54 protein-coding genes (1 of these 54 only partly in view) are annotated in these 57671 nt (G+C 32.7%); 3 read left to right on the top strand and 51 right to left on the bottom strand.

Features of this window, described 5'->3' with window-relative positions:
- Nucleotides 1–207 precede the first annotated feature (207 nt).
- From rnjB to LQ675_RS00345, 15 genes are all read right to left on the bottom strand, one after another.
- A complete protein-coding gene (gene rnjB, locus LQ675_RS00275) occupies nucleotides 208–1881 on the bottom strand; it encodes a ribonuclease J2 (protein WP_048542615.1) in 1674 nt (557 codons plus the stop codon).
- A 143-nt stretch (nucleotides 1882–2024) separates the two neighbouring features.
- Nucleotides 2025–3245, bottom strand: a complete 1221-nt coding sequence (locus tag LQ675_RS00280) for a M16 family metallopeptidase (protein ID WP_239728056.1) — start codon at nucleotides 3243–3245, stop codon at nucleotides 2025–2027.
- 532 nt (nucleotides 3246–3777) lie between these two features.
- Complete coding sequence (pnp, locus tag LQ675_RS00285; RefSeq protein ID WP_048542610.1) at nucleotides 3778–5892, bottom strand: polyribonucleotide nucleotidyltransferase; 2115 nt, start codon at nucleotides 5890–5892, stop codon at nucleotides 3778–3780.
- Nucleotides 5893–6012: 120 nt separating this feature from the next.
- Nucleotides 6013–6282 (bottom strand): 30S ribosomal protein S15, encoded by a 270-nt coding sequence (rpsO, locus tag LQ675_RS00290; RefSeq protein ID WP_025905354.1) that lies wholly within the window; start codon nucleotides 6280–6282, stop codon nucleotides 6013–6015.
- 102 nt (nucleotides 6283–6384) lie between these two features.
- A complete protein-coding gene (gene ribF, locus LQ675_RS00295; RefSeq protein WP_025905353.1) occupies nucleotides 6385–7341 on the bottom strand; it encodes a riboflavin biosynthesis protein RibF in 957 nt (318 codons plus the stop codon).
- A 12-nt stretch (nucleotides 7342–7353) separates the two neighbouring features.
- Entirely contained in the window at nucleotides 7354–8265 is a 912-nt protein-coding gene (gene truB / locus LQ675_RS00300; RefSeq protein ID WP_088592392.1) for a tRNA pseudouridine(55) synthase TruB, read from the bottom strand.
- A 192-nt stretch (nucleotides 8266–8457) separates the two neighbouring features.
- Nucleotides 8458–8802, bottom strand: coding sequence for a 30S ribosome-binding factor RbfA (gene rbfA / locus LQ675_RS00305; RefSeq protein ID WP_048542606.1), 345 nt, complete (start codon nucleotides 8800–8802; stop codon nucleotides 8458–8460).
- A gap of 97 nt (nucleotides 8803–8899) precedes the next feature.
- The gene (locus tag LQ675_RS00310; protein WP_075577893.1) at nucleotides 8900–10066 is read right to left on the bottom strand and encodes a MalY/PatB family protein; all 1167 of its coding nucleotides are present in this window, start codon (nucleotides 10064–10066) and stop codon (nucleotides 8900–8902) included.
- Between the two features lie 20 nt (nucleotides 10067–10086).
- The gene (gene malX, locus LQ675_RS00315) at nucleotides 10087–11652 is read right to left on the bottom strand and encodes a maltose/glucose-specific PTS transporter subunit IIBC (protein WP_075577892.1); all 1566 of its coding nucleotides are present in this window, start codon (nucleotides 11650–11652) and stop codon (nucleotides 10087–10089) included.
- 115 nt (nucleotides 11653–11767) lie between these two features.
- The gene (locus LQ675_RS00320; protein ID WP_075577891.1) at nucleotides 11768–12541 is read right to left on the bottom strand and encodes a MurR/RpiR family transcriptional regulator; all 774 of its coding nucleotides are present in this window, start codon (nucleotides 12539–12541) and stop codon (nucleotides 11768–11770) included.
- Nucleotides 12542–12609: 68 nt separating this feature from the next.
- Nucleotides 12610–13053, bottom strand: a complete 444-nt coding sequence (locus LQ675_RS00325) for a hypothetical protein (RefSeq protein ID WP_107610285.1) — start codon at nucleotides 13051–13053, stop codon at nucleotides 12610–12612.
- 314 nt (nucleotides 13054–13367) lie between these two features.
- Nucleotides 13368–14219, bottom strand: a complete 852-nt coding sequence (locus tag LQ675_RS00330; protein WP_107610286.1) for an aminoglycoside 6-adenylyltransferase — start codon at nucleotides 14217–14219, stop codon at nucleotides 13368–13370.
- Between the two features lie 11 nt (nucleotides 14220–14230).
- Nucleotides 14231–14647, bottom strand: coding sequence for a GNAT family N-acetyltransferase (locus LQ675_RS00335; RefSeq protein ID WP_048542595.1), 417 nt, complete (start codon nucleotides 14645–14647; stop codon nucleotides 14231–14233).
- Between the two features lie 12 nt (nucleotides 14648–14659).
- Entirely contained in the window at nucleotides 14660–15223 is a 564-nt protein-coding gene (locus LQ675_RS00340; protein ID WP_048542593.1) for a dihydrofolate reductase family protein, read from the bottom strand.
- Between the two features lie 68 nt (nucleotides 15224–15291).
- Complete coding sequence (locus LQ675_RS00345) at nucleotides 15292–15792, bottom strand: methylated-DNA--[protein]-cysteine S-methyltransferase (RefSeq protein ID WP_075577888.1); 501 nt, start codon at nucleotides 15790–15792, stop codon at nucleotides 15292–15294.
- A 132-nt stretch (nucleotides 15793–15924) separates the two neighbouring features.
- On the opposite strand from LQ675_RS00345, the gene LQ675_RS00350 reads away from it, so the two are divergent.
- Nucleotides 15925–16473: an Ada metal-binding domain-containing protein gene (locus LQ675_RS00350; RefSeq protein WP_048542586.1), complete on the top strand. Its 549-nt coding sequence runs from the start codon at nucleotides 15925–15927 to the stop codon at nucleotides 16471–16473.
- Between the two features lie 25 nt (nucleotides 16474–16498).
- Here the strand turns inward: LQ675_RS00350 and arsB are convergent, their stop codons facing one another.
- The 28 genes from arsB to ylqF all read right to left on the bottom strand — a co-directional run bounded on the left by arsB (nucleotide 16499) and on the right by ylqF (nucleotide 48700).
- Nucleotides 16499–17788, bottom strand: coding sequence for an arsenite efflux transporter membrane subunit ArsB (arsB, locus tag LQ675_RS00355; protein ID WP_152292033.1), 1290 nt, complete (start codon nucleotides 17786–17788; stop codon nucleotides 16499–16501).
- Nucleotides 17789–17899: 111 nt separating this feature from the next.
- Complete coding sequence (infB, locus tag LQ675_RS00360; RefSeq protein WP_239728054.1) at nucleotides 17900–20008, bottom strand: translation initiation factor IF-2; 2109 nt, start codon at nucleotides 20006–20008, stop codon at nucleotides 17900–17902.
- A 4-nt stretch (nucleotides 20009–20012) separates the two neighbouring features.
- A complete protein-coding gene (locus tag LQ675_RS00365) occupies nucleotides 20013–20339 on the bottom strand; it encodes a ribosomal L7Ae/L30e/S12e/Gadd45 family protein (RefSeq protein WP_025905336.1) in 327 nt (108 codons plus the stop codon).
- Nucleotides 20336–20620 carry an RNase P modulator RnpM gene (rnpM, locus tag LQ675_RS00370; RefSeq protein WP_048542581.1) on the bottom strand — a complete coding sequence of 95 codons (285 nt, stop codon included), beginning with the start codon at nucleotides 20618–20620 and terminating at the stop codon, nucleotides 20336–20338. Before rnpM ends, LQ675_RS00365 begins: the two co-directional genes overlap by 4 nt.
- Before the next feature lie 17 nt (nucleotides 20621–20637).
- Nucleotides 20638–21705, bottom strand: coding sequence for a transcription termination factor NusA (gene nusA / locus LQ675_RS00375; RefSeq protein ID WP_037587793.1), 1068 nt, complete (start codon nucleotides 21703–21705; stop codon nucleotides 20638–20640).
- An 18-nt stretch (nucleotides 21706–21723) separates the two neighbouring features.
- Nucleotides 21724–22191 carry a ribosome maturation factor RimP gene (gene rimP / locus LQ675_RS00380; RefSeq protein WP_048542580.1) on the bottom strand — a complete coding sequence of 156 codons (468 nt, stop codon included), beginning with the start codon at nucleotides 22189–22191 and terminating at the stop codon, nucleotides 21724–21726.
- Nucleotides 22192–22312: 121 nt separating this feature from the next.
- Nucleotides 22313–26626 carry a PolC-type DNA polymerase III gene (locus LQ675_RS00385; RefSeq protein ID WP_172965099.1) on the bottom strand — a complete coding sequence of 1438 codons (4314 nt, stop codon included), beginning with the start codon at nucleotides 26624–26626 and terminating at the stop codon, nucleotides 22313–22315.
- 103 nt (nucleotides 26627–26729) lie between these two features.
- A complete protein-coding gene (locus tag LQ675_RS00390) occupies nucleotides 26730–28433 on the bottom strand; it encodes a proline--tRNA ligase (RefSeq protein ID WP_048542577.1) in 1704 nt (567 codons plus the stop codon).
- A gap of 17 nt (nucleotides 28434–28450) precedes the next feature.
- A complete protein-coding gene (gene rseP / locus LQ675_RS00395; RefSeq protein WP_048542575.1) occupies nucleotides 28451–29737 on the bottom strand; it encodes an RIP metalloprotease RseP in 1287 nt (428 codons plus the stop codon).
- A gap of 2 nt (nucleotides 29738–29739) precedes the next feature.
- Nucleotides 29740–30870 (bottom strand): 1-deoxy-D-xylulose-5-phosphate reductoisomerase, encoded by a 1131-nt coding sequence (locus tag LQ675_RS00400; protein WP_075577883.1) that lies wholly within the window; start codon nucleotides 30868–30870, stop codon nucleotides 29740–29742.
- A 15-nt stretch (nucleotides 30871–30885) separates the two neighbouring features.
- Complete coding sequence (locus tag LQ675_RS00405; protein ID WP_048542570.1) at nucleotides 30886–31668, bottom strand: phosphatidate cytidylyltransferase; 783 nt, start codon at nucleotides 31666–31668, stop codon at nucleotides 30886–30888.
- Nucleotides 31669–31679: 11 nt separating this feature from the next.
- Complete coding sequence (locus tag LQ675_RS00410; protein WP_048542569.1) at nucleotides 31680–32432, bottom strand: isoprenyl transferase; 753 nt, start codon at nucleotides 32430–32432, stop codon at nucleotides 31680–31682.
- A gap of 140 nt (nucleotides 32433–32572) precedes the next feature.
- Nucleotides 32573–33127 carry a ribosome recycling factor gene (gene frr, locus LQ675_RS00415; RefSeq protein ID WP_025905326.1) on the bottom strand — a complete coding sequence of 185 codons (555 nt, stop codon included), beginning with the start codon at nucleotides 33125–33127 and terminating at the stop codon, nucleotides 32573–32575.
- A gap of 17 nt (nucleotides 33128–33144) precedes the next feature.
- Nucleotides 33145–33867 carry a UMP kinase gene (gene pyrH, locus LQ675_RS00420; RefSeq protein ID WP_025905325.1) on the bottom strand — a complete coding sequence of 241 codons (723 nt, stop codon included), beginning with the start codon at nucleotides 33865–33867 and terminating at the stop codon, nucleotides 33145–33147.
- Between the two features lie 84 nt (nucleotides 33868–33951).
- Entirely contained in the window at nucleotides 33952–34839 is an 888-nt protein-coding gene (tsf, locus tag LQ675_RS00425; RefSeq protein WP_171992080.1) for a translation elongation factor Ts, read from the bottom strand.
- 93 nt (nucleotides 34840–34932) lie between these two features.
- A complete protein-coding gene (rpsB, locus tag LQ675_RS00430) occupies nucleotides 34933–35709 on the bottom strand; it encodes a 30S ribosomal protein S2 (protein WP_048542565.1) in 777 nt (258 codons plus the stop codon).
- A gap of 157 nt (nucleotides 35710–35866) precedes the next feature.
- Nucleotides 35867–36640 carry a GTP-sensing pleiotropic transcriptional regulator CodY gene (gene codY, locus LQ675_RS00435; RefSeq protein ID WP_025905322.1) on the bottom strand — a complete coding sequence of 258 codons (774 nt, stop codon included), beginning with the start codon at nucleotides 36638–36640 and terminating at the stop codon, nucleotides 35867–35869.
- 18 nt (nucleotides 36641–36658) lie between these two features.
- Nucleotides 36659–38041 (bottom strand): ATP-dependent protease ATPase subunit HslU, encoded by a 1383-nt coding sequence (hslU, locus tag LQ675_RS00440; RefSeq protein ID WP_048542780.1) that lies wholly within the window; start codon nucleotides 38039–38041, stop codon nucleotides 36659–36661.
- A 37-nt stretch (nucleotides 38042–38078) separates the two neighbouring features.
- On the bottom strand, nucleotides 38079–38621 hold the full coding sequence (gene hslV / locus LQ675_RS00445) for an ATP-dependent protease subunit HslV (protein WP_037560086.1): 543 nt from the start codon (nucleotides 38619–38621) through the stop codon (nucleotides 38079–38081).
- Between the two features lie 13 nt (nucleotides 38622–38634).
- The gene (gene xerC / locus LQ675_RS00450) at nucleotides 38635–39516 is read right to left on the bottom strand and encodes a tyrosine recombinase XerC (RefSeq protein WP_048542559.1); all 882 of its coding nucleotides are present in this window, start codon (nucleotides 39514–39516) and stop codon (nucleotides 38635–38637) included.
- A gap of 62 nt (nucleotides 39517–39578) precedes the next feature.
- Nucleotides 39579–40883: an FADH(2)-oxidizing methylenetetrahydrofolate--tRNA-(uracil(54)-C(5))-methyltransferase TrmFO gene (gene trmFO / locus LQ675_RS00455; protein WP_058591381.1), complete on the bottom strand. Its 1305-nt coding sequence runs from the start codon at nucleotides 40881–40883 to the stop codon at nucleotides 39579–39581.
- Nucleotides 40884–41068: 185 nt separating this feature from the next.
- The gene (gene topA / locus LQ675_RS00460; protein ID WP_048542555.1) at nucleotides 41069–43141 is read right to left on the bottom strand and encodes a type I DNA topoisomerase; all 2073 of its coding nucleotides are present in this window, start codon (nucleotides 43139–43141) and stop codon (nucleotides 41069–41071) included.
- Nucleotides 43142–43229: 88 nt separating this feature from the next.
- Nucleotides 43230–44120: a DNA-processing protein DprA gene (gene dprA / locus LQ675_RS00465; protein WP_107610287.1), complete on the bottom strand. Its 891-nt coding sequence runs from the start codon at nucleotides 44118–44120 to the stop codon at nucleotides 43230–43232.
- Between the two features lie 270 nt (nucleotides 44121–44390).
- Nucleotides 44391–44684, bottom strand: coding sequence for a nuclease-related domain-containing protein (locus LQ675_RS00470; protein ID WP_075577880.1), 294 nt, complete (start codon nucleotides 44682–44684; stop codon nucleotides 44391–44393).
- Between the two features lie 177 nt (nucleotides 44685–44861).
- The gene (gene sucD, locus LQ675_RS00475; protein ID WP_025905314.1) at nucleotides 44862–45770 is read right to left on the bottom strand and encodes a succinate--CoA ligase subunit alpha; all 909 of its coding nucleotides are present in this window, start codon (nucleotides 45768–45770) and stop codon (nucleotides 44862–44864) included.
- 17 nt (nucleotides 45771–45787) lie between these two features.
- Entirely contained in the window at nucleotides 45788–46954 is a 1167-nt protein-coding gene (sucC, locus tag LQ675_RS00480; RefSeq protein WP_075577879.1) for an ADP-forming succinate--CoA ligase subunit beta, read from the bottom strand.
- 104 nt (nucleotides 46955–47058) lie between these two features.
- Nucleotides 47059–47835 carry a ribonuclease HII gene (locus tag LQ675_RS00485; RefSeq protein ID WP_058591380.1) on the bottom strand — a complete coding sequence of 259 codons (777 nt, stop codon included), beginning with the start codon at nucleotides 47833–47835 and terminating at the stop codon, nucleotides 47059–47061.
- The gene (gene ylqF, locus LQ675_RS00490) at nucleotides 47816–48700 is read right to left on the bottom strand and encodes a ribosome biogenesis GTPase YlqF (protein ID WP_025905311.1); all 885 of its coding nucleotides are present in this window, start codon (nucleotides 48698–48700) and stop codon (nucleotides 47816–47818) included. The genes LQ675_RS00485 and ylqF overlap by 20 nt, the downstream gene beginning before the upstream one ends.
- Nucleotides 48701–48772: 72 nt before the next feature.
- On the opposite strand from ylqF, the gene LQ675_RS00495 reads away from it, so the two are divergent.
- Both LQ675_RS00495 and LQ675_RS00500 read left to right on the top strand, forming a co-directional pair.
- The gene (locus tag LQ675_RS00495) at nucleotides 48773–49702 is read left to right on the top strand and encodes a glycosyltransferase family 2 protein (protein ID WP_078355704.1); all 930 of its coding nucleotides are present in this window, start codon (nucleotides 48773–48775) and stop codon (nucleotides 49700–49702) included.
- 18 nt (nucleotides 49703–49720) lie between these two features.
- Entirely contained in the window at nucleotides 49721–52321 is a 2601-nt protein-coding gene (locus LQ675_RS00500) for a YfhO family protein (RefSeq protein WP_152291674.1), read from the top strand.
- Between the two features lie 143 nt (nucleotides 52322–52464).
- Here the strand turns inward: LQ675_RS00500 and rplS are convergent, their stop codons facing one another.
- From rplS to ftsY, 8 genes are all read right to left on the bottom strand, one after another.
- Nucleotides 52465–52815: a 50S ribosomal protein L19 gene (gene rplS, locus LQ675_RS00505; RefSeq protein WP_025905308.1), complete on the bottom strand. Its 351-nt coding sequence runs from the start codon at nucleotides 52813–52815 to the stop codon at nucleotides 52465–52467.
- Nucleotides 52816–52943: 128 nt separating this feature from the next.
- Nucleotides 52944–53666 (bottom strand): tRNA (guanosine(37)-N1)-methyltransferase TrmD, encoded by a 723-nt coding sequence (trmD, locus tag LQ675_RS00510; protein WP_048542543.1) that lies wholly within the window; start codon nucleotides 53664–53666, stop codon nucleotides 52944–52946.
- Nucleotides 53666–54166 carry a ribosome maturation factor RimM gene (gene rimM / locus LQ675_RS00515; protein ID WP_058591375.1) on the bottom strand — a complete coding sequence of 167 codons (501 nt, stop codon included), beginning with the start codon at nucleotides 54164–54166 and terminating at the stop codon, nucleotides 53666–53668. The genes trmD and rimM overlap by 1 nt, the downstream gene beginning before the upstream one ends.
- A gap of 66 nt (nucleotides 54167–54232) precedes the next feature.
- On the bottom strand, nucleotides 54233–54460 hold the full coding sequence (locus LQ675_RS00520) for a KH domain-containing protein (RefSeq protein WP_025905305.1): 228 nt from the start codon (nucleotides 54458–54460) through the stop codon (nucleotides 54233–54235).
- Between the two features lie 13 nt (nucleotides 54461–54473).
- Nucleotides 54474–54749: a 30S ribosomal protein S16 gene (gene rpsP / locus LQ675_RS00525; RefSeq protein ID WP_016910739.1), complete on the bottom strand. Its 276-nt coding sequence runs from the start codon at nucleotides 54747–54749 to the stop codon at nucleotides 54474–54476.
- Nucleotides 54750–54941: 192 nt separating this feature from the next.
- Nucleotides 54942–56306, bottom strand: a complete 1365-nt coding sequence (ffh, locus tag LQ675_RS00530; protein ID WP_049319125.1) for a signal recognition particle protein — start codon at nucleotides 56304–56306, stop codon at nucleotides 54942–54944.
- 12 nt (nucleotides 56307–56318) lie between these two features.
- A complete protein-coding gene (locus LQ675_RS00535) occupies nucleotides 56319–56654 on the bottom strand; it encodes a putative DNA-binding protein (protein WP_025905303.1) in 336 nt (111 codons plus the stop codon).
- Nucleotides 56641–57671: the 3' portion of a signal recognition particle-docking protein FtsY gene (ftsY, locus tag LQ675_RS00540; RefSeq protein ID WP_048542538.1), read on the bottom strand. The gene runs 142 nt beyond the window's last position; 1031 of the gene's 1173 nt are visible here — the last part of the coding sequence; its start codon lies off the right edge, out of view; it ends in the stop codon at nucleotides 56641–56643. Before ftsY ends, LQ675_RS00535 begins: the two co-directional genes overlap by 14 nt.

Raw genomic sequence — 57671 nt, forward strand, 5'->3', positions numbered from 1 at the left:
TTGAAATAGCCTCCTTATCTATAATGCAAAAAGAGGCTGGGACATAAATAGATGTCTCAGCCTCATATAGTATGTAGGCAGTTAATGAACAAATAGCGTGTATGACACATTATTTGTTCATCTTTGCCGAGATGGAAAAACCCATTGTATTGATATAGAATTTAATCTCATCTCTTGACTGTTAAAAATCATCCATAAAACAATTCATTAGATTTCTGAAATAATTGGAATAATCATCGGGCGACGTTTCGTTTGTTCATATAGATACTTACCGAGTTTATCACGCATATTTTGTTTCATTTCAGACCATTCAATTTTCTTTTGAAGTAAACCTTCTTCAACAATTTCACGGACTTTTTCTGAAGCGTCGTTTAATAACTCTTCACTTTCTCTAACATAAACGAATCCACGTGATTGAATTTCAGGTCCACCAACGATTTTTCTATTTTTAGGATCTAAAGTTACAACAGCTATAAATATACCATCTTCAGCTAATAAGTGTCTGTCTCTCAAAACAATATTACCTACGTCTCCAACACCGATACCGTCAATTAATACGTTACCAGCTGTAACTTTTTCATTAGCAATCATTTTTTCGCCATCAAAATTAACAACGTCACCTTTTTCTAGTAAGAAAATTTTCTCAGGGTCTACGCCTGTTTCAGCTGCTAATTTCGCATGTGCGATTTGCATTTTAAATTCACCTTGTACTGGAATAAAGTATTCAGGTTTCATTAAATTAAGCATCATTTTAAGTTCTTCCATACAACCATGACTAGATGCATGTGTTTTTTTGTTATTAGGCATAATGTGTGCGCCAGCTTTAACTAATTCATTTAAAGTCTGACCAATAATCACTTCCATATTAGCAGAAGCTGTTGTAGAAATATAAACATTATCGCCTTCTAAAATATTTAAAATAGGATGTCTTTGTTGAGCCATTTGACCTAATGCTTCAATTGGTTCACCTTGCATACCTGTAGCAATAATAATTAATTCATTTTTAGGATATTTACTAATGTCATGCACGGGTACTAAAAGATTTTCTGGAATATTAAAGTAACCTAATTTACGTGCAACATTGAAAGAACTTTCTAAAGAACGTCCTAAGAATGAAACTTTACGGTTTAATTTACTAGCCGCATTCAGCACTTGTTGAATACGAATAAAGTTAGATGCATAACATGAAACGATAATGCGTCCATTTGCTTTTGCAAATTCATCGACCATGTGACTTTCGATTACATTTTCTGGAACGTTGTAACCAGGTTTTTCTGCTTCTGTTGAATCACTAATCAAAGCAAATACACCATTTTGACCAATTTCAGTCATCTTAGCGATATCTGGTGCATAGGCACCTTGTAAACTTTGGTCGAATTTAAATTCTCCAGTATAAACGATTGAACCATATGATGTATGGATACATACACCTAAACTATCTGGTATTGAATGCGTTGTATTAAAAAATGTCACGTTAACGTTTTTAAATCTCATGACTGAATCTTTATTTACTGTATAATAACGTACTTTTTTATTGATTTTTCTTGCTTTCATGTGATCTTTAACTAATGCAATCGTCAATCTTGATCCGTATACTGGTGCATCAAGTTTTTCAAGTATATAACTTACAGCACCGATAGAATCTTCATGTCCGTGTGATAAAAAGATACCTTTAAGTTTATCTTTATTCTCAATAACATATTGTATGTCTGGTATAACAACGTCTACACCTAACATTTCGTCTTCTGGAAACATTAAACCAGCGTCTAACATGAACATTTCTTCGTCCACTTCAACGATATACATGTTTTTTGCAATTTCTCCTACACCACCGAGTGGTATGATACGAATTTTATCATTTTTCTTTTTTATTAAACTCAAAATTGTTCCTCCTAAATGTAGTCCCGTCCATAATATATTTATTTAATCATACCATTTATATAATCGATTATACAAGCACATACAACAGTCTTATACATATTTTAAATTAAGGAAGACAATAATTTTTATATCAGGTCATAACTTTATGATTTCTCTGTCAAAATAAACTCAGAATAAGGTGCATCCAATAATCTTTTCGTAGCTAATTTAATATCATTTAACTGGATTTGATTGATTTCGTGCTCGAACTGCTTATTCGTAACTAATTCATTATAAAACATGATTGAACGTGCATTTCTCGTCATTTTATTTTGGTTAGATTCAGATGCCATTAAAAAGCTTGTGATTATATGACTTTTAGCATCATCTAGTTCATTCTGTGTGATACCGTCATTTAATAATGACTCGAGCACTTCAGTAATAAGTTCACTTGATGCATCAACATTTTCTTTATCAGTTGCTACATAAATTGTCAGTAAACCATCATTGTGAAAACTTTGGAAATCTGAGTAAACATTATAACATAATCCATGTTCTTCTCTTAGAACTTGGAACAATTTAGAGCTCATTGTTTCGCCTAAAATCGTGTTCAATATATTCGTTGCATAATAGTGTTCATCATTATAACTTGGTGCATCATAACTTCTCATAAAATGCGTTTGCTCTAGCTCGTTTTTATAATAAGTTTCTTTCTTCTCAATAAAATTCATGCTTTGTTCTTGTTGATTAAGCGGTATTTCTACCCCATCAGATAATTGCTTAAGCAATGTTTCTTTCATAGATTCACTATAGGCACCCGCAACTGAAACAATTAAGCGATTACTTTGATAATACTTTTTATGGAAATCAACTAATGTATCTCTATCAATTTGATTGACACTATCAGGCGTACCAAGGATCATTCGTCCTAATGGTTGGTCTTTATAAATTTCATGTTCTAATTTATCCATTAACCATTCTTCTGGTGTATCTTCAATCATTTTAATTTCTTCTAAAATGACTTTTTTCTCACGAACAATTTCTTCTTCAAGAAATAGTGGATTTTTAACCATATCTATAAGTAAATCAATTGCTTTATGTTCAAATCTTTTTAATGTTTTACAGAAATAACAAGTGTACATTTTTGTCGTATATGCATTGTTATAGCCACCAATTTTATCAAATTCATTTGATAATTGCTGTCTTGTATAGTGTTCACTACCTTTAAATAACATATGTTCCATAAAATGAGCAATACCTTCAGGATAATCACCTTCATCACCCGTACCAGTATTGACATAAACACCTACACTAATTGTTTCACTGTTTGGAATTTCTTCAAAAATCACAGTCGTTCCATTATTCAGTCGTTGTAAATCAGCCATATTTATTCACCTCAAAATAAATAGGGACATGTCAATGTCCCTCTATTAGTAGACATACATACTTTCATAACCTCTCTTGCCTATGGTACAGTCTCAGCCTGTAGTCTTCGACTTGTACGATTCCCTCACGCATATCGGTTATAAAAGTGTTTTATATGAAGCAATCATTAAATTAAAACCTTTCGTGTTATAAGTATTGAGAAGTATTATGTACATGTACGATCGCAGTATTTGCACTTTTAGTCAGAACTGCTAATAACGGTATCAGTATTTGCACCTTTAGCCAGAACTGCTAATAACGGTATCAGTATTTGCACTTTCAGCCAGAACTGCTATTAATGGTATCAGTATTTGCACCTTTAGCCAGAACTGCTAATAATGGCACTCCTATTCATACATCAACTGACAAGTATCATTTAACTTCTTATTCTACTTACTCATAAAAAATGCCAACAAAATCTATGACTTTGTTGACACTATAAATTTCAGATTTTAATGATTGTCAATGTCCCTATCTGAATCATTTCATTTATTATTTTTGTTCTTTTTCTTCGTTTAACAATACTTTGCGTGATGCGTTTACGCGTCCTTGACGGTCAATTTCAGTTACTTTTACTAAGAATTGGTCACCAATTTTAGCTACATCTTCAACTTTGTTAACTCTCTCGTTAGAGAATTGAGAAATATGAACAAGTGCATCTTTACCTGGGAAGATTTCAACAAATGCACCGAATTTTTCGATACGTTTAACTGTTGCCATATAAATTGCACCGACTTCAGCTTCTCTTGTAATATCTTCAATAATTTGTCTAGCACGGTCGATCATTTCTTTATCTTTAGATCCAATAAATACTGTACCGTCTTGTTCGATATCTAATTTAACACCTGTTTCATCAATGATTTCATTGATTTTCTTACCACCAGGTCCAATAACATCTCTAATTTTATCTGGTTTAATATGCATAATTTCAATTTTAGGTGCATATTGGCTAAGTTCTTCTCTAGGTTCTCTTAAAGTTTCAAGCATATGATTCAAGATATATAATCTACCAATTCTTGCTTGCTCAAGTGCTTCTTTTAAGATTTGTTCACTTAAACCATCGATTTTAATGTCCATTTGAATAGCAGTGATACCTTTTTCTGTACCTGCAACTTTAAAGTCCATATCACCAAGTGCATCTTCCATACCTTGAATATCAGATAAAATTGTGTAGTTATCATCTTTAGTAATCAAGCCCATTGCAATACCTGCAACTGGTGCTTTAATTGGCACACCTGCATCCATTAAAGCTAAAGTTGAACCACAAATTGAAGCTTGTGATGATGAACCATTTGATTCAAGTACTTCTGAAACAACTCTTATTGTATAAGGGAATTCTTTTTCATCTGGAATAACTTGTAGTAAAGCACGTTCACCTAATGCACCGTGACCAATTTCACGACGTCCTGGCGCTCTCACTGGACCTGTTTCACCAACTGAGAAGTTAGGGAAATTATAGTGATGCATATAACGTTTTTGTTCTTCTGTACCTAAGCCATCAATGATTTGATGTTCACCTAATGCACCTAAAGTCGCAACTGAAAATGCTTGTGTTTGTCCACGTGTAAATAAACCTGAACCATGAGCTCTTGGTAATAATCCAACTTCAGAAGATAATGGTCTGATTTCTTCAGGATTACGTCCATCTGGTCTTACTTTATCTTCAGTAATTAAGCGACGCACTTCTTCTTTTACAAGTGCATCTAATACTTTACTTACATCTTTAAGTACTTCTTCATTATCTGGATCTTCTTCGTTTGTAAAGTCATTTAGAACTTCTTCTTTAACTGCAGAAATATTAATATCTCTTTGTTGTTTTTCTTCAGTTCTGATTGCTGAAATAATATCTAAAGCTTCTGCTTTAGCACGAACTGTTTCTTCAAATGAAGCTTCAATTTCAACCGGTATAAATTCAGCTTTTTCAGGTTGAACATCTTCAATAATAGCTTCTTGGAATTCAACTAATCTTTGAATTTCTTTATGACCAAATAAAATAGCATTTAACATTGTTTCTTCTGTTACTTCTTTAGCACCCGCTTCAACCATGTTAATCGCATCTTTATGACCCGCTACTTGTAAATCTAATAAAGAAACTTCTCTTTGTTCAACATTAGGATTGATGACAAATTCACCATCTACTAAACCTACGTTCACACCTGCAATTGGTCTTTCAAATGGAATATCTGATACAGATAATGCCATTGAAGAACCAATCATTGCTGCCATTTCTGGTGAACAGTTTGGATCAACACTCATTACGATAGAAATAACTTGAACATCATGTCTGTATCCTTTAGGGAATAATGGACGAATTGGTCTATCAATTAATCTACTTGTTAAAGTAGCATCTTCACCAGGTCTACCTTCACGTTTATTAAAGCCACCAGGAATTTTTCCTGCTGCATACATTTTTTCTTCATAGTTAACCATTAATGGGAAAAAGTCTACATTTCTAGGTTCTTTTGATGCAGTTGCTGTTGATAATACAACTGTATCCCCATATCTTACTAATACTGCACCATTAGCTTGTTTTGCTAATTGGCCCGTTTCAATTATTAATGGACTTCCTGCCCATTCTGTCTTAAAGACTTTCTTCTCTTGAGACATTTATGAATCTCCTCTCATACACTTAATCTCTTATATCATACCATTATACACATATTTTTTATATTTATTTATAAAAAAATCGAAAGAAATCTGATTGATTTCCTTCGATTGAAATTACGATTAGCGACGTAATCCTAATGATTTAATTAAATCACGGTAACGTTGAACATCATTTTCACGTAAATATGTTAATAAATGTTTACGACGACCAACCATTTTTAATAATCCACGACGTGAATGATGGTCTTTCTTGTGAGTACGTAAATGTTCGTTTAAAGCAGTGATTTCTGCTGTTAAAACTGCGATTTGTACTTCTGGAGAACCAGTATCAGTTTCATGTACGCGGTATTGTTCGATTAGTTCGTTTTTTCTTTCTTGTGAAATTGCCATTGTCAATTTCCCTCCTATAATTGTATTCACCGTAAACCTGAGCTGATCGTCGGAGTGTCGATAAGCCAAGGATTAGGCACTCAAATCATTATACATAACTCTTTATGTTCTTTCAAGTGATAATAACGCTTTTGCTTCTTCTTTATCTTGCTTAATTTGATTAACAAGTGCATCAATGCCATCAAATTTTTGTTCTGGTCTAATAAAATGGTGCCAATATACTTCTACACGTTCACCATATATACTCTCTTCAAAATCAAAGATGTTAACTTCAATACTTATTTGAGAAACAGACGGATCATGGAATGTTGGTTTCACACCAACGTTACACACACCTTTATATGACTTATCTCTTGATTTAATGAGTAATGTTACAGCATAAACACCTTTTCTCGGTAATACATAGTCATCACTAGGTTCAACATTAGCTGTAGGAAAACCAATTGTACGCCCTCTTTTTTCACCTTGAACAACCATACCTTTAATAACATATGGACGTCCTAAAGCTAAATTACAAGCTTCTATTTCTCCTAGTTCAAGTGATGTTCTAATATTCGTAGTTGAGATTTTTTCATCCTCATGTAATGTTTGCTTAGATACGACAAATACATCAAATGGATAATCATTCTCTTGTAATGAAGCCATATTACCTTTTCCATATTTGCCAAAACTAAAATCATAACCTGCAATAACAGCTTTCACATGATTTTGAATAAAATATTGGTCAATAAAATCATCTGCAGACACATCTGCAAATGTTGATGAAAAGTTAACGACGAAACAGTAATCTACGCCTAACTTTTCAATTGCTTCAATTTTATCAGCAATAGGTGTTAAATACGTTGTTCTTTTCTTTTCAGGATTTAAGACAACTGAAGGGTGAGGATCAAATGTCATAACAGCTTTTTTTAAATGTTTATCTTTAGCTACTTTAATCATTTTTTTAAGAACTTGTTGATGACCTAAATGTATGCCATCAAAAAAACCGATAGCTAAAGCAATATTTTCATTTACAAATTGTTTAGATTTAATTGGGTGTGTAATTTCTATAACTTCCATCAATATACTCCTTTAAAGAAAAACTTTTTTCGGTTTATAAAGTGTTTCATTTTTATCGTAAGTATCCATAATAGCAATTGCTTTGTCTTCATACCAAACAACAAATTCGCCATCATGTTTACTTTCATCTATTAAAGATTTTTCTATTTTTTGTCCGTTTTGAATACGCGTTACGATATCTTTATCATGTACGGTAACTTTCGTTAAACCATTCAATCCATATTCTAATGGAAGAATCACATCTTGTAACTTATCTTGCTCAACTATTTCTCTTAAGTCATCTAATTTAATAGCCTGTTCTAAAGAGAAACCGCCACTTTTCAACCTAATTAAATGAGACATATGAGCAGGATAATTAAGTAACGCACCAATTTGAGTTGCTAACGTTCTAATATATGTCCCTTTGCCACATTCAACTTCAATTTCAAATTTACAAGTATCATTCTCATAAATAATATCAGAAATTAAATCAATACTGTTAATATGTACTCTTCTGACAGGACGTTCAACTTCAATATTTTGTCTAGCATATTCATATAATTTCTTACCATTAACTTTAACAGCAGAATACATAGGTGGAATTTGTTCAATGTCACCTTCTAATTGTTTTAAAGTCGCAATCATTTCATCTTTGTCCCATAAATTTTGATCAACACGCTTCTGATCAACTATCTCACCAGTTTGGTCTTCAGTCGTTGTACTAACACCAATTGTTACTTCAGCTCTGTAGGATTTGCCACTTTCCATCACATAATCACTTACACGCGTCGCTTTCCCTACACAAATCGGTAGTACACCACTTACCTCAGGATCTAAAGTTCCAGTATGGCCAACTTTTTTTGTTTTTAAAATTTTACGAAGTTTAAATACGACGTCATGACTTGTCATACCAACTTCCTTATGAATTGCTAGAATGCCATCCAAATTTACGACCTCCATAATGTTTCTATTCTTTTTAATTTTACATGAAAATATTCATAAAAAGAAGAAATAACTCAATTTCATAAAAAATACGAGGGGCTTAGAAACAGAATTCTGAATAATGGTAGTTATACCCCACTCTAATCAAAAAAAGACTAAGACATCTAATAGTGTCTTAGTCTTTCCAAATTTGGATTAATCATTACGATTTAAATCTTGAATCATGCGTTCAATTTTATTACCGTAATCGATTGATTCATCATATTCAAAATGCAATTCTGGTAAAATACGTAATTTCATACGATTACCTAATTCTGATTTAATAAAGCCTTTTGCTTTTTCTAAACCTTTAAATGTATCTTCTTTTTCTTTATCAGAACCTAATACAGTTAAATAAACTGTAGCGTGAGACAAGTCTCCTGGAAGTTCTACATCTGTAATTGTTAAAAATCCAACTCTTGGATCTTTAAGTTTATTGTTAATAATATCCATTAATTCTTTTTTCATTTGTTCGCCTACTCGTTCAGAACGAATACTCATATCTTTCACCTCTTAACATTCTCATCTCTCTATATACATTAGTACATTATAGCACATGCTTGAATGCTTAAAAAGATAATCACTCGATATAAATATATTATGTTTCAATACTTAACTTTAGTCGCTCTAATCCTTCTAATACTTTAGACTTTGGGCATCCAACATTGTACCTTAAAAAGTACTGACCGTTACCGCCATATGTTTGTCCATCCATTATCGCAACTTTGCCTATGTTAATAAGTCGGTGTTGCAATTCATCCATCGTCATATTTAGATCTGAAACATCTAACCATATAAGATATGTTGATTCTGGATAGACAACTTTAATTTCTGGTATGTGCTCTTTTAAGAATAATTGAACTGCATGTATATTGTCATCTAAATATTCGTTTAAAGCATCTACCCAATCACTCGCTTTTTCATAGGCTGCTATTGTAGATTCCATCCCCATAATGCTTGGTGATGATAAACCGTCTTGCTTTTTCAAATGATTTAAAAATATATCCCCATCTTCTTTATTTGGAATTAAAGTATACGCAAAAAGTAGACCCGGAAAATTAAAAGTCTTGCTACCACTTGTCACAATTGCTATATCATTTTTACTTTTATCTAGTATTGGAATGTGGTTGTTTCCTTTTCGAACGATATCCATATGAATTTCATCAGAAATGATATAAACATGATGTTCCTGACATAGTTTAATGATTGTAGTCAGTTCATCTTCAGTCCATACTCTACCTGTTGGGTTATGAGGAGAACATAATAACAAAATTTTATTTTTAGGTTTCGCTAATTGCATCTTTAATTGTTTAAAGTCAATTGTATAATAACCATCTTCGTAGAAAAGTTGATTCTCCACAACTGTACGATGATTCTCTTTAATCACATTGTAAAATGCGTCATATGCTGGTGTTTGAATAATCACACCATCATTCAAATTAGATTTCATATGAATTAACTGTGAAACTGCATATATCACAGTTGGTGTATAATAAATCCAATCTTCATTAATTTCAGTATTAAAACGTTTCTTATACCAATTCGTAACGGTTGATTTAAAGTCTGTATGATTCCATCTCGTATAACCGAATATAGGATGCTTCATACGATTATTTAAATGTTCCATAATTGTATCTGGTAGCGCGAAGTCTGTGTCTGAAATCGTGAATGGCAACAAGTCACTTTGCCCAAAACGGTCTTGGACATAATCCCACTGAGTACAATTTGTCCCTGTTCTATCAATCACCTTATCAAAATTATACATTACAAAAATCCCTTCTTAACTTAAATAATGGCATCTAATTGTTTTCGGACAGTTGTTACTCTCGTTCCGATGATAATTTGTACATTTTGTTTGTCTAAATGTACGACACCTAATGCACCGAGTTCTTTTAACTTTTCATCATCAACAATTTCCGCATCTTCCAGCACTAATCTTAAACGTGTAATACAGTTATCAATGCTTATAATATTACTGGAACCGCCAATTGCTTGAAGCATATCAGAAGCCATATCGTCTGTATGATTTGTACGATTTTGTGTCGCATTACTTTCATTATTATCGTTCTTTTCAACTGTTCTACCTGGTGTTTTTAAGTCGAATTTCAAAATAACTGTCTTGAAGACTAAATAATAGATAACAAACCATATTAATCCAACAATTATGACGAGCCACCATTTCGTATAACTACCTTGCATGACACCAAATATTAGAAAGTCTAGTACGCCACCATCTGTATTACCAATTGTCACACCTAGAATATTCATAACCATAAATCCTAATCCTGTCATAATGACATGGAAGATCCAAAGTAATGGACTAATGAATAAAAATAAAAATTCAATTGGTTCAGTAATACCTGTAACAAATGTTGCTACAAATCCTGAAATTAATAAGCCTTTTATTTTATGCCTATTCTCTTTAGGCGCTGCGTGATAAATTGCTAAAGCCGCAGCAGGTAAACCAAACATAAATGTTGGCATTTTACCTTGTGATAAAAATGCAGTTACGTTTGGAGATATTGGTAAATTATTTTGTAATTGCGCATAAAATATATTTAAAGCGCCAAATACATCTTTACCTTCAATAATAGAATGTCCACCAACTTCAGTAAATCTAACCATCGATACTAAAATATGATGTAATCCGAAAGGTAATAATAACCTTTCACCAGCACCAAATAAAAATGGTCCAAATACACCAGAATGTTGAATTAGTGCCCCAATACTTCCAATGATCATACCGAAGAATGGCCAAATAATTGGAATAATTAACCCGACTACTGCTAATGCGAGAGACGTTACAATTGGTACAAACCTTGACCCTGAGAAGAACGCAAAGCTGTCAGGTAACTGTGTATAGCTAAATTTATTATGTAATTTATAAACGATAAGACCAGAAATGATACCACCGAGCACACCCATTTCGAGTGTTTGAATACCTAATACCATACTTTGTCCAGCTTGTTGTAATTTATCTGTATCTGCTAATTGATGTGTCTCAGTTAAATAGAAATTAATCGTTAAATTCATAACTGTATAACCTACAAACCCTGAGAAAGCAGCTACACCTTTTTCATGTTTAACAAGTCCGATTGGTATAGCAATCGCAAATAGTACGGGTAAATATGTAAATGCAAATCCCCCAACTGTTGCTAAGAACTTCAATACTAGCTGTATCATGTTATTCTCTAAAAATGGAAAGACATCAATCATTGATTCACTTGTAAATGAACTCCCTATCCCTAAAATCAAACCCATAAAAGCTAATAAAGCTACTGGAAGCATAAATGTCTTCCCCATATTTTGAAGAAAATCCCACACATTACTTTGCTTCTTCTTATTACTCATACTCAATAACACCCCTTTAATACATTTATGTTATTTAAATATACAAATGTATTAAAGGGGCATCAATAGTATATAATCATTTTGGACGCGCTTTCATCTTATGAATGTCGTTACATTATAATTGTCTACCATACATCATTAATAGAAAATCTATCATAAACATAGCAGCGTGCCTCGAACTTAAATCTACATTTCCAATATAGATACTATTTGTCTTAGCGATTAAAGTTATGGTCGATAACTGTGCCAACTTAGAATGCCTATTACTAACAATAGAAATAATTGGTACTTGGTTATCTCTTAACTGCTGTGCATAACGAACAATATGTGAGGTTTCACCACTTGAACTTACACAAATTGCTAAACTTTCCTGATCTAAATTATGCGTTACCGCTTCTAATTCATCCCAATCAGTTCTCGCATGTGCTACTTTACCTAGAAATGTTAATTTTCTACTTAAATCAATCCCGTTTACTAAACTTGCTCCTACGCTTATGACTTCTATTACACGTGCATCACGTATAAAAGCTACTGCTTTTTCGATATCTTGGATATTGATTTCATTCATTGTATTCTGGAGGTTCGCCAAATTTTCATTCATAAAATCATCCATTTCAACATCAAGACTTTGCACATTGTTTACTTTATTTAAATCAGGTTGATTTTGTAATAAGGCATATTTCAGTTCTCTATAGCCTTGATATCCTAATTTTTGAGAACATCTACTGACAGTTGCAGTCGACACAAACAACTTTTCAGCAATATCATCTATGTTCATATTTGCTATCGACGTATAATCATTCAAAATAAAATCCAATACCCTCTTCTCTAATTCACTTAAATCATTTCTTCTTTTTTGTAATTTTCCTACAAGTGCATTTTGTTCCATTTTAACCCCTCTTAATATCTTCACTTTTAGTCCATAAACTATCAATCATTAATTCACTATATACCATCTTATGCATGCTTAAATATGATAATAAATGAAACAATAAATAATATTTGCAAGAATACTCTTAAATAAATATTTGTTGGTGCTTTGCTACCTAACGATATATTTTTGGCATGTGCTTTTATATTGCTAGGGAACAATAGAAAGCATAAAATAATACCAATAACACTGAATACAAAATTAACTTTAGGAATAAACACACTTATCGCAATGACAAATTCTAACCATCCCGTTACATACACAATCATTTTCGGATTTGGAATATTACTCGGAACCATTTTAATAAGTGAATTTCGAATAGAAGGCATAAATCTACCAATAAATGTATACATAAACGCAAAAAATATTGAAAATTGAGCGACATTCATCCACATACTTTCAGTTTGAAATATACGATGTACAATAAATCCGATAAAGCAGCCGACAAAATAAACAATCATTGTTTGCATAAGAACCACTCCAATACGTCATATTTGTAGTTCATGTTTAACTTTACTGCATCCAATCTATTTACTTACCTATTCCCTTATTATAGTGTAAATATACATCAAAAATAATGATTCGTACTTTAGTGAATGTCATTAACTGTCACATAGCAAGTCATCATCCATAACACAAATTTCACTTTTCTAAATAAACAGTTATGCTATATATATCAAGTATATTTATATACTTGAAGAGAATCCGTATTCTCGACTCAACAATAAAAGTGCTTATCTTCCAAAAATGGGAAGTATATCTCCAGCTAAGGTATACTTCCCATTTACATGTCAGTAAATCCAGTTATTTGATTATGATTATATTTAATAACCTTATTTGCTTCCGCAGTTTCTAGTTCCATATTTAAATCTTTGGCTATTTCAACTGATAAAATATAAAATTGCTCTGTAATACTTAATAATGAATTTGTTATATCTACAACTTCACCATGTGGATATGATTCCAACAATTTATTCCATTCAGACTTAGAAATGTATTTTTTTAATAATTTATGATTTTTTCCCGTTGAGATTTGCCAATTAAATTTGTTACCGACTTTCCAGTCATACATAGTCAAAAGTAAATCACGCATCATATTTAAATGATCGATAGCATAAAAAATTTCTTCTCTTTTAATGCCTTTAACAACATACGTTGATAACCACCAAAATTCATTACAAACAAAATCAAATCGCTTCTGGTTAGGTTTCTTAATATGATATTTTTTATCACTTAGTTCAATTTGTTCACTAAAATAGTTATCCTTATCAATTAATACCTTCAGTAAATAATCTTCATGTCTATATGCTTCTATAAATTCAATTGGTATAAATCTGAAATCTACTCGCATGTGATTTTCAAACAACACCATATAAAATAATTGATCCTTTATACCACTATCAGAACGCTCTCTATTACACTGAGAAATAATAGGCTCTCCAAAATTTTTAATAAATGATACATGTTGAATAAACGACTCATAATTCTTTACGATAAATGCAATATCAAAATCTTGATATTCATCCGGTTCAATAAATTTATTAACCCTAGACCCATTCATGCAAACTGCTCTAATATCATCTTCAATCGAAGCAATATTATAAATTTCTTCCAATACCTCACGTTCTGTTTTCATGATTTCACCTACTATTCAGTATACTCACTATCTAATTTTATAGATTTATATATTGCCATTCCAGTTTTTAATTTTTTAAATCCAAGCTTTCTATATAACTCTTCATTACCGGTTGTAGAAATTAAATGAATGCATGATACTTGTTTTAAATCTTCTAATAAAATTTCAATCATTTTTCTTGAAATACCTTTTTGTTGATATGTTTTCTTTACAACTACATCATATATAGCAGCATTAAACACTCCATCTGTTAATGCCCTCGCTAATGCAATAACTTCATCGTAATTTTTAACTATTACAACATGTGAACTATTGAGAAATATTTTTTCTATTTTTTCGTTATCATGACCTAACCAACCAACTGATTCATATACTTCTTTTATACTATCAATATTTTCGCTTTTAAATTCACGTTCAAAAGTGTACATAAACATCACCTACTACTCATTATGATAAATTAATTGTATAACACCTGATTTAAATTTTCTTGAATGTACTAGTTTAAGTTGTTGTCTATCTTCAATATCTATAAATAGTGGTTTTCCTTTTCCTAAAACTATAGGATGTATGGATAGTCTATATTCATCTACTAATCCATAATTTACAAATGTCGTAATTAAGCTAGATCCACCATATAACCATATATCTTTACCTGGCTTACTTTTTATTTCATTTACATGTTCTACAATATTATCTTTAATAACATTGACATGTTTATCTTCAAACTTAAATTTCTTTGAAAAGACATATTTTTCTTTGGCATGTATGTTTTTCCACATTAATTTATCGTCTTCTGAATCTTCTAAACTCGGTTGAAAATCTCCCCATGCTTCGTAACTTTTTCTTCCATAAAAGATTGTATCGACTTGATTTAAAAAATCATCAAAATTCATTTCAGGATCCATAATACACCAGTCAATCTCGCCATTTTCACCTTCGATAAGCCCATCTAATGTAACAGCTAAATCTAAAATGACTTTCCTACTATTATCATCACTACTCATATATTGACCCCCAATCATTTCTTTCTATTATCATACACGAAATGATAATAGAAAACACACCTCATTATTTATGATAAATGGGTGTGTCTTGATTCTAACTCTAATAATGATTGCTTTATTTCAAGTCCGCCTCTATAGCCTCTTAGTTGTCCGTCTTTGCCTATTACACGATGGCAAGGTATCACAATGTTTAATGGATTTTTACCGATTGCTGATGCAACGGCTCTAACTGCATTTGGTTTATTTATTTTATTGGCTAAATCTGAATAAGTTGTTGTTTCTCCATATGGTATTTTAGTCAATGCTTGCCACACGGTTTCGTTAAATGGGCTGGAATTTATATCTATTTTTAAGTCAAAAGAATTTCTTGTTCCATTAAAGTATTCATTCAATTGGTCGATATATGGTTTAACTTTGTCTTGATTTTCTTTGATTTCTATATTTGAAATAAACTGATGTATTTCATTTTCTTTATCAAATGAGCCTACAAATGCGAGACCTTCATCACTTGCATAAATATCGAGTTTTTTATTAAGATGCTTAAGAATACCATGATAAATTATTTTCATCGTCTCCCTCCTTTGGTGAAAGTTTAAATGAATTTATTTATAAACTCAATATAAATAGTCGTTATCACAATTAGATAGCAATATAAGGATATTTTTATATGTTATGATATTTTTGAGGTGATAGATTTGGCAATGTATTTAACTGAGAAAAGATGGCAAGACATTAAAACAAACAATAAATTAGCGAATGATGATTTTGTATATGCAGTTAAGACTACAATGATATTTTGTAAACCTTCATGTAATGCTAAATTACCTAACAAAGAAAATGTTTCAATATATCGAGACTATCACGAAGCTATAGAAAATGGTTATCGTCCTTGTAAAAAGTGTAATCCAACAGGTCAATTATTAGAAGATGAAGAATGGGTATTACAAATAAAAAATTTCATCCATCGATATTATCATTTAAATCTAACATTAGATGAAATTTGTAACCAATGTCACGGTTCAAAGTTTCATTTATCAAGACTATTCAAACAAGTTACATATCAAACCATTATGCATTATTTACATGAAACAAGAATTGAAAAAAGTATCACACTGCTTGCTGATAACACACTAACAGTTCAAGATATTAGTAGAAAAGTTGGTTATAAAACAACATCACATTATATCAAAGTATTTAAGCAATTCTATTTTATGACGCCTTTACAATATCGCAAACGGAAAAACAGTTAAGATAGCTTCCTATCTTAACTGTTTTTTAAAAGATTAATAATGTTACATACAATCCTACTAATGTAATGAATAATACGGGTATCGTTATGATAATACCCGTTTTAAAGTAAGTACCCCAAGGTATTTTAACACCTTTTTGTGACAATACATGTAGCCACAATAATGTCGCTAATGAACCGATGGGTGTAATTTTTGGACCGAGATCTGAACCGATGACATTTGCATAAACCATGCCTTCTTTAAGAGGACCAATAACATCTGATTGATGGATAGCGAGTGCATCAATCAGAACGGTTGGTAAGTTATTCATAATCGATGACAGAAATGCCGCTATAAATCCCATCCCCATAATACTTACAAATAATCCATATTGAGAAATGTCTGTTAGTATATGACTTAAAATTGCAAGGATACCTACATTTTTTAGTCCAAAGACAACAAGATACATACCAATTGAGAATACAACTATATTCCATGGTGCACCTTTGAGTACTTTTTTAGTATGAACTGCAGGAGATTTTCTAGCAAACGATACAAATATAATCGCTACTATACCTGCAATAATTGATACAGGTATGTGTACAAACTCACTGATAAAATAGCCAATTAGTAAAATGGATAAAATTGCCCATGACATATGAAACAGTTTCAAATCTTTAATAGCTTCTTTTGGTTGTTTTAAATGACGATCATCAAATGTACGTGGTATAGACGATTTAAAGAATAACCACAATACGGCAATACTAGCCAATAACGAGAATATATTTGGTATGAACATATGTAAAAAATATTCAACAAAACCAATATTAAAATAGTCTGCAGAAACAATATTCACTAAATTACTAACTGTAAATGGTAGCGAAGTTGTATCTGCTATAAATCCACTTGCTATCACAAAAGGAAAAATGATTTTCTTATTAAATCCTAGATGACGTACCATAGCCAATACAATAGGCGTAAGTATCAAAGCCGCGCCATCATTCGCAAAAAATGCCGCAACAATTGCACCTAATATCATAATATAAATGAACATTTTTAAACCATTTCCATGAGAGGCTTTAACCATATGAATCGCAGACCATTCAAAAAATCCTATTTCATCAAGAATAAGTGAAATGATAATTATCGCTATGAATGTCAATGTTGCATTCCAAACAATGCTGGTCACTTCAAATATATCTTCTATTTGTACAACACCAGTTATAATGGCAATTAATGCACCTATAAAAGCAGTTACGCCGATATCTAGTCCTTTCGGTTGCCATATAACGAAAGTCAGTGTTAATACAAAAATAATGATCGCAAGTATGGTCATCATCGTTTTCCTCCTTTCGTGAAAATCTCCAAATTATAAGCTATATCATAAAAAAGACTGAGACAATAAATAATGTCCCAGTCTCATAAGATTTATATTAAAGTATTCACTTTATTTTCTTTCAATTTCAACCATTTTGAAAGCTTCGAAGATGTCGCCTTCTTTAATATCATTGAATTTTTCAATTGTGATACCACATTCATATCCAGCTGCTACTTCTTTAGCGTCATCTTTGAAACGTTTAAGTGTATCTAATTCACCTTCAAAGATCACAATGCCGTCACGAATAATACGTACACTTGCATCTCTAGTAATCTTACCGTCTGTTACGTAACTACCAGCGATTGTACCGACTTTAGATACTTTAAATGTTTGACGTACTTCAGCTTGACCAATTACTTGTTCTTCATATTCAGGGTCTAATAGACCTTTCATAGCTGATTCGATTTCTTCGATTACTTTATAAATAATACGATGTAATCTCATATCAACATTTTCTTCTTCTGCAGCACGTTTAGCACCTGCATCTGGTCTTACGTTAAATCCGATAATAATACCGTTTGATGCTGCTGCTAATGTAACGTCTGATGCATTAATCGCACCAACTGCTGTATGAATAATACGTACATTAACACCTTCAACGTCTATTTTCATTAATGATGCTGCTAAAGCTTCTACAGAACCTTGAACATCACCTTTAATGATGATATTTAAATCTTTCATTTCACCTTGTTTCATTTGTTCAAACAAGTTATCTAATGAAACGCTCTTACTATCTTGACGTTGTTTTAAGATATTTTCTTGTTGACGTTTTTCACCGATTTGACGAGCTTGTTTTTCATTTTTGAATACAACAAATCGATCACCAGCTTGTGGTACATCATGTAAACCAGTAATTTCAACTGGTGTTGATGGTCCAGCTGTTTTAATTCTTTTACCTAAGTCGTTAACCATCGCACGTACTCTACCGTATGTGTTACCTACTACTAATGAGTCACCTACTTCTAAAGTACCGTTTTGTACTAATAGAGAAGCTGCAGGTCCACGTGATTTATCAAGCTCAGCTTCGATTACAGTACCTACTGCAGCACGGTCAGGGTTAGCTTTTAGTTCTTCTACTTCAGAAACTAAACCAATCATTTCTAATAAATCATCGATTCCGTCACCTTGAATTGCTGAAAGTTGAACGAAGATTGTATCTCCACCCCAGTCTTCAGGATAAAGACCATATTCACCTAATTCTTGCATAACGCGATCAGGATTTGCTGTTGGTTTATCAACTTTGTTTACCGCAACAATAATTGGTACTTCTGCTGCTTTAGCATGGTTGATTGCTTCAATTGTTTGAGGCATTACACCATCATCAGCTGCAACAACTAAAATTGTGATATCTGTTACTTGAGCACCACGCGCTCTCATTGTTGTGAAAGCAGCATGTCCTGGTGTATCAAGGAATGTAATTTTCTTGTCGTTGTTAACAATTTGGTATGCACCAATATGTTGTGTAATACCGCCTGCTTCACCAGCTGTAACACGTGTATTACGGATTGAATCTAGAAGTGTCGTTTTACCATGGTCAACGTGTCCCATGATTGTAACAACTGCAGGTCTTTCGATTAAGTCTGCATCATTTTCATCAACTTCAAAGTAATTTTCTAAGTCAGTTGCATCTACATGTACTTCTAACTCAGCTTCAATATCATAATCTGCACAAATTAATTCAACAGTTTCAGTATCTAATGCTTGGTTAATATTAGATACAACACCAAGTAAGAATAACTTCTTAATAATTTCAGAAGCATCTTTGTTGATTTTATCAGCTAATTCACCAACTGTAATACCTTCTTCATACGTAATTAAAGATGGTGTTTCTTTAACTTCCGGTTTAGGTTGTTGCTGTTGTTGATTATGTTGTTTTTTGTTATTTTGCTTTTTATTCTTTTGATTTTTTTGATTCTTTTGTTGATGATTAGGTTTATTGTTTTGTTTGTTATTCTGTTTGTTATTATTTGATTTATTTGTATTTGCGTGAGTAGTTGTTTGGTCTTTTTTAGCAGAATCCTGCTTTTTAAATGCTTTATCTAAAATTTTAATGTCATTCTCCTCTAATGCTTGCATGTGATTTGATACTTCTATGTTATTCTTTTTTAATTCGTCTATGATTGCTTTACTCTTTACATCGATTTCTTTTGCATACTCATATATTCTCTTTTTACTCATATACTCACTCCTCATGAAAATCATGAATCATCGTTTTTAGCTTTTTGCTAAATCCAATGTCAGTTATGCCCAACACCACTCTGCTTTCTTTTCCAATTGCGTAGCCTAATTCATAGCGTGTAGCAAAAGTTAAAAGTGTTACATGATAAGTTGCACATTTATTTTTTATTGTTTTTGTAACATTTGCTGCAGCATCTTCAGAAAGTATGACAAGTTTTACATTGCCTTTTCTTAACTCACTTATGACAATTTCTTCGCCAGTCTTAATCTTTCTAGCTCTTGTTGCCAGACCAAGAAGATTTAAAATTTGATCTTTCTTTTCTATACTCATTTAGGTATACGCTCACGGTAAATTAAACGAATAATTTCTTTATAGACAGGTTCAAGCGTTTCTTTATTACTGTCAAAATAACGTTCTAACTTTCCTTGTTTCTGTGCAATTTCGATAACTTCTAAATCTTTAGAAACATACGCACCGCGACCTGGCGCTTTACCTGTCGCATCTGCTGTTATTTCGCCTTCTTTATTTTTAACGACACGAATCATATCATTTTTAGGTTTCATTTCATTTGAAAGTATACATTTACGCATTGGTATCTTTTTCTTTTTCATGATAAAAGCACCTCACTTTATGATTCTTCAGTTGAAATAATGCCTGCTTCTCTTGCATCAGTTTCTGATTTAATATCAATCTTCCAACCTGTTAATTTTGCAGCAAGTCGTGCATTTTGTCCACGTTTACCGATTGCTAATGATAATTGGTAATCTGGTACGACAACAGTAGTCGATTGATTTTCTTCATCTACGATAACTTCTACAACTTGTGAAGGACTTAAAGCATTTCTTACGAATACCTTTGGATCTTCGTCCCACTCAACGATGTCGATTTTTTCGCCACCTAATTCATTAACGACTGCTTCAACACGAACACCTTTAGCACCAACACATGCACCAACAGCATCGATATCGCCATTTTCTGAAGTCACACTAATTTTAGAACGGTCACCAGCTTCACGTGCTACAGATTTAACAATTACAGTACCATCATAAATTTCAGGAACTTCTTGCTCGAATAAACGCTTTAATAAACCAGGATGTGTACGTGATACAAAGATTTGAGGACCTTTAGTCGTTTGTTCAACTTTATTCACATATACTTTAATGCGTTCATTTGGTAAATATTGTTCATTTGGACTTCTCTCAGCTTCAGAAAGTACAGCTTCAGTACGACCTAAATTAACATATACATAACGATGATCGACTCTATCAATAACACCTGTTACAATGTCATCTTCTTTATCAATAAACTCATCATAAAGAATGCCTCTTTCAGCATCTCTTAAACGTTGCATAACTGCTTGTTTAGCTGCTTGAGCACCAACACGACCGAAATCTTTAGGTGTAACGTCTTCTTCAAAGACATCTCCAATTTCATACGCTGGATTTGTAACTAATGCTGTATCTAATGCTACTTGATCTCTATAATCTTCAACATCTTCAACAACGTCTTTTCTTGAAATAACTCTATAAGTACCTTCATCAAGATTCAATTCGATTCTAACATTTTTGGCACTGTCATAGTTCTTTTTGTAAGCTGTGATTAAAGCCGCTTCTATTGCATCAATAAGTACCTCACGAGGTATTCTTTTTTCCTTTTCAAGGTATTCAATTGCAAGTAATAATTCATTACCTTTCACAATGTATCCTCCTTTATATTATAACATTACTGATCGACGTGCTTTAGCGATTTTCTTGCGTGGCAACGTGACATTCTTAGTTCTTGTTTTAATTTTCACTTCTAGCGTTATAGATGTTTCATTAACTTCTTTTAAAACGCCTAACCATTCTTTATCTCCTTCAACAGGTTCGTATAACGAAATAAATACAGGTTGTTCAATTGCATTTTGATAGTCTTTTTCTTTTTTCAATGGGCGTTCTGCACCAGGTGAAGATACATCCATGAAATAAGGTTCTTTAATAGGATCTTCTTTGTCCATAACTTCACTAATCTTTTCAGAGGCAATTGTGCAGTCGTTCAAATCAACGCCACCGTCTTTATCAATTGCAATACGTAGATAATAGTCTGATCCCTCTTTGACATATTCGACATCTACAAGTTCATAATTTAAATCTTCAAGTATTGGTTGAATAATTTCCTCAACGTGTGCTGCAACTTTACTCATAATGACCTCCCTCTTAATACAAACAGAAAAGAGCGGGAAAGGTCCCACTCTTTAAACGTCAGAGTATTATTTTAAGCAATAACAGTATATCACATAATGGCGCTATGCTCAAGAACATGCATTATAAATCAAATATTGACAGCTGAGCTTTATCAGGCATATTTGGTAATGATCCAAGTTCATCGAGATATTCGATGATTTTTTGTGATACACCTGCTTTTTTATTAAGGTCTTCTTTAGCTAAGAATGGACCTTCTTCTCTTGCTTCAACGATACGTTTCGCAACGTTTTCACCTAGTCCAGGTACTGCGATAAACGGTGGAATAAGTGAATCACCTTCAATTTTGAATTCAAACGAATCACTTTTTTCTAGGCTTACTGGCTGGATTTTGTAACCTCTATGTGCCATTTCATTTGTAATTTCTAAAACTGTTAATACATCTTTCTCTTTTTTAGCTAATTCATGGAATCGGCTATAATATTCTTTCACCGTTGCTTTAATAGACTCTTTATCTTTCGTCATCGTTTTTAAATCAAAGTCTGTCGCACGTACAGTAAAGTAACTTGCATAATAGAACAACGGATGATGAACTTTAAAGTATGCAATTCTTAATGCCATTAGAACGTATGCAGCAGCATGGGCTTTAGGGAACATGTATTTAATTTTTTTACATGAATCTAAATACCAATCTGGCACATTATTTTCTTTCATAGCTTCTTCGAATTCATCTGTTAAACCTTTACCTTTACGAACTGCTTCCATAATTTTAAAGGCAAGTGATGGTTCTAAACCGTTATACATTAAGTAAACCATAATATCATCACGACAACCGATAACACTTGATAAATCACATGTACCTGTTTTGATTAACTCTTGTGCGTTTCCTAACCAAACGTCTGTACCGTGTGATAACCCAGAAATTTGAACAAGCTCAGAGAAAGAAGTTGGTTTCGTATCTTCAAGCATTTGTCTAACGAAACCTGTACCGAATTCAGGTACGCCAAATGTTCCAGTCTTACAAAGAATATCTTCTTCCGTAACACCTAATGATTCAGGTGTACTAAAGATTTTCATTGTTTCTTTATCATCTACTGGAATTGTCTTAGGATCAATGCCTGATAAATCTTGTAACATTCTAATCATCGTTGGATCATCGTGTCCTAATATATCCAGTTTCAAAATATTATCATGGATAGAATGGAAGTCGAAATGCGTTGTTTTCCATGGTGATTTTTGATCATCGGCAGGGTATTGGATTGGTGTAAAATCATAAATATCCATATAATCTGGTACAACAATGATACCCCCTGGATGCTGCCCAGTCGTTCTTTTAACACCGGTACAACCTTTAACAAGTCTATCAACTTCAGCTGCTCTTTTATGAATGCCTTGATCATTTAAATATCCTTTAACATAACCGAAAGCTGTTTTTTCAGCTACAGTACCGATTGTACCTGCTCTGAACACTTTATCTTCACCAAACAGTACTTTCGTATAATTATGGGCAACTGGTTGATATTCACCACTAAAGTTCAAGTCAATATCCGGTACTTTATCTCCTTTGAAACCTAAGAATGTTTCAAACGGTATATCTTGTCCTTCTTTAATCATATCAACATGACATTTTTCACATTGTTTATCTGGTAAGTCGAAACCTGATCCGACTGAACCATCGTCAAAGAAATGACTTTCTTTACAAGATGGGCAAATATAATGTGGTGGCAATGGATTTACTTCAGTTATTTCAGTCATTGTCGCAACAAAACTAGATCCGACTGAACCACGTGAACCAACTAAATAACCATCATTCAAGGATTTCTTAACTAACCTTTGCGAGATTAAATAAATAACCGCAAAACCATTTCCGATAATACTTTCCAATTCTTTTTCAAGTCTATCAATTACAATTTGTGGTAAGTCTTCACCATATAATTTTCTAGCATTCTCATAACTCATTTCACGAATTTCTTCATTCGCACCTTCCATATTAGGTGTATATAATTCATCCCTAATAGGTATCACTGTTTCGAGTCTATCTGCTAGTTCGTTAGTATTTTTAACAACAATTTCATATGCTTTTTCTTCACCTAGGAAGTGGAATTCGTCTAACATTTCATCTGTTGTTCTAAAATGTGCTTCAGGTAATGTTTGTCTATTCAATGGATTACCTGGTTGTGCGGCAATTAATATTTTTCGTGCAACAGCATCATGCTCATATAAATAATGGGCATTTCCTGTAGCGATAACTGGAATATCAAGTTTCTCACCAACACTTAATATACGACTATATATTTCTTCCATCGTTTCATTATCTTTAATCAATTCTCTATCAATTAAATCTTGATATAACCCTTTTGGTTGAACCTCTATATAGTCATAATATTTCGCAACTTTTTCAACTTCATCTTGGTCTTTTTGCATAACCGTTGTAAATACTTCACCTTCATCACATGCACTGCCTACTAAAATACCTTCTCTATATTTGTTTAATAACGAGCGTGGTATACGTGGTGTACGGTAAAAGTAATCAACTAATGAGGCACTTACAATTTTGAATAAATTTTTCAGTCCGACTTGGTTTTGTACGATTAACGTTACATGAGAAGGTCTTGCACGTTTATATGCTTCGTCATTTGATAGTTTCTCGTTTATTTGATTATGATTATGAACATTGAGTTCTTCTAACTGTTTCAACATCTTAATAAAGATATGTGCTGTTGTTTCCGCATCATAAATCGCTCTATGGTGTTGTGTAAGTTCTACACCATATTTTTTAGCTAAGAAATTCAAACCATGTTTTCCATATTCAGTATTAACTGTACGTGATAATTCAAGTGTATCGATAACACCATTTGTCGTAGCACCAAGTCCGATACGTTCAAATCCCGTATCTATAAAGCCCATATCAAATGATGCGTTATGCGCAATATATATTGCGTCTCCAACCCATTCATGGAAATCTTTTAGAACTGTTTCAATATCAGGTTGTCCACGTAACATTTCATCTGTAATACCTGTTAAATTTTTGATTGTTTCTGATAGACGCTCTCCTGGATCAGAAAAACGTTCAAAGGTATCAATCACTTCGCCATTTTTAACCTTTACGGCTGCTAATTCTATAATTTGATCATATTGACTTGAAAGTCCTGTTGTTTCGACGTCAAATACAATATACGTTGCTGTCTTAAGCGGAATATCTTGTGACTTGTACGCAATCGGCACACCATCATCTACAAGCATACCTTCCATACCATAAATCATTTTAATACCATTTTTCATGGCAGCTGCATGCGCATCTGGATATCCTTGAACACCATTATGGTCTGTTATCGCGATTGCTTTATGTCCCCATTTAGCAGCTTGTTCAACATACTTACCGATATGTGTAATGCCATCCATTTGACTCATAGATGTATGTAAGTGAAATTCAACTCTTTTTTCATCTGCTTTATCAAGTTTAGGAGACTTCTTAATTTCATGGATATCCGTCATCATCATCACTAAATCACGTATAAATTGATCTTGTTCAATTCTACCTTGTGCTCTTACCCATGTACCTATTTTTAAAGCTTTAAAATGTTCAAGGTCATCTTTACCTTTTCTCGTAAACATCTTAAGTATAAGTGAATCGGTATAGTCCGTAATTTTTAATGTGACAATATGTCTACCACTTTTCAGTTCTTTCGTTTCGATATCAAAAATAACACCTTCAAGTGCTACTTTGAATTCTTCTTCGATAATATCTTCTATTTTGCGAATAGAATCTATAGGAATGTCTTTACCAATTTGACATCGTGATACAGCATTTTCGCTATCGCTAGATTCTGCTTTTTCTTTCTTCATACGTTCCATTTTTTCTGATGCAATTCGTGCTGCTTCTTCATCTTCTTGTTGGATGTGCGCTTCAAATGATTCAAGTTCTCTTCTCATTTGTTCTTCATTATCCATCGTTTCGAATATAACACGACTTATTTGAAAGCCACACTTTTGGAGCGCTTTTACTAATGAACCATTGACACGCTTATCGAAATAGTCACGTTCAATATCATTGTTCACTTGAACTTTCACGATATCATCAGCAAATATAATAGGCTTTTGTTTAAGTTGATGTTTTACTTTATCACTTAATTCAGTACCCTCAATACAATGCGGAATATATTTCAGTATATGTTCATCTATTTGTTCTTTAGTTGTCACTTCAATTGTCCAATCAACTTGTGCAATACTACTAAAAGTATTTTTCAGTTGATTTGTAAAAACAAGATACATTTCACTTGATAAATAATATGGCAGCTTAATGTAGAAATGCCACAATCTTTTTGATTGAGACACATCAATTCTTGTAAGTTCACCTTGTTCTACGACATCTTTATCAAGTTCATCTGTCATGTTCATTTGCGTGAGAAGCGTTTGGAATTTCTCTTTCCCTGTCATTGACACTTATACGACCACCTTCATCAAAATGAAAAAGAGGCTAATCATTAAATAGCCTCTTTAAATATCTTATATTATATCAGATTTAGTTGTTTTTATCAGTCTATTTTACTGCATCATAAAAAGTAGCAAGTACTTCATTTAATTCATCAATATGGACTTCTTTACTTTCTGAATTATCACGACGTTTTACTTCTACGATACCTTCTGAAGCTTTTTTACCAACCATTACGCGTACTGGTAAACCTATTAAATCTGCATCATTAAATTTAACACCAGCACTTTCTTTACGGTCATCATACAAGACATCATATTTATTTTGCAATTGTCCATAAAGTTGATCTGCTAATGCTTGTTGTTCTTCTTTTTTAGGATTAATCGCAATTAAATGTACTTCATAAGGTGCAATAGCTTTTGGCCAAATAATCCCTTTATCATCATGATGTTGTTCGATTGCTGCTGATAATGTTCTAGAGATACCAATACCGTAACAACCCATTATAAGTGGTTGCGCTTTACCTTGTTCATCTAAGAATGTTGCATTCATGCTTTCAGAGTATTTCGTTCCAAGTTTGAAGACTTGACCAACTTCGATACCTTCAGCGAATTTCGCAGTACCTAAATCACCTGGTAATGCTTCTCCTTCAAGAATAAATCTAAAGTCTCCATATGCTTCAATCTTAAAGTCTCTATCTACGTTCGCATTAATAAAATGATAACCTGTTTCATTTGCACCAACAGCTAAATTATTTATATCTTGAACGAAATTGTCTGCATAAATTTTGATTTGGTCTACGTTAACTGGTCCTAGGCTACCAGGTTTAGCACCTAAAATATTAACGATTTCAGACTCAGTTGCCATTTCGATATTATCTGTTTTGAAATATGATTTTAATTTAACATCATTTACTTCATGATGTCCTCTAATTAGTATCATGACATATTCATCATCAACTTTAAGAATCATTGATTTAATGATCTTATCTAAAGTCACATTTAAAAAGTCTGCCAATGCTTGTGCTGTTGTAACATTAGGCGTTTCCACTTTTTCTATATCTTTTAATGGTATATGTTCATGATTAGGTGTGTATGCTACTTCAGCTTTTTCAATGTTTGCAGCATAGTCACTTGTTTCACTATAAACAATTGTATCTTCACCAATATCAGCTAAAGCCATAAACTCATGTGTGTGGTCTCCACCAATAGCACCAGAGTCTGCAAGTACTGGTCTAAAGTTTAAACCTACTCTTGTAAAGATATTATGATAAGCATGATACATATCTTGGTAAGTATCATCTAATGAATCTTCATTAGCATGAAAAGAATAAGCATCTTTCATAATAAATTCACGGCCACGTAATAATCCAAATCTTGGACGTTGTTCGTCTCTAAATTTAGTTTGAATTTGGAATAAAGTGATTGGTAAACGTTTATAAGATTTCAATTCATCTCTTACAAGAGAAGTCACAACTTCTTCATGTGTTGGTCCTAAACTAAATTCACGTTTATTACGATCGTGCAATCTCATTAACTCTGGACCGTATGCATCCCATCTACCTGATTCTTTCCAAAGTTCAGCTTGTTGTAACACTGGCATAAGTACTTCTACGCCATCTATTTTTTCCATTTCTTCACGTACAATTTGCTCAATTTTATTAAGTACTCGCTTTGCAGTTGGTAAATAACTATATATACCTCTTGCATTTTGTTTAATCATACCTGACTTTAATAAAAGTTTATGACTAATTGCTTCCGCTTCTGCAGGAACTTCTCTTAATGTTGGTATAAATATTTTCGACTGTTTCATAAGTTTCCTCCTATAAGCTACATGAAGTACCTTTGAATATCATTCCATGTAACCATAATCATTACAAATATTAAAAATACAGCACCAATTGAAAGCATAACCATTTCTGCTTTTTTATTAATCGGTCTTCTGAAAATCATTTCATAAATAACAAATAATAATCTTCCGCCATCTAAAGCTGGAATAGGTAGTAAATTCATAATACCTAAGTTAACACTTAATAACGCTGTGTATCCCATCAATGTAATAAATCCTTGCTTCACAATAGAATCTACATTGCTATATATACCAACAGGTCCATTTAACATATCAAAGGAGAATCCACCCGTGAATATGCTCGTAATCAAGCCAAGAACTGCTTGGAATATTAATTGACCTGCCACTATTGTTTTTTCAATACCCGCAATTAATGGACCAAACACAGTGTGTTCTGTCGGTTGTGCAACACCGATAATGTATCGTGTTTCATATTTACCTTTACTAACTTCTAGTTTATCTTTTTTAGCTGCTACTTTGAAAGTCTTTTCTTGACCATCACGATCAACTTTGATTTCTACAGGTTCAGTTTTCTTCTCTTTAAAAATAGGTTGTAAATCTGTAAACTTTTGAATTTTTTGTCCGTCTACTGATAGAATTTCGTCGCCTTTTTTAATACCTGCAGTTTGTGCAGGTGCACCATCTTCTAAATCTCCAAATACTGGTTCATTCGTTGGTACACCATTCCAATAAGCAAGCCCAATAAAAATAACAAAAGCAAGAATAAAATTAAATAACGGACCTGCAAATAAAGTTAGGAATCTTTGATATGGCTTTTTAGACATTAATTGTCTATCTTTAGGTGCAATTTGTATTAAATCTCCACCTTGAACAAAGTAAGCTTCTCTCGCTAATTTAAAATGATGTCTTTCTTCATCGCTTGCTGTAATACCTTCTATGAAAATATCATTTTCGAAATCACTATCTTTAATTTCAATATGTTCAATTTGTTGGAATTTATGTTGATCGTCCATAATAACATGTGTTATTTCGTTTTGATCGTTTAATTTAATTGCGATATGCATACCCGGTGTTAATGGATTTTGTTCTAATCCATCTCCAGCCATTCTGACATAGCCACCTACTGGAAGTAGTCTAATTGTATAAAGTGTTTCATTTTTCTTATATGAATAAATTTTAGGTCCCATACCTATGGCAAACTCTGGGCACATGATACCTGCACGTTTCGCAAAGAACATATGTCCATATTCATGTACTGTCACTAATAGTCCAAATACAAAAATAAATGCTAATATTGTATAAATCACGCCTACACCCCGTAATCCTTAGATTTATATGTAGCATCAATTTTTAGAATCGTTTCTAAATCTGGATGCTCAATAACTTCATGGTTTTGCATTGCTTCCCCAATCATGTCTTCAATTTCCAAAAATGTTATTTCATTATTCAAGAACTTATTTACAGCTACTTCATTTACAGCATTCAAAACAACGGGCATTGTACCACCTATTTTAATTGCTTCATAAGCATACTGTATACATTTAAAGCGCTCGAAATCCATTTCTTTAAAATTTAACTGTCCAATTTGAGCTAAATTTAATTTTTCTGCATCTCTTGTATATCTTTCTGGATATGTAAATGCATATTGAATGGGTGTTCTCATATCTGGTGTACCCAATTGTGCAATCACACTTGTATCCTTAAATTCAACCATAGAATGAATAATACTCTCTTTATGTAAGACAGTTTCAATTTGGTCAATATCTAAATCAAATAACCATTTTGCTTCAATGACTTCTAAACCTTTATTCATCATTGTTGCAGAATCTATCGTAATCTTTTGCCCCATAGACCAGTTAGGATGGTTGAGCGCTTCATCACGTGTTACAGACTTTAATTCTGCTCGTGTTAAATCACGAAATGATCCACCACTCGCAGTTATGATTAATTTATTAACCTGCTCTTTCTTCTCACCATTTAAACATTGAAATATTGCTGAGTGTTCAGAATCGACAGGTAGAATGTTAACATTATGTTCTCTAGCTTTTGACATCACAAGTTCACCAGCTGCAACTAATGTTTCTTTATTCGCTAGACCGATATCTATACCAGCTTCTATAGCTGCAATAGTAGGTCGTAAACCTATACTACCGACGATTGAATTTAATAATATATCAGTATTTTGACAAGTTGCAACTGCTAATAAACCTGCGTCCCCATGTACAATTTCAATATTTAAATGTTTAAGTTTATCTATATCTTCTACATTTTGAACAGATACGAGTTCTGGATGAAATTCTTCAATTATATTCTGTGCATAAGCAATGTTTTTACCAACTGAAAATGCAACTAAATTAAATTGTGATGCATGTTCTCTTATAACATCTAATGCTTGCTGTCCAACAGAACCACTAGCTCCTAAAATAGCTATATTTTTCAAAGACTTCACCCCAATTTACAATTGAAATAGGAATAGATTTAACAATGGTAATACAAAGATAAAGCTATCAAATCTATCTAATATACCACCATGTCCTGGCATAATATTCCCTGAATCTTTCACACCGAAATGTCTTTTAAGCCCTGATTCTACTAAGTCACCTAATTGTCCAAACATACTTAATAACATCGTTAATGGAATTAATAACCATAATGATACATCCATATCAAAATATTGTCCAAAAATAACTGCAACGATTAAACTTGAGAAAATTCCTCCAATAAATCCTTCAATCGTTTTGTTCGGACTAATTAATGGCCAAAGTTTATGTTTACCGAATAATCTACCAAATATATATGCACCCGTATCAGTTAACCACACTAATAATAATGCGAATAAGATAAATTGTAAGCCATGTTCTCTTGTCTCATAGAAATACATAAAGCCAATTCCGATATATGTAACGGACATGACACAGAAAGAGGCGTCCATAAAATTAAATCTATTTTTAGACATTACTGTATAACTCAACATTAAGAAACTCATAACGATTAGAAGTCTAAGTTGAACACTTATATCGTTATTAATGAGTTCTTGAGGCAATAATATTATACATAGTGAAACAACGGACAAAAACCCTGGTATAGAAATAATTGATAAATTATTCATATTTAAAATTTCTTTTAAAGCAATAATCGCTAATAAATACGCTAATGCTATTACGGGTAATCCACCATATATAACGACTGGAAGAAATACAGCCATAGCAACAATTGCCGATATTGTTCTCGTCTTCATTTTTATCTCCTTTACAGCCCACCAAATCTTCGTTGTCTCGACTGATATATTTTTAAACAGTCTATAAGTGATTGTTCATCAAAATCTGGCCATAATGTCTTAGTAAATATAAATTCACTATAAGATGATTGCCATATTAAAAAATTACTTAATCTTTCTTCACCTGATGTACGAATGAGCAACTCTGGATCTGGAATATCTGAAGTGAATAAATATTTCTTTATATTATCTTCACATAAATCATCAATTGTTAAATTGCCTTCTTCAACTTCATGGTAAAGTTCTTTTACAGCATTTAGAATTTCTGCTCTACCGCCATAGTTCAACGCAAATACAAGATTGAGTCCTGTATTATATTTCGTTTTTTCGATAGCTTCATCAATTGCATTTTTAGTATGCTTAGGCAAAGCTTCAGTAAAACCAATTGTTGTGACTTTAACGTTTTTTTCGATCAATTCTGGTAGAAAAGTCTTTAAAAAATCAACCGGTAATTTCATTAAATATTTCACTTCATCTTCAGGTCTCGACCAATTTTCCGTAGAAAAAGCATATAAAGTCAAATATTTCACACCTAAATCATTTGCTTTACGTGTTATTTTTTTTACCGTTTGCATACCTTCATAATGTCCTTTTATGCGAGGCATTTTTCTATTTTTAGCCCATCTACCGTTTCCATCCATAATAATTGCTATATGTTCAGGTATCGATAATTCATTGTCTTGATTATTTATTTGTTGTTTTTGCTTTATAAACTTTTTTATCATAGCGTCCTCCATCAAACAAACGCGAATTTATATGTAAAATTAATTAAACATATCGTAATACATTTTATCACAAAAAGAGTGTTTCTGTTATATATAAAGAAAAAACCGTACCAAAGTCTGATTTGGTACAGCTCTTATCTTTAAACTTCCAAAATGTCATTTTCTTTTTGAGTCGTTAAATCATCTATTTGTTTGATGAAATCATTTGTAATGTTTTGAACTTCTTCAGTTTGATTTCTTAAATCATCTTCTGTAATTTCGCCATTTTTTTCTTGTTTCTTCAAATCTTCATTTGAATCACGACGAACATTACGAATTGCAACTTTAGCATTTTCAGCTTCTTTTTTAGCTTCTTTTACTAATTCTTTTCTGCGTTCTTCAGTTAATGCTGGTACTGAAATTCTAATAACTGTACCATCACTTGTTGGATTAACACCTAAATTAGCTGCATTTATTGCTTTAAGTACATCTTCAACTGATGATTTGTCATATGGTTGAACAACTAACAAACGCGCTTCAGGTACTGAGATACCTGCTAATTGTTGAATAGGTGTTGGAACACCGTAGTACTCAACATTTACTCTTTCTAAAAGATTTGCATTTGCATGTCCAGTTCTGATTCCAGCTAAATCTCTATTGAAACTTTCAATAGTTTTGTTCATTTTTGACTTCGTTTCTTGAATAACATCTGCCATGGAATTACACCTCAAGTTTATTTTGTAATAATCGTACCGATTTCTTCACCTTGAACAGCACGTTTAATATTTCCTTCTTCCATAATTGAGAATACAACAAGTGGGATATCATTGTCCATACAGAATGATGAAGCAGTTGAATCCATAACTTGTAATCCTTCTTGTAACATTTGAATATATGTTAATCTTTCGTATTTTTCTGCTTTAGGATCTACTTTAGGGTCAGCAGAATAAACACCATCAACATTGTTTTTACCCATTAAGATAACGTCAGCCTCAACTTCAGCTGCTCTTAAAGCTGCAGTCGTATCAGTAGAGAAGTAAGGATTCCCTATTCCCGCTGCAAATATAACGACTCTCTTTTTCTCTAAGTGACGAATCGCACGTCTTCTAATATATGGTTCAGCAACTTGTTTCATTTCGATTGAAGTTAATACACGAGTATCACAATCTAATTGTTCTAAACTATCTTGTAATGCTAAAGCATTCATTACAGTGGCTAACATGCCCATATAATCAGCAGTTCCACGATCCATACCTAAATCGCTTCCAGTTTTACCTCTCCAAATGTTTCCGCCACCAACGATTACAGCAACTTCACAATCCATTTGAGCAACTTCTGACACTTGTTGAGCGATACTTTTAATTACGACTGGGTTAATGCCAAAGCCTGAATCTCCCGCTAAAGCTTCACCACTTAGTTTTAATACGACGCGTTTATATTTAGAATTCTTAGTCATCTTGATCCCTCTCTATGCTTATAATTAGGTCTTTATATATAACGAAAGAAGACACAAAGCGTGTCTTCTTCCTAAAAAGCAATCTTAGTTGCCTTTCATTTGTCCTTTTACTTCATCAGCAAAGTTATCAGAACGTTTCTCGATACCTTCCCCAACTTCGTAACGAACGAAATCTACAAGCACGCCACCGTCTGTTTTTAAGAATTCAGCAACAGTTTGGTCTGGATTTTTAACGAATGCTTGGTCAACAGCACAGATTTCTTCTAAATATTTACGCATTCTACCTTCAACCATTTTTTCAACGATATTTTCAGGTTTACCTTCATTTAAAGCTTGTTGTTTTAAAATTTCTTTTTCGTGCGCTAATTCTTCATCAGATACTTGGTCACGAGAAACAAATTTAGGGTTTAATGCAGCGATGTGCATAGCAACGTCTTTAGCTGCTTCTTCATTAGTTGAACCTTCAACAACAGTTAATACACCAATACGTCCACCCATGTGTAAGTACTCACCGAATGAATCGTTATCAGTTTTTGTTTTTAATGTAAATCTACGTAAAGTTAATTTTTCACCAATAGTAGAGATAGCTTCGTTCATTTTTTCTTCAACAGTTTGACCGTTAGCTAATTTTGAAGCGTTTAATGCATCAACGTCAGCTGGTTTAACATCAAGAATATGATCAGCCATTTCTTTAACTAAGTTTTGGAAACCTTCGTTACGAGCAACGAAGTCAGTTTCTGAGTTTAATTCAAGAATTACTGCATCATTACCTTTAGATGCAACAAAAGTAGTACCTTCTGCAGCAATACGGTCTGCTTTCTTAGCAGCTTTAGCGATACCTTTTTCACGTAAGTAATCTACCGCTTTATCGATGTCACCATCAGTTTCTGTTAAAGCTTTTTTACAGTCCATCATACCTGCGCCAGTTTTTTCACGTAGTTCTTTAACAAGTTTAGCTGAAATAGCCATAATCTAATTCCTCCATTTATTTAAATAATATATTGTTTATCTTAAATCTTTCTAAAAAAAGGTGATAAGTTATAGAACCTTATCACCTTTTTGAAATTATGCTTCAGTAGTTTCAGTTGATTCTTCTTTAGGTGCTTGTTCTGTTTCGTTTAAGTCGATGTTTTGCTCTTCAGCAACATCTTCATTTGAAACGCCTTGTTGACCTTCTAAAATAGCATCAGCCATTTTACCAGTTAACAATTTAACAGCACGAATAGCATCATCGTTCGCAGGGATAACATAGTCAATTTCATCTGGATCACAGTTTGTATCAACAATACCAACGATTGGAATGTTTAATTTACGTGCTTCAGCAATCGCATTACGCTCTTTACGAGGGTCTACTACGAATAATGCTTGAGGCATTGATTTCATATCACGAATACCGCCTAAGAATTTGATTAAACGGTTATATTCTTTTTTAAGTTCTACAACTTCTTTTTTAGGTAATACATCAAACGTACCGTCTTCTTCCATTTTTTCAATTTCAGAAATACGTTTTACACGTTTAGAGATTGTTTTATAGTTAGTTAAGATACCACCTAACCATCTTTGGTTAATGTAGTAGTGTCCAGCACGTTCAGCTTCTTCTTTAACTGACTCTTGTGCTTGTTTTTTAGTACCTACGAATAATACTTTACCGCCTTCTTCAGAAACAGATTTAATAAAGTTGTAAGCTTCGTCAACTTTTTTAACTGTTTTTTGTAAATCGATAATGTAGATACCGTTTCTTTCTGTGAAAATGTATTTTTTCATTTTTGGGTTCCAACGGCGTGTTTGGTGACCGAAGTGAACACCTGCTTCAAGCAATTGTTTCATTGAGATAACTGCCATGATAATTCCTCCTAATTGGTTTTATTCCGCCATAAACACTTATTATAGAAACAACTTATTTAAGTTGCACCAATCCATAATTTCCGTGATTATGTGTGAATTTGGCTTTTATAGCCGTTTTCAAATATATCATATCTTATACTGTTCATCAAGTATTTTATTTAGATAAACCTAACTCATCTAAAAATTTTTCTTTTTTAATTCTAATAAATGTACCTTTCATTCCTAAAGAACGAGATTCAATTACGCCAGCACTTTCTAATTTTCTTAATGCATTGACGATTACAGATCTTGTGATACCTACTCTATCGGCAACTTTTGAAGCAACTAATAAACCTTCAGGTGCACCAAGTTCTTCAAAGATATGTTCAATTGCTTCTCTTTCTGAATATGAAAGTGAGTTAATTGCCATATTGATTGCAGCTTTGTCTCTTGCTTCTTGTTCAATTTCATTATGTTTTTCTCTTAATATTTCCATACCAATAACAGTAGCTGCATATTCACCAAGTACTAAGTCATTGTCATTGAAATCTTGAGATACACGTCCAACAACTAATGTACCTAAACGTTCACCACCACCAAGAATTGGGAAAATAGTTGTTTGACTATCTACGAATAATTCTTTGTTTTCTGGTGGGAATACTGTTAATACTTCTTCAATTCCGATATTTGATTTAGTTTGTTCTACATGCATTAATTGATCAGTATATTCTTTAGGAATATGTCTATCTTCTAACATTTTGATAATACGTTCATTGCTTAACAATTCATTTAAGCTTGAACCTAAAATTTTACCTCTTCTTGATACGATGAATACATTTGTCACCGTTACATCACTGATAGTCTTAGCCATATCTTTAAAATCTACAGCAATACCTTTATGCTTTTGTAATAACGTATTTAATTCTCTTGTCTTTGATAATAAACTCATTTAATTTTTTCTCCTTTTTTATAGAATAAATGCGCTTAAGTCTTTATTTGTCGCAATAGATTCTAATTTTTGATTAACATATTCAGGTGTTATATCTACAACTGCATTTGGCATATTCGATGCTTCGAAAGAAAGATCTTCTAGCATTTTTTCAAGTATAGTATGCAGCCTTCTTGCTCCGATATTATCTGTCTCTTGATTAACTTGAAAAGCAATTTCAGCTAAACGATTAATGGCTTCATCTGTAAAGTTGATTGTCACCATTTCAGTTTCCAACAATGCTTTGTATTGATCAAGAAGTGATTGTTTCGGTTCTTTTAATATTTTAACGAAATCTTCAGTTGTTAAACTATCTAATTCAACACGAATTGGAAATCTACCTTGTAACTCAGGTATTAAATCACTTGGTTTAGACATATGGAACGCACCTGCACCAATAAACAAAATGTGTTCAGTATTAATTGAACCATATTTCGTTTGAACGACACTACCTTCAACAATTGGTAAGATATCTCTTTGTACACCTTGTCGAGATACATCTTGACCACCGTTACTGTTGCTCACAGCAATTTTATCGATTTCATCGATGAATACCATGCCCATTTGTTCAGTTAATTGAATCGCTTCTTCATTAACGGACTCTTGGTCAATCAATTCATTCGCAATCTCATCTGTTAAAATTTTTCGCGCTGACTTAACTGGCAAGTTTCTTTCAACTTTTTTCTTAGGCATCATTTGACTAAGCATATCTTGCATTTGAGGGTTGTTTTCCATTCCCATCATGCCAAGTGTTTGTTGTTCTTGTTCTACTTTTATTTTGACGATTTCTTCTTCAAGTTCACCGTTTAATAATTGTTTCTTAATATCTTCACGTTTTGTTTTTATTTCTTCGGTTGGGGTTTCTTCGACTTCTTCTTGTTGATTGAAGTTTGGGAATTGTCCACCAAACAATGACTCTAATGGATTATTACTATTACTTTGTGCTTTTTTCTTCATACTTGGCACAAGCAATTTCACTAATTTTTCATTAGCTTTTTGAGTTGCCTCATCAAGAACGCCTTTTTTCTTTTCTTCTTTAACAAGTCGACGACCAACTTCAACAAGGTCACGTATCATACTTTCAACATCTCTACCTACATAACCTACTTCAGTAAATTTAGTAGCTTCTACTTTTACAAAAGGTGCACCAACTAATCTAGCCATTCTTCTAGCTATTTCAGTCTTACCTACACCTGTAGGACCTATCATTAGAATGTTTTTAGGTATGATTTCGTTTCTAAGTTGTTCATCTAATAAACTTCGTCTATAGCGATTTCTTAAAGCTATTGCTACTTTACGCTTAGCATCTTGTTGACCAATGATATGATCATTTAATCGATCAACGATATCATGCGGTGTCATTTTTAATTGATTTTGTGACAACCTTAAACCCCTCCAATTATATTTCTTCAACTTTTATTTCATGGTTTGTAAATACACAAATATCTGCAGCCGTATTAAGTGAAGCTTCTGCAATTTCTTTAGCCGATAAATGAGGTGCATATGATTTAAGCGCTCTACCAGCACTTAAAGCGTAATTACCACCAGAACCAATTGCAATGATACCATCATCTGGCTCAATCACTTCTCCAGTACCACTTACGACTAATAAATCTGTTTCGTTCATAACAATGAGCATCGCTTCAAGTTGACGTAACATTTTATCTCCACGCCATTCTTGAGCAAGCTCAACTGCAGCTCTCGTTAAATTACCGCTATATTCTTGTAATTTAACTTCAAATTTTTCGAATAAAGTAAATGCGTCTGCAACACTGCCAGCGAAACCAGCAACAACTTTATCATGATATAATCTTCTAACTTTTCTTGCAGTTTGTTTCATGATGACTTGCTCACCTAATGTAACTTGACCGTCACCTGCCATTGCAGAATGACCATTATGTCTTATTGCAAATATAGTTGTAGCATGTAATGAAGAACTCATTATCAAATCTCCTTTACGCACGTGGATGTGCTGATAAGTATACTTTTCTTAATTGATCTTTTGTAACATGTGTATATTGACTTGTCGTTGATAAACTTTCATGTCCTAGTAAACTTTGAACACTTCTCATATCGGCTCCTTGATTCAACAAATGTGTTGCAAAAGTATGCCTTAATTTATGAGGGTGAATATGATACACACCTTGCGTTCTCTTTACGATTTCGTTGAGTGCATATCTTACACCACGTTCAGTTATAGGTTTACCTCTCATGTTTACTATCAAGAAATCATGATCTAAACGCATTTGACTTCTAAATTGTTCAATATAGTCAACGATTGCACTTTGACAATACTCTCCAAAAGGAACAATACGTTCTTTATTCCCTTTACCTAGCACTTTGACAAATGCATAATTCAAATCAATATCACTTATTTGAATATGAACTAATTCTGACACTCGAATACCTGTTGCATAAAGCAACTCAAGTATGACGCGATCTCTTATATTCGTTTTTTTACCATCATCTAGTGTCTTAAATAGCTTTTCCATTTCTTCTTCATAGAAAAAGCTTGGTAAATGATGTTCTTTTTTTGGATGTACAAGTTGAATAAATGGATTCTGAATATCACTATCAACACTCATCCAATATTGATATAAAGATCTTAATGTAGAAATTTTACGCGAAACACTCGTCCTTTTATGTCCTTTATCATACAAAAACGCAAGGTATCTCCTTGCATCTTTATATTCAAATGATTCTAAGGATAAATGTTCTGATTGTAAAAAATCATTAAATTCATTCAAATCAAGTTGATATGCATTTAAAGTATGGGTGGAAAAATGTTTTTCATAAGTTAACATATCAACAAACTGTTGTTCAATTGTATGTACCATAACTCATTCCTCCCATTTTATCTGAATTGTATCACAATTCTAAAAAATCTTAAAATAATTTACTAAAGCATTACTTTAAATGAATCTAAATGTTTTAATGCACGATTTGCAAGTGTTTCATACCGTTCTTTCTTATCTTTAATACGTTTTTCTAATGTAGGTAACAAACCAAAGTTCGCATTCATTGGTTGGAAGTTCTTATTATTATTTGCATGTGTAATGTAATAAGCCATACTTCCGATTACTGTTTCTCTAGGGAAAACAATTGGATCAAGGTCTGAAACGAGTTTACTTGCATTAATACCTGCAATTAATCCGCTTGCTGCACTTTCAACATATCCTTCTACACCTGTCATTTGACCAGCAAAGAATAAATCTTCTCTTGATTTTAATTGATAAGTTTCTTTAAGAGCATTTGGTGAATTAATGAAAGTATTTCGATGCATCACACCGTAACGTACGATATCAACATTTTCTAATCCAGGTATAAGTGAAATAACTTCTTTTTGCGCGCCCCATTTTAAATGTGTTTGGAAACCTACGATATTATATAAAGTTCCAGCTGCATCATCTTGTCTTAATTGAACAACTGCATATGGTCTTTTACCAGTTTTAGGATCTTCTAAACCTACAGGCTTCATAGGACCAAATAATAGAGTTTTCTTACCACGTTCTGCCATAACTTCAAATGGCATACAACCTTCAAAATAAATTTCTTTTTCGAATTCTTTTAAAGGCACAACTTCAGCATTTATAAGTGCATCATAAAAAGTATTGAATTCTTCTTCAGTCATTGGACAATTTAAGTATGCTGCATCACCTTTGTCATAGCGTGATTTCAAATATACTTTATCCATGTTAATAGATTCTTTTTCAATAATTGGTGCAGCTGCGTCATAGAAGTACAGTTGTTCTTCACCCGTAATGTTCATAATTTGTTTCGTTAAACTTTCTGTCGTTAAAGGACCTGTTGCAATAATTGTTGGCCCATCAGGTATCTTTGTAATTTCTTCGTTCTTTACTGTAATATTCGGATGATTTTTTAGCGTGTCTGTAATATATCCCGCAAAATCATGTCGATCGACAGCTAGTGCACCTCCCGCTGGTACACGCGCATTATCTGCTGCTTTTATAATTAATGAATCTAATTGTCTCATTTCTTCTTTTAAGACACCGACAGCATTTGTTAATTGATTACCTCTTAGTGAATTAGAACATACAAGTTCTGCAAATTTATCTGTATGATGCGCTGGTGTTTGTTTTACCGGTCTCATTTCATATAGATTAACATTGAATCCTCTCTTGGCAATTTGATATGCCGCTTCCGAACCTGCTAATCCAGCACCGATAACATTAATTGAAGTCATTATTTATGCCTCCTTGATTTTCGAATTTTTTATTCCATATTGAATTGTATAACAAATCTGAATTTAATCAAATGATAAAGTGATGATAAATTTTAAAAATTAGTGACGTTTTACTATTAAAACAATAAATCAAAAAACAAGTGCAAAAAGTTATGTTAAAAATAACTTTTTGCACTGTATGATAACTATTTTTGTTCTTGCTCTTTATAATCACAATTTGGACATATAACTTGAGCTGATTTTCCTTTCTTACGTTCAACAAGTACTGTTTCACATTTAGGACATGAACGATCTAAAGGTTTATCCCATGATGTATAATCACATTCTGGGTATCTTGAACAACCATAGAACACTCTGTTCTTTTTAGATTTACGTTCGACAACTTCTCCCTCTTTACACTTAGGACATTTAACGCCAATCGTTTTAATGATTGCTTTTGTATTTCTACAATCTGGAAAATTTGAACAAGCCATAAACTTACCGTATCGGCCCATTTTATAAACCATTGGTGAACCGCATAATTCGCAATCCTCACCGGCAGGTTCATCTTTAATTTCAATTTTCTCCATTTCTTCTTCTGCTCTTGCTACATCGATTTTAAAGTTTTCATAGAACATATCTATGACTTTCTTCCACTCAATTTCACCATCTGCTACTTTATCGAGCAATGTTTCCATATTAACTGTAAAGTCAACATCGATAATTTCAGGGAAGTATTCTTTAACTGACTCATGTACGATTTCTCCTAACTCTGTAGGCACAAATCGTTTCTGGTCTAATTTTACGTAGTTTCTTTTTTGAATCGTATCGATTGTAGGTGCATAAGTTGAAGGTCTACCGATTCTTAATTCTTCTAAAGTTTTAACTAAACGTGCTTCAGTGTATCGTGGTGGTGGTTGAGTGAAATGTTGCTTTGGATCGATTTTCTCAGCCGTAACGATATCACCTTTTTCTAACGGTGGTAATTTACCTTCTTTTTCTTCATCAGTATCATCTTTAGCTTCAACATATACTTTCATGAAACCTTTAAATTTGATTGTTTGACCATTTGCTCTGAATTTTAAATCGCCTTGTGTAATATCTGCTGCAACTGTATCAGCAATAGCAGGTGCCATTTGACTTGCCATAAAACGTTCCCAAATCAATTTATATAATCGATATTGATCTCTAGATAAGAATGTTTTCATTTGATCTGGTGTACGTTCCACACTTGTCGGTCTAACTGCTTCATGGGCATCTTGTGCGCCTTGTTTACCTTTTGTTGCTTTTGCCTTAGATAAATACTCTTTACCGTACTCTTTTTCAATAAATGATGCTGCTTCAGCTTGAGCACTATCAGCTATACGTGTAGAGTCCGTTCTCATATAAGTAATCAAACCAACAGTACCTTGTTTTTTCAAATCTATACCTTCGTATAATTGTTGTGCTAACATCATCGTTTTTCTAGCTTTAAAATTCAACTTACGTGATGCTTCTTGTTGTAAAGATGAAGTTGTAAATGATTTCGCAGGATATCTTAATTTTTCTTTCTTAGTGACTTGTGTAACTTCAAATTTATCTCCATCTAATTGTGTTGTAATTTTTTGTACGTCTTTTTCATTTTTTAATTTAACGGGTTTACTTTTCTCATGTAAAAACTTCGCACTAAATGTTTTAGTTTTATGTTTAAATAAACCTTCGATTGTCCAGTATTCTTCTGGATTAAAATTATTAATTTCGTTTTCACGATCTATAACGAGTCTTAATGCAACAGATTGTACACGACCTGCTGATAAACCTTTTTTAACTTTCTTCCATAACACTGGAGAAATGTTATACCCAACAAGTCTATCTAATACACGTCTCGCTTGTTGTGCATCAACTAATTCATGTTCAATTTCTCTAGGATGCTTAAAGCTATCTTTTACTGCATCTTTTGTTATTTCGTTAAATACGACTCTTGATTTTTTATTTTCATCTATATCTAATATATGTGCTAAATGCCACGCAATTGCTTCACCTTCACGATCGGGGTCACTTGCGAGATAAACGTTTTTTGCTTTTTTTGCATAGCGTTTTAAATCTTTTACAACTGGCCCTTTGCCGCGAATCGTAATATATCTAGGTTCATAATTATTTTCAACATCTACGCCCATTTGACTACGAGGTAAATCTCTAACATGCCCCATAGATGCAACGACTTTATATTTTTTTCCTAAATATTTTTCAATGGTTTTTGCTTTTGCGGGCGATTCAACGATGACAAGATTTTCTGCCAAAGTAAGTCCCCCTTGCTATTCTATTGATTACAAATGTAAATGATAAACTGATAAATTCAGCTTTGTCAATTAAAACATTTTATAAAATTTATTTTTGTTCAGTAAATATACAATAATCCTCAATGATATCTTGAGCATTTTGTACGAGCTTAGCACCTTCTTTTATTCTATTATTGCCACCTTTGCTTAAAGATTGAAAAATCGTGCCCGGGCAACAATAAACATTTCTATTTTGTTCCAATGCCAAGTCTATCGTGATTAAAGAACCACTCCGTTCATTTGCTTCAGTGACTAATACACCTTGTGACAATCCACTAATAATACGATTTCTTTCTGGAAAACGCCATTTTTGAACTTTCGTTGTTGGATAATACTCAGATATGACGAGGTGATCTTTACGCATCAGTTCACTTATATATTGTGTCGCTTTAGGATAATGATAATCTAAACCAAATGCAGCAACACCTATAGTTTGACCACTATACTCTATCGCTTTTAAATGCGCAAAATAATCTGCACCCATCGCCATACCAGAAACAATCGTAATATGCGACTTAACCAGTTCTGGCACGATAGCATCACAAATTTGTTCTGAATATTGTGTAGCCTTCCTTGAACCGACTATAGCCAATTTTTGTTTATTTTGCAATAACGACATATTACCCATTCCAAAAAGTACAAGTGGATAATCATAAATTTCCTTTAGTAAAGTTGGATAACAATCCTCATCAGAAAATACCATTTGAATATTTCTTTTCTCTAATGAAGCACGTATTTTATCTATATTACTATCATTATATTTGTGATACATCGTTAATATTGTTCTCTCTTTTAAACCACTTTTATGTACAAAATCAATAAACGTAGTTCTATATGAAAGAAAATTTAACTCAGAATCATAACGAATCATCTTGTGAATTTGATTAGTCGTAAAACCACTGTAAACTAATTTTAAAATTGATTGTTGATAATCATTCATAAATATACACCTCTTATAATGTAGATTTTTTCTATTTTTTGGCGGGCGGCTAACGATCTTGTTTTGGTTTCTTATATTTGGAAATTTATAAAATTCTGAGCGTAATAGTACTTGCGAGCGGTTTGGTATGTGGTTTCTTAGTGTAAATGTGGGATTTGAAAATACTAAATAGTGATGTATTGGTAGATTTAGATTTATTTCTTGAAATATTGATTGGAGGGTATTTTTAGCTTTGTATAATTGTACAAATGGTGATGTGTAACGTTTATTTTAAGAACTCTTTATATAGTTGTCATAGATTTCGAAATCACCATAGTAGTGTTTAACTTCTAATATACTTATTTGACTATTATGTATGATTAAAAAATCTATTTGTACTGCATTTGAAGATATAAATTCAAGATTATGATTAAACACAATTTGATGTTGTTGCTTTAAAAAATCTTCTTCAAGTTGTTCGCCTTCATAACCTTTAAATTTATTCATGATTTCAAAATCATGACTGTCTTCACTTAATCTTGATGTTAGTGCATTTACATATGCTATTTCATAGTTGTGATTCATGCCTCACTCCTGTTTGTTAATATTTTACATATATTATAGTTTATGCATTTAATATTGTCCACGAAAAAACCACTAACAAACTAAAATTTAGTTCATTAGCGGCTATATAAATTTAAACACCAAATAAGCACAGTGCTTTTCTATTGAAGAAAGACACTGTACTTATATATATGGTTATTATTTAACTGTTAGACATTTTTCGTATAAACCGTCTTCTTTTTTAATACGGTTTATAAGTGTTTCAGCGATAACAGATGGTGTATCTGCTGTATCAATACCACAGTCATTTAAAGTTTTGATTTTTTCAGATGCAGTACCTTTACCACCTGAAATGATTGCACCAGCATGACCCATACGTTTTCCTGGAGGTGCTGTTTGACCACCAATGAATCCTACTACTGGTTTTGTCATGTTAGCTTTAATCCATTCAGCTGCTTCTTCTTCAGCAGTACCACCGATTTCACCAATCATAACAACTGCATATGTTTCGTCATCTTCATTAAATGCTTTTAATACATCAATGAAGTCTGTACCATTAACTGGGTCTCCACCAATACCAACAGCTGTCGTTTGACCGATACCTGCTTGAGTTAATTGATGAACCGCTTCATATGTTAATGTACCTGAACGTGAAACTACGCCTACGTGACCTTTTTTATGGATGTAACCAGGCATAATACCAATTTTACATTCATCTGCAGTGATCACACCAGGACAGTTTGGTCCTACTAAGCGTGTTTTCTTACCTTCTAAGTATCTCTTAACTTTAATCATATCAATAACAGGAATATGTTCTGTGATACAAATAGCTAAGTCTAATTCAGCATCTGCGCTTTCAATAATTGCATCAGCCGCAAATGGAGCTGGTACATATATAACTGAAACAGTTGCACCAGTTTCAGCGACTGCTTCTTCTATAGTGTTAAATACTGGTACACCTTCAACCACTTGCCCACCTTTACCAGGTGTTACCCCAGCAACGATTTGAGTACCGTATTCTAGCATTTGTTTAGTATGGAAAAGTGCTGTTGCACCCGTAATACCTTGAACTAATACTTTTGTATTTTTATCGATGTATACACTCACGTAACTCTCCGCCTTTCTTATCGTTCTTGAACTAATTTAACAATTTTCTGAGCACCATCAGCCATGATAGATGCTGGCTCGATTGCTAAACCAGATTCTTTTAAGATTTGTTTACCTTGTTCAACATTAGTACCTTCAAGTCTTACAACTAAAGGCATGTCTAATTCAACTTCTTTAGCAGCAGCTACGATACCTTCAGCAATGACATCACATTTCATGATTCCACCAAAGATATTTACAAAGATACCTTCAACTTGTGAATCACCTAAGATGATTTTGAATGCTTCAGTAACTTTTTCTTTTGTTGCGCCGCCCCCAACGTCAAGGAAGTTAGCCGGATTACCGCCAAAGTGATTAATTGTATCCATCGTAGCCATAGCTAAGCCAGCTCCGTTTACCATACAACCGATGTTTCCATCAAGTGCGATATAAGATAAGTCGTATTTAGAAGCTTCAATTTCTTTTTCGTCTTCTTCTTCTAAATCGCGCATTTCAACGATATCTTTATGTCTGAATAAAGCGTTATCATCGAAGTTTACTTTTGCATCAAGTGCTAATACTTCACCACTTCCTGTTGTAACAAGTGGGTTAATTTCAACAATTGAGCAGTCTTTTTCTACAAACACATTATATAAAGACATCATTAATTTAACAGCTTTGTTAACTGATTCTTTAGGGATGTTAATATTAAATGCTATTCTTCTAGCTTGGTAAGGCATTAATCCAGTAACAGGATCAATTACTTCTTTGAAGATTTTTTCAGGAGTTGCTGCTGCAACTTCTTCAATTTCAGTTCCGCCTTCTTCTGAAGCCATTAAAGTAATTCTGTTTGTAGCTCTATCAATAACGAACCCAATGTAATATTCTTTTTGAATATCGCATCCTTCTTCGATAAGAAGACGTTTTACTTCTTTACCTTCAGGGCCAGTTTGATGTGTAACAAGTACTTTGCCTAATAATTCTTTAGCATATTCACGTACTTCATCAATTGATTTAGCAATTTTAACGCCACCAGCTTTACCACGTCCGCCAGCATGGATTTGCGCTTTAACAACATATACATTTGAATCTAATTCTTTCGCTTTTTCTACTGCTTCAGCAGGTGAAAAAGCCACTGAACCATTAGGTACAGCTACGCCCATAGAGCGAAAAATCTCTTTACCTTGATACTCATGGATATTCATTCTCCATCCTCCTAATACATACAATAATGTTTGCTTACTTCTCAATTATAGAAAATGTAAGCGTTATTGTAAACAAGGAGAGTCCAATTTTACGAATTGTTAGACTAATATTTCACTTTTGATTTGATAGGTTCAAAAGTTTTACGGTGTATCGGTGTAATACCATAATTTTCGAGCCCTTCTAAATGTGCTTTTGTTCCATATCCTTTGTTTTTATCAAAATCATATCCAGGATAATCAATATGATATTGAGACATTAACTTATCACGATATTCTTTAGCAATCACACTCGCTGCTGCTATTGAGACACTATTTAAGTCTCCTTTAATAATAGATGTTTGTGGAATGTCATTATCTAACTTCATCGCATCTATTAATAAGTGGTCTGGTTTGATTAACAATTGGTCTATTGCTCGCTGCATCGCTACCTTTGTTGCTTCATATATATTGAGTTCATCAATTTCTTCTACCGTTGCAATGCCAATACCTACTGCACGTGCACGATTATATATTTCTTGTTCGAAATAAGAACGTTTAGCTTGTGATAAAGCTTTTGAATCTGTAATGCCTAAATATTGATGGTTTTGTTCAAGAATAACCGCACTTGCTACGACCGGGCCTGCAAGTGGACCTCTCCCTACCTCATCAATCCCACAAATAACAGCATCTTTGTTTAAGTCTAATACTTGTTTTTCATATTGATTCATTTGAATATATTTATCATGAAGTTGTTCTATTTTTTCTAACTGCTTGATTCGCTTACTTAATGCACTTTGAACACCTTTACGTTCATCTTCGTTATAAGGTGATGCTTCAACTTCTTGAATCGTTAAATATTGTTTAATCTCTTCAACAATTTCTTTAATGCTCTTCTGTTTCATGCATGCCATCCTTCATTTCTTCATATATATCGAAGCAGTAATGACCAATTTTAGCATTACGTAAATCTCTAATGATTAACTCCGTGACAGACTCATAATCTACTTCGTTACCACGTTTTAACATACCTCTTCTTTTACCAATTTGATCAAACAAACCAATGACGTCACCGTCTTCAGGTAATTCAATTTGATAAAATTGTTTTAATTTTTCTGGATCATGATCGATTAAAAAGTTTAATCCATATATCGCAACTTCATCTAAATGTACAATACTGTCTTTAATTGCCCCTGTTAAACTCAGCTTTTTACCAATCGTTTGGTCTTCAAATTTCGGCCATAAAATACCTGGTGTATCTAACAATTCTAATTCTTTTCCTACTTTAATCCATTGTTGTTTTTTCGTCACACCTGGTGTATTACCTGTTTTAGCAATTGATTTTTTGGCTAATTTATTGATAAGTGTGGATTTACCTACATTCGGAATACCAACTATCATAGCTCTGATTGCTCTCGGACGAAGACCTTTACGTTTTTCTCTATCAAATTTTTCTTTAGTGGCAGCTTGTGCAGCTTTCATAAGCTCACCTAAATGTTTACCATGTTTCGAATCAATTTGAACTGGGAAAAAGCCTTGATTTTTAAAGTATTGTGTCCATTTATCTGTCTCACTTTGTTTTGACATGTCTTTTTTATTAAGTATTACAACACGAGGTTTTTGTTTAACAATGTCATCAATCATCGGATTTCTTGAAGATAGCGGAATACGTGCATCGACTAATTCGAATACCACATCTACCATTTTTAATTGTTCTGTTACTTCGCGTCTCGCTTTGGCCATATGACCTGGAAACCATTGAATTGTCATTTATATTTATCCTTTCTTATCTTAAACTATCGAAATATGATATATTAACCATATCTATATAGGAGGTTTGTTATGTTTATTTCAATTATAGTTCCTCTTTATAATGAGGAAACTAACATCTCTATTTTACATGAAAAAGTATCAAACGTCTTTTTAAATTTGCCGCATCAATTCGAAATCATTTTTGTTGATGATGGTTCTACAGATGCTTCTTTGAATTTAATTCAATCACTATCAGAAAAAGACAATCAAGTTAAATACATATCTTTCTCTAAAAATTTCGGCAAAGAATCTGCTATGTATTGTGGACTTGAACACAGTATAGGCGATGCTGTTATTATTATGGATTCAGACCTTCAACACCCACCCGAGATAATCCCACAAATGATTGAATTACATCTTGAAGGCTATCAACAAGTTGTCGCATTACGCAATCGCGACAAAGAGTCATTTTTCAAAAGAATTCCAGCTAAAATATTCTATAAATTATCTAGAAATATGATTGATGTTAAGTTAAAAAGTGGTGAAGGTGACTTTCGATTAATATCTAAAGAAGTTGTTGAGTCTATCATTAAAATGACAGAGTATAACCGATTCTCTAAAGGTATATTTGAATGGGTTGGCTTTAATAAGACAACTATTACATATGATCATCTAGATAGAAATCAAGGACGTTCTAAATATTCCAACTTTAAATTAATCGATTACGCAATTGATGGTATCGTTAGTTTTAATAATAAACCGCTTCGACTATGCTTTTATTTTGGTGGTATTACAATGTTTATCTGTCTTCTATATATTTTAATTACATTTATAAATATTATGATACATGGCATCGAAGAACCCGGTTATTTCACAATTATTTCTGCCATTTTATTCCTAGGTGGCCTTCAATTATTTAGTTTAGGTGTTATAGGTGAATACATTGGTCGTATTTATTATGAAACAAAAGATAGACCAAAATATATTATTCAACAAACAAACCTTAAATCTCACGAATAACACATATAGGTGAATCAAATGATAAATAAAATAAAAACTTTTTTTTATAACAACGCTATTTACAAATACATTTTGCTTTTCGGTGTTTTAGCCATTTTAGGTCATACTTATATACTTTATCGCTATTTTAAAGATGGTATTATCTTTACTGGACCAAATGATGGTATCGAACAAATGTTACCAATTCAAATGTATTTATATGAACATTGGACACATGGAACATTTTTCTATTCAACTGATTTAGGTCTTGGTGGAGATATGTTTATGGATTTGTCCTATTACTTCTCTACGAATATTTTGTTCATTATCAATGTCATTTTTGTTTGGTTAGGCTCATTTATCTTCCATTTTAATACGGATCATATGTTATTTTGGGCTCAGAATGCCATTGTCATATCAATCGTAAAGTCATTTTTAATTATGAGTTTTACCTTTTTATATGTTAAGAAGATTGGCTTAAATCGAACTGCTTCAATAGTTGCAGCTTTTCTATTTGCAGTTTCTCCTATTTATTTTAGGTTTACTGTATATTGGCCATTCTTTAGCGATGTCTTTGTGCTATTACCATTATTATTATTCAGTATTGAAAGATTTTTAAAAGATAAAAAGATTGGCATGTTTATCGTAATCGTTGCCCTAACGTTTATCAATAACTTTTATTTCGCATACTATCAGTTTTTAACAGGACTCATTTACTTTTTCTATCGATTTATTTTTCAACATAAGGCTGATATCGTACCAAGAATACAACAACTTAAATTACTTGTAGTAGCGAGTATACTTGGTCTTGGAAGTAGTTTATTTATTTTCTTCCACTCTGCCCATAGTTTCATTGGGAATAATCGTGCAATTTATAATGGAACGATTCCATTACTGTCTAACTTTAATAAACATGACAATATATTCTATGACAATTATTTAATTGTAGTACTTTTTATAGCCATTCAGGCGCTTTTAACAATAAAGCTTTACAAACATTATTATTATAGATTATTTAGCATTTTTACGATTATTTTAATGATTGCAAGCTTTATACCTTATGTAGATAGTATTTTTAATGGCTTTTCTGCACCACAAAAAAGATGGCATTATTTATTAACATTCTTTTCTAGTGGTTTAATTGCGAGTTACGTATATTACTTTAAATCGATTAGCATCAAGCAATATATCATCACCGCCATACCAGGTTTTATCGTCATTTTTTCAAGTTATTACGTAACTAAAGATTATGTCAGTTGGATTTGGATGGTACCTATTCTATTTGTAATAGGATTGCTCGTATTAACCATAAAGCGTTTTACACGTTTATTAACACTTGTATTTGCGACAATGATTTTGTTAACTTCTTTCTTAGTCTCAAAAGATCATAGTAAGAACCAAATCTATCACGAAGATCATGAAAGACGTGCAAATAAATTCTTTATTCAAGCAAGTACGTTTGATAGTGGTTTACAACGAAGTCATGTATCACATTTAAATCAACAATTGAATCCTGATGAAAGATTAGGATGGCGCGTATTAACACAAGACAATACACCTATGTATCAACATTTTAAAGGTCTTAGTTTATACTCTAGTATTTTTGATGGCGGTTTAAATCAATATCTTTTTGAAGATGCAAAAGTTAATCTACAAAATGAATCGTTAAGTCGTTATAGCGATATGCAAGATAGATCAAACTTATACAGCCTTTGGTCAACAAAGTATATAATGAAGAAATCATATCAAAAATCATCGCCAGCAAACTTTAAATTGATTCAAGACGATGGCAAATATCAAATATTAGAAAACGAGCAACCGTTACCTGCAGTTAAAGTAACCGATCAATATTATGATGCCAATAATATTCATAAACCGTTAGATCTTGAACATGCTATGATTAAAGGTGTTGTTACAACAGATAAAGATAAAGTTAATTCAGAAATAAACAAAGCACCGAATCTTTTAAATCAAACTACCATTACAACACGTGATGCCGATTATCAACACAATATGTTGACCGTGCCTCGAAATGGAGATGGTTTAACGATTCAGCTACCTAAAAAGTTAACGAATCAATATCAAGATTTATATTTAATGTTACATTTAGAACGGGAATTACCACAATCAAACTTTACAATTCAAGTAAATGATTATCCAAATAATCGTCTCTTCCAAGATTCAAAATATCGCATGAATCAAGATGATTTACTTTATCGTGTGCCAGTACCTAAAGATGGTAAAATATTTATCTCATTAACGAATGGGAAATATAAATTACAATTACAAGGTTTATATGGTGAAAATTATCAAACGTTGAAGCAAGCTCATAAAGAGAAACGTTATACTTACCATGAAAAAAATGGGAAAATTAATATATCTTTAAAAGAACACAAAAAAGGAACAGCAGTCATCAATATACCGTATAGAGAAGGCTTAAAGGCTAAAGTAGACGGTAAGGACAAAGCCATTCACAAAGTCAATCACATTATGTCAGGTATTGATGTAGAACAACAAGACAAAGATATAGAAATCACTTATCAACCACCCTATTTTAAAACGATGATTTTGGTTTCATTTGTTTCAATTATTTTAAGTATCGTCTTCACAAGAAAAGTGAATAGTAAGCTGCAAACTTAAATATATTCGACCCTTATTAGTCAATAAAAAATAAGCATATCACCAGCAACTGAGTAATCAGTTCAGTGATATGCTTATTTATTTTGTATCGGGATATATGTCCCAATCACTTAAACGCTTAGCAAGCAATGCCAAGGTTTATATTATCTAATTTCTTTAATACGAGCAGCTTTACCACGTAGGCTACGTAAGTAGTAAAGTTTCGCACGACGTACTTTACCGCGACGTTTAACTTCGATTTTCTCGATTTTTGGAGTGTGTACAGGGAATGTACGCTCAACACCAACACCGTAAGAAATTTTACGAACTGTAAACGTTTCAGAAATTCCGCCACCACGACGTTTAATAACTACACCTTCGAACACTTGGATACGTTCGCGGCTACCTTCAACGATACGTACGTGTACAGTTAAAGTGTCACCAGCACGGAATGTTGGAATATCCGTACGTAATTGGTCTTTTGTTACTGCTTCGATTAACTTATTATTACTCATTATATTCTCTCCTTCTGACTATGTTCTTGCCCAATGTAATTGTTTCATATAAATGCTAGCAGCGGATCATAGTGAATTTGTGCTCACACACTTATATTAATATATCACATTGTACAAGTTGATTCAATCTATTTTTTGTTATCATTTAAGAAACGTTTATCCGCTTCTGTTAATGGATAACTTTCTAACAAATCTGGTCTTCTCTGTTGTGTTCTTAACAATGATTGTTCATGTCTCCATTTTTCAATGTTTGCATGATTCCCAGATAATAATACATCTGGTACCTTTAAGCCTTCATAATCTGCTGGTCTAGTGTACTGAGGATGTTCTAATAATCCAGATGAAAATGAATCATCTTCATGTGATACTTGATTGCCAAGAACACCTGGTAATAGTCTTACGATTGCATCTGTCATTGTCATGCTCGCAAGTTCGCCACCCGTTAATACAAAGTCTCCAATTGATATTTCATCCGTTACACAATGTTCTCTAATACGCTCATCATATCCTTCATAATGACCACAAATAAAAATAATATGATCACTTTCTGATAAAGACTCCGCTTTCGCTTGAGTGAATGGCTCACCTTGTGGACACATTAAAATCACACGCGTGTTTTCATCTTTATCTAATGAACGAAGTGCATTGAATACAGGTTCTGGTTTAAGGACCATACCTTGTCCGCCACCATAAGGATAATCATCAACTTGTGAATGTTTATTATTCGCAAAATCTCTAAAATTCACTGTATTAAATTGAACAATTTCTTTATCTTGTGCTCGTTTCATTATGGAATGATTGAGTACACCTTCATACATTTCTGGAAACAGTGTTAAATAATCAATCTTCATCAGTCTAATAAACCTTCTAACGGTTCAATTTTAATAGTCTTCAGATCAACATCAACATGTTTAACAACATCTTCAATATAAGGAATTAAATATTCTTTATCTCCCTTAACGACCCATACATCGTTAGCACCTGTCTCCATTATTTCGATTACTCTACCTAACGCTTCTTCATCAACGAACACTGTACAACCAATAATATCTGAATAATAATATTCATTTTCTTCAAGTTCAATCGCTTCATTTAATTGTTCTTGGTAAATTTTAGAACCTTTTAAATGTTCGATATCATTAATGTTATGAATACCTTCAAACGTTAAAAGATGAAAATTCTTGTGCATTCTATGTGATGCTATAGTAAATGAAAATGATTCATTATTTTTCTTAACTGTAATAAGTTGACCTTTATGAAATCGTTCATCGGTAAAGTCAGAATCTGATAATACTTTCACTTCACCTTTAATACCATGTGTATTAACAATTTTGCCTATTTCAACATTCATTGAGCTGTGCCTCCTCAACTGTTTCATTAATTATTAACATTAAAAAAGAGCACCAATTAGGTACTCTTAATTAACTTCTACAAACACTTTCTTGCCTTGCTCGTTCATTGAACCAGACACAATTGTACGAATTGCTTTAATCATTCTGCCCTTCTTACCAATAATTCTGCCAATGTCTTCTTCATGAACGTCTATATTGAACGTAATGCTAGAATCTTGTTCATCTTTAGATATATTGATGTTCTCCGGATAATCTACGAGCGGTACTATAATTGTTTGTATTAATTTTTCCAATATAATCTACGCTTTACTTAGAAAGTTTAGAATTATGGAATTTCTCCATGATACCTTGAGTTGATAAGATATCACGAACTGTATCAGTAGGTTTTGCACCGTCAGCTAACCATTTTAAAGCTAACTCTTCGTCAACTTTGATTTCTGCTTCTGGTTTAGCAACTGGATTGTAAGTACCGATTGGTTCGATAATACGACCATCACGTGGAGAACGTGCATCTGCTACTACTATACGATAAAATGGGTTTCTTTTTGACCCTTTACGTGTTAAACGAATTTTAACTGCCATGTTTAAAAAACTCCTTACTCATTTATAATTTCTTTTCTACAAGTAAATACTATAACAGGATATAAATTGTTTGTAAAGTGTTTTCTCTTTACCAATTTAAATTTCATACAAAATAAGAGAGCAAAGCTGGCATTACCCCTTAAAGATTGCTGCCATAACTTTGCTCTATATTAAAGTTATATCATACTTCTATTAGAACGGTAAGTTCATTCCTTGGAATGGATTTCCGCCTCGCTTACCTTTTTTACCTTTTTTATTGCTACCTGTAAATTGTTTCATCATTTTCTTCATATCGCCAAATTGCTTGATCAATCTATTTACTTCTTGTAAAGAACGACCTGAACCTTTAGCAATACGACGTTTTCTAGAAACATTTAAAATGTCAGGATTATTTCTTTCTTCTAAAGTCATAGAACGGATAATCGCTTGAACATTATCGATTTGTTTAGGATCCATGTTAGCATTTTTCATGCCTTTCATTTTGTTAGCACCTGGAATCATATTCATCAGATCATCTAACGAACCTAAACCTTTAACTTGTTCTAATTGTTCTAAGAAATCATCAAACGTAAATGAAGATGTTCTCATTTTCTTTTCTAATTCTTTAGCTTTTTCTTCATCGACACCTTGTTGGGCTTTTTCAATTAAACTTAATACGTCACCCATACCTAAAATTCTAGATGCCATACGTTCTGGATGGAACAATTCAAGTCCATCTAGCTTTTCACTCATACCAATAAATTTAATTGGCTTTTCAGTAACAGAACGGATCGAAAGTGCTGCACCACCACGTGTGTCACCATCTAATTTAGTTAATGTTACACCTGTTACATCTAATGTATTATCAAATGATTCTGCAACATTTACAGCATCTTGACCTGTCATAGAGTCTACAACAAGCATAATTTCATCTGGTTTAGATACTTCTTTAACGTCTACAAGCTCATTCATTAATGCTTCATCAATATGCAGACGACCTGCTGTATCGATAATAACAAAGTCTAAATGTTCTTCACGTGCATATTTCAACGCATTCTCAGTAATTTGTTTTGGACTTACTTGATCGCCTTCAGTATATACAGGTATATCAATTTGCTTACCAACCGTTTGTAACTGTTGAATCGCAGCTGGTCTATAAATATCACATGCGACAAGTAATGGCTTTTTGTTATATTTTTTTCTCATTAATAATGCTAATTTACCTGCAGTTGTTGTTTTACCTGCACCTTGTAAACCGACCATCATCACAACAGTAGGTGGTTTACTGCTCATGTTAATTTTACTATTTTCTCCACCCATTAAAGTTGTTAATTCATCTTGAACAATCTTGATGACTTGTTGTCCAGGTGTTAAAGATTGCATAACATCTGCACCTAACGCACGCTCAGATACTGTGTTTACAAAAGATTTAACAACTTTAAAGTTAACGTCTGCTTCTAATAATGCTAATCGTACTTCACGCATCATTGCTTTAATATCTTGCTCTGTAACTTTACCCTTACCTTTGATGCGTTGCATCGTGGCTTGAAGTCTTTCGGATAACCCTTCAAATGCCATAAATTTCTCCTCCTATTCAAGAATTTCTAAGCGTTCTATCGCCTGATTAAGTTCTTGATTATCTCCTGACAATCTTTTTAATTCATCAATAATAGATTGTCTTTCTTTAAATTTTTTAAAGAGCTGTAATTTCGTTTCGTACTCTTCTAATAATTCATCTGTTCGTTTTATATTATCATATACTGCTTGTCGACTCACATGAAATGTCTCTGCAATTTCACTTAGTGCATAATCTTGTAAATAATATAATTCTAAATAATTGCGTTGTTTTTCAGTTAATAACCCTTGATAAAAATCAAATAAGTAATTCATTCTCATTGTTTTTATAAGTTCATTATTTTCCGTCATTTTGATCAGCTTCTTCAGTAGTATTTTCAACAGATTCATTCGCATCTATCATATCTGCAAATAATCCATAAACATAGCTTTCTGCATCAAATGGTTGTAAGTCATCAAGTTTTTCACCGAGTCCTACAAATTTAACTGGAATTTGTAATTCATTACGTATTGCTAACACGATACCACCTTTTGCTGTTCCGTCAAGTTTTGTTAATACGATACCTGTTACTTGTGTCACTTCTTTAAATGATTTAGCTTGTGACAATGCGTTTTGACCAGTTGTAGCATCTAATGCTAATAATACTTCATGTGGTGCTCCAGGTACATTACGATCAATAACTTTTCTAACTTTTTGTAATTCATTCATCAAGTTTGCTTTATTTTGTAATCGTCCTGCTGTATCACAAATTAAAATATCAGCACCTCTATTTTTAGCAGCATTTACAGCATCATACATAACTGCTGCTGGGTCAGAACCTTCTTTTTGACTAATCACTTCTACGCCAACACGTTCTCCCCATACTTTCAATTGTTCAATAGCACCTGCACGGAAAGTATCTCCAGCTGCTAACATGACTTTTTTACCTTCTTGCTTATAACGGTGTGCTAATTTACCAATTGTCGTCGTTTTACCGACACCATTAACACCAACCATTAATATAACATTTAATCGGTCATTTTCAATATTCATTTGATCAATATCTTCATCATCTTGCACATATATTTCGACTATTTTTTCAACGATGACTTCTCTTAATTCAGATGTTTCACTAATATTTTGGCGTTTAGCTTCCATACGTAATTCATCAACAAGTTCCATAACTGTGTTAAATCCAACATCTGCTTGAATTAACATTTCTTCTAATGCTTCAAAGAAATCTTCGTCAACTTTACGGTAAACAGCTAATAAATCATTTAATTTATTTTGGAAGTTCTCTCTAGATTTTTCTAATCCTTGTTTGAACTTAGCACCAAGTTGTTCTGATTCCCATTCTTCAAACTCATCTAATGACATTAATCCATCGT

It is taken from the genome of Mammaliicoccus sp. D-M19 (genome assembly GCF_022386695.1).
GTDB classification, from domain to species: Bacteria; Bacillota; Bacilli; order Staphylococcales; family Staphylococcaceae; genus Mammaliicoccus; species Mammaliicoccus sciuri.

Excerpts from the sequence above, each read along its gene's own strand:
- LQ675_RS00280 (WP_239728056.1), bottom strand. The coding sequence starts at position 3,245 with ATGGCTGATTTACAACGACTGAATAATGGAACGACTGTGATTTTTGAA.
- pnp (WP_048542610.1), bottom strand. The coding sequence starts at position 5,892 with ATGTCTCAAGAGAAGAAAGTCTTTAAGACAGAATGGGCAGGAAGTCCA.
- rpsO (WP_025905354.1), bottom strand. The coding sequence starts at position 6,282 with ATGGCAATTTCACAAGAAAGAAAAAACGAACTAATCGAACAATACCGC.
- ribF (WP_025905353.1), bottom strand. The coding sequence starts at position 7,341 with ATGGAAGTTATAGAAATTACACACCCAATTAAATCTAAACAATTTGTA.
- rbfA (WP_048542606.1), bottom strand. The coding sequence starts at position 8,802 with ATGAGTATTCGTTCTGAACGAGTAGGCGAACAAATGAAAAAAGAATTA.
- LQ675_RS00310 (WP_075577893.1), bottom strand. The coding sequence starts at position 10,066 with ATGTATAATTTTGATAAGGTGATTGATAGAACAGGGACAAATTGTACT.
- malX (WP_075577892.1), bottom strand. The coding sequence starts at position 11,652 with ATGAGTAATAAGAAGAAGCAAAGTAATGTGTGGGATTTTCTTCAAAAT.
- LQ675_RS00320 (WP_075577891.1), bottom strand. The coding sequence starts at position 12,541 with ATGGAACAAAATGCACTTGTAGGAAAATTACAAAAAAGAAGAAATGAT.
- LQ675_RS00325 (WP_107610285.1), bottom strand. The coding sequence starts at position 13,053 with ATGCAAACAATGATTGTTTATTTTGTCGGCTGCTTTATCGGATTTATT.
- LQ675_RS00330 (WP_107610286.1), bottom strand. The coding sequence starts at position 14,219 with ATGAAAACAGAACGTGAGGTATTGGAAGAAATTTATAATATTGCTTCG.
- LQ675_RS00335 (WP_048542595.1), bottom strand. The coding sequence starts at position 14,647 with ATGTACACTTTTGAACGTGAATTTAAAAGCGAAAATATTGATAGTATA.
- LQ675_RS00340 (WP_048542593.1), bottom strand. The coding sequence starts at position 15,223 with ATGAGTAGTGATGATAATAGTAGGAAAGTCATTTTAGATTTAGCTGTT.
- LQ675_RS00345 (WP_075577888.1), bottom strand. The coding sequence starts at position 15,792 with ATGAAAATAATTTATCATGGTATTCTTAAGCATCTTAATAAAAAACTC.
- LQ675_RS00350 (WP_048542586.1), top strand. The coding sequence starts at position 15,925 with ATGTATTTAACTGAGAAAAGATGGCAAGACATTAAAACAAACAATAAA.
- arsB (WP_152292033.1), bottom strand. The coding sequence starts at position 17,788 with ATGACCATACTTGCGATCATTATTTTTGTATTAACACTGACTTTCGTT.
- infB (WP_239728054.1), bottom strand. The coding sequence starts at position 20,008 with ATGAGTAAAAAGAGAATATATGAGTATGCAAAAGAAATCGATGTAAAG.
- LQ675_RS00365 (WP_025905336.1), bottom strand. The coding sequence starts at position 20,339 with ATGAGTATAGAAAAGAAAGATCAAATTTTAAATCTTCTTGGTCTGGCA.
- rnpM (WP_048542581.1), bottom strand. The coding sequence starts at position 20,620 with ATGAAAAAGAAAAAGATACCAATGCGTAAATGTATACTTTCAAATGAA.
- rimP (WP_048542580.1), bottom strand. The coding sequence starts at position 22,191 with ATGAGTAAAGTTGCAGCACACGTTGAGGAAATTATTCAACCAATACTT.
- LQ675_RS00385 (WP_172965099.1), bottom strand. The coding sequence starts at position 26,626 with ATGACAGGGAAAGAGAAATTCCAAACGCTTCTCACGCAAATGAACATG.
- LQ675_RS00390 (WP_048542577.1), bottom strand. The coding sequence starts at position 28,433 with ATGAAACAGTCGAAAATATTTATACCAACATTAAGAGAAGTTCCTGCA.
- LQ675_RS00405 (WP_048542570.1), bottom strand. The coding sequence starts at position 31,668 with ATGAAGACGAGAACAATATCGGCAATTGTTGCTATGGCTGTATTTCTT.
- LQ675_RS00410 (WP_048542569.1), bottom strand. The coding sequence starts at position 32,432 with ATGATAAAAAAGTTTATAAAGCAAAAACAACAAATAAATAATCAAGAC.
- frr (WP_025905326.1), bottom strand. The coding sequence starts at position 33,127 with ATGGCAGATGTTATTCAAGAAACGAAGTCAAAAATGAACAAAACTATT.
- pyrH (WP_025905325.1), bottom strand. The coding sequence starts at position 33,867 with ATGACTAAGAATTCTAAATATAAACGCGTCGTATTAAAACTAAGTGGT.
- rpsB (WP_048542565.1), bottom strand. The coding sequence starts at position 35,709 with ATGGCAGTTATCTCAATGAAACAATTGCTTGAAGCAGGTGTTCACTTC.
- codY (WP_025905322.1), bottom strand. The coding sequence starts at position 36,640 with ATGAGTTTATTATCAAAGACAAGAGAATTAAATACGTTATTACAAAAG.
- hslU (WP_048542780.1), bottom strand. The coding sequence starts at position 38,041 with ATGACACCGCATGATATCGTTGATCGATTAAATGATCATATCATTGGT.
- hslV (WP_037560086.1), bottom strand. The coding sequence starts at position 38,621 with ATGAGTTCTTCATTACATGCTACAACTATATTTGCAATAAGACATAAT.
- xerC (WP_048542559.1), bottom strand. The coding sequence starts at position 39,516 with ATGGTACATACAATTGAACAACAGTTTGTTGATATGTTAACTTATGAA.
- trmFO (WP_058591381.1), bottom strand. The coding sequence starts at position 40,883 with ATGACTTCAATTAATGTTATCGGTGCTGGATTAGCAGGTTCGGAAGCG.
- dprA (WP_107610287.1), bottom strand. The coding sequence starts at position 44,120 with ATGAATGATTATCAACAATCAATTTTAAAATTAGTTTACAGTGGTTTT.
- LQ675_RS00470 (WP_075577880.1), bottom strand. The coding sequence starts at position 44,684 with ATGAATCACAACTATGAAATAGCATATGTAAATGCACTAACATCAAGA.
- sucC (WP_075577879.1), bottom strand. The coding sequence starts at position 46,954 with ATGAATATCCATGAGTATCAAGGTAAAGAGATTTTTCGCTCTATGGGC.
- LQ675_RS00485 (WP_058591380.1), bottom strand. The coding sequence starts at position 47,835 with ATGAAACAGAAGAGCATTAAAGAAATTGTTGAAGAGATTAAACAATAT.
- ylqF (WP_025905311.1), bottom strand. The coding sequence starts at position 48,700 with ATGACAATTCAATGGTTTCCAGGTCATATGGCCAAAGCGAGACGCGAA.
- LQ675_RS00495 (WP_078355704.1), top strand. The coding sequence starts at position 48,773 with ATGTTTATTTCAATTATAGTTCCTCTTTATAATGAGGAAACTAACATC.
- LQ675_RS00500 (WP_152291674.1), top strand. The coding sequence starts at position 49,721 with ATGATAAATAAAATAAAAACTTTTTTTTATAACAACGCTATTTACAAA.
- rplS (WP_025905308.1), bottom strand. The coding sequence starts at position 52,815 with ATGAGTAATAATAAGTTAATCGAAGCAGTAACAAAAGACCAATTACGT.
- trmD (WP_048542543.1), bottom strand. The coding sequence starts at position 53,666 with ATGAAGATTGATTATTTAACACTGTTTCCAGAAATGTATGAAGGTGTA.
- rimM (WP_058591375.1), bottom strand. The coding sequence starts at position 54,166 with ATGAATGTTGAAATAGGCAAAATTGTTAATACACATGGTATTAAAGGT.
- rpsP (WP_016910739.1), bottom strand. The coding sequence starts at position 54,749 with ATGGCAGTTAAAATTCGTTTAACACGTAAAGGGTCAAAAAGAAACCCA.
- ffh (WP_049319125.1), bottom strand. The coding sequence starts at position 56,306 with ATGGCATTTGAAGGGTTATCCGAAAGACTTCAAGCCACGATGCAACGC.
- LQ675_RS00535 (WP_025905303.1), bottom strand. The coding sequence starts at position 56,654 with ATGACGGAAAATAATGAACTTATAAAAACAATGAGAATGAATTACTTA.